This window comes from Stagnihabitans lacustris (assembly GCF_025950525.1).
Classification (GTDB): domain Bacteria; phylum Pseudomonadota; class Alphaproteobacteria; order Rhodobacterales; family Rhodobacteraceae; genus Stagnihabitans.
Genome location: NZ_JAPDGS010000003.1, coordinates 1 through 57,399 on the forward strand (window position 1 = coordinate 1; position 57,399 = coordinate 57,399).

At 64.7% G+C, this 57,399-nt stretch carries 52 protein-coding genes (1 of these 52 only partly in view); 36 read left to right on the forward strand and 16 right to left on the reverse strand.

Going from position 1 to position 57,399, the window contains the following annotated elements:
- Positions 1 to 196: 196 nt before the first annotated feature.
- From NX862_RS08515 to NX862_RS08525, 3 genes are read right to left on the reverse strand one after another with little or no spacing between them, the layout of a single operon-like run.
- Complete coding sequence (locus NX862_RS08515; RefSeq protein ID WP_264493479.1) at positions 197 to 790, reverse strand: protein-methionine-sulfoxide reductase heme-binding subunit MsrQ; 594 nt, start codon at positions 788 to 790, stop codon at positions 197 to 199.
- A complete protein-coding gene (gene msrP, locus NX862_RS08520; protein WP_264493480.1) occupies positions 790 to 1,668 on the reverse strand; it encodes a protein-methionine-sulfoxide reductase catalytic subunit MsrP in 879 nt (292 codons plus the stop codon). Before msrP ends, NX862_RS08515 begins: the two co-directional genes overlap by 1 nt.
- A gap of 54 nt (positions 1,669 to 1,722) precedes the next feature.
- On the reverse strand, positions 1,723 to 2,907 hold the full coding sequence (locus tag NX862_RS08525; protein ID WP_264493481.1) for a cation:proton antiporter: 1,185 nt from the start codon (positions 2,905 to 2,907) through the stop codon (positions 1,723 to 1,725).
- Positions 2,908 to 3,043: 136 nt separating this feature from the next.
- Between NX862_RS08525 and NX862_RS08530 the strand changes: the two genes are divergently transcribed.
- Positions 3,044 to 3,523 (forward strand): fasciclin domain-containing protein, encoded by a 480-nt coding sequence (locus NX862_RS08530; RefSeq protein ID WP_264493482.1) that lies wholly within the window; start codon positions 3,044 to 3,046, stop codon positions 3,521 to 3,523.
- Positions 3,524 to 3,659: 136 nt separating this feature from the next.
- Here NX862_RS08530 and clpB read toward each other — a convergent pair whose 3' ends face one another.
- Positions 3,660 to 6,272, reverse strand: coding sequence for an ATP-dependent chaperone ClpB (clpB, locus tag NX862_RS08535; RefSeq protein WP_264493483.1), 2,613 nt, complete (start codon positions 6,270 to 6,272; stop codon positions 3,660 to 3,662).
- A gap of 142 nt (positions 6,273 to 6,414) precedes the next feature.
- On the opposite strand from clpB, the gene queG reads away from it, so the two are divergent.
- Positions 6,415 to 7,455 (forward strand): tRNA epoxyqueuosine(34) reductase QueG, encoded by a 1,041-nt coding sequence (queG, locus tag NX862_RS08540; RefSeq protein WP_264493484.1) that lies wholly within the window; start codon positions 6,415 to 6,417, stop codon positions 7,453 to 7,455.
- Here queG and NX862_RS08545 read toward each other — a convergent pair.
- Positions 7,424 to 7,849 (reverse strand): MarR family winged helix-turn-helix transcriptional regulator, encoded by a 426-nt coding sequence (locus NX862_RS08545; RefSeq protein ID WP_264493485.1) that lies wholly within the window; start codon positions 7,847 to 7,849, stop codon positions 7,424 to 7,426. The genes queG and NX862_RS08545 overlap by 32 nt on opposite strands.
- 100 nt (positions 7,850 to 7,949) lie before the next feature.
- Between NX862_RS08545 and NX862_RS08550 the strand changes: the two genes are divergently transcribed.
- The 6 genes from NX862_RS08550 (at position 7,950) to NX862_RS08575 (ending at position 13,705) form a co-directional block, all read left to right on the forward strand.
- A complete protein-coding gene (locus NX862_RS08550) occupies positions 7,950 to 8,378 on the forward strand; it encodes an organic hydroperoxide resistance protein (protein WP_264493486.1) in 429 nt (142 codons plus the stop codon).
- A gap of 169 nt (positions 8,379 to 8,547) precedes the next feature.
- Entirely contained in the window at positions 8,548 to 9,312 is a 765-nt protein-coding gene (locus NX862_RS08555) for an SDR family NAD(P)-dependent oxidoreductase (protein ID WP_264493487.1), read from the forward strand.
- A 38-nt stretch (positions 9,313 to 9,350) separates the two neighbouring features.
- Positions 9,351 to 10,373 (forward strand): cytochrome-c peroxidase, encoded by a 1,023-nt coding sequence (locus tag NX862_RS08560; RefSeq protein ID WP_264493488.1) that lies wholly within the window; start codon positions 9,351 to 9,353, stop codon positions 10,371 to 10,373.
- Between the two features lies 1 nt (position 10,374).
- Positions 10,375 to 12,189, forward strand: a complete 1,815-nt coding sequence (locus NX862_RS08565; RefSeq protein ID WP_264493489.1) for a methyl-accepting chemotaxis protein — start codon at positions 10,375 to 10,377, stop codon at positions 12,187 to 12,189.
- A gap of 57 nt (positions 12,190 to 12,246) precedes the next feature.
- Positions 12,247 to 13,245: a dimethylarginine dimethylaminohydrolase family protein gene (locus tag NX862_RS08570; protein WP_264493490.1), complete on the forward strand. Its 999-nt coding sequence runs from the start codon at positions 12,247 to 12,249 to the stop codon at positions 13,243 to 13,245.
- 43 nt (positions 13,246 to 13,288) lie between these two features.
- Positions 13,289 to 13,705: a DUF1294 domain-containing protein gene (locus NX862_RS08575; protein ID WP_264493491.1), complete on the forward strand. Its 417-nt coding sequence runs from the start codon at positions 13,289 to 13,291 to the stop codon at positions 13,703 to 13,705.
- Here the strand turns inward: NX862_RS08575 and NX862_RS08580 are convergent.
- A complete protein-coding gene (locus tag NX862_RS08580; protein WP_264493492.1) occupies positions 13,702 to 15,702 on the reverse strand; it encodes an aldo/keto reductase in 2,001 nt (666 codons plus the stop codon). The genes NX862_RS08575 and NX862_RS08580 overlap by 4 nt on opposite strands.
- 136 nt (positions 15,703 to 15,838) lie before the next feature.
- A complete protein-coding gene (locus NX862_RS08585) occupies positions 15,839 to 16,705 on the reverse strand; it encodes a branched-chain amino acid aminotransferase (RefSeq protein WP_264493493.1) in 867 nt (288 codons plus the stop codon).
- A 136-nt stretch (positions 16,706 to 16,841) separates the two neighbouring features.
- Here NX862_RS08585 and NX862_RS08590 point away from each other — a divergent pair, with 136 nt between their 5' ends.
- From NX862_RS08590 to NX862_RS08710, 25 genes are all read left to right on the forward strand, one after another.
- Complete coding sequence (locus NX862_RS08590; protein WP_264493494.1) at positions 16,842 to 17,336, forward strand: MarR family winged helix-turn-helix transcriptional regulator; 495 nt, start codon at positions 16,842 to 16,844, stop codon at positions 17,334 to 17,336.
- Positions 17,330 to 18,013, forward strand: a complete 684-nt coding sequence (locus NX862_RS08595) for a response regulator (protein ID WP_264493949.1) — start codon at positions 17,330 to 17,332, stop codon at positions 18,011 to 18,013. Before NX862_RS08590 ends, NX862_RS08595 begins: the two co-directional genes overlap by 7 nt.
- A 57-nt stretch (positions 18,014 to 18,070) precedes the next feature.
- Positions 18,071 to 21,142: an alpha-mannosidase gene (locus NX862_RS08600; RefSeq protein WP_264493495.1), complete on the forward strand. Its 3,072-nt coding sequence runs from the start codon at positions 18,071 to 18,073 to the stop codon at positions 21,140 to 21,142.
- A 177-nt stretch (positions 21,143 to 21,319) separates the two neighbouring features.
- Positions 21,320 to 21,607 (forward strand): STAS domain-containing protein, encoded by a 288-nt coding sequence (locus NX862_RS08605; protein ID WP_264493496.1) that lies wholly within the window; start codon positions 21,320 to 21,322, stop codon positions 21,605 to 21,607.
- A complete protein-coding gene (locus NX862_RS08610) occupies positions 21,604 to 21,975 on the forward strand; it encodes a response regulator (protein ID WP_168773685.1) in 372 nt (123 codons plus the stop codon). The genes NX862_RS08605 and NX862_RS08610 overlap by 4 nt, the downstream gene beginning before the upstream one ends.
- Position 21,976: 1 nt before the next feature.
- The gene (locus NX862_RS08615; RefSeq protein ID WP_264493497.1) at positions 21,977 to 24,169 is read left to right on the forward strand and encodes a chemotaxis protein CheA; all 2,193 of its coding nucleotides are present in this window, start codon (positions 21,977 to 21,979) and stop codon (positions 24,167 to 24,169) included.
- A complete protein-coding gene (locus NX862_RS08620; RefSeq protein WP_264493498.1) occupies positions 24,162 to 24,620 on the forward strand; it encodes a chemotaxis protein CheW in 459 nt (152 codons plus the stop codon). The genes NX862_RS08615 and NX862_RS08620 overlap by 8 nt, the downstream gene beginning before the upstream one ends.
- Positions 24,617 to 25,525: a CheR family methyltransferase gene (locus NX862_RS08625; protein ID WP_264493499.1), complete on the forward strand. Its 909-nt coding sequence runs from the start codon at positions 24,617 to 24,619 to the stop codon at positions 25,523 to 25,525. Before NX862_RS08620 ends, NX862_RS08625 begins: the two co-directional genes overlap by 4 nt.
- Entirely contained in the window at positions 25,522 to 25,908 is a 387-nt protein-coding gene (locus tag NX862_RS08630) for a response regulator (RefSeq protein WP_264493500.1), read from the forward strand. The genes NX862_RS08625 and NX862_RS08630 overlap by 4 nt, the downstream gene beginning before the upstream one ends.
- 11 nt (positions 25,909 to 25,919) lie before the next feature.
- On the forward strand, positions 25,920 to 26,291 hold the full coding sequence (locus tag NX862_RS08635) for a DUF8776 family protein (protein WP_264493501.1): 372 nt from the start codon (positions 25,920 to 25,922) through the stop codon (positions 26,289 to 26,291).
- 180 nt (positions 26,292 to 26,471) lie between these two features.
- Positions 26,472 to 28,889 carry a methyl-accepting chemotaxis protein gene (locus tag NX862_RS08640; RefSeq protein ID WP_264493502.1) on the forward strand — a complete coding sequence of 806 codons (2,418 nt, stop codon included), beginning with the start codon at positions 26,472 to 26,474 and terminating at the stop codon, positions 28,887 to 28,889.
- 87 nt (positions 28,890 to 28,976) lie between these two features.
- Positions 28,977 to 29,963 carry a CheB methylesterase domain-containing protein gene (locus tag NX862_RS08645; protein WP_264493503.1) on the forward strand — a complete coding sequence of 329 codons (987 nt, stop codon included), beginning with the start codon at positions 28,977 to 28,979 and terminating at the stop codon, positions 29,961 to 29,963.
- A complete protein-coding gene (locus NX862_RS08650; RefSeq protein WP_264493504.1) occupies positions 29,960 to 30,493 on the forward strand; it encodes a chemotaxis protein CheD in 534 nt (177 codons plus the stop codon). The genes NX862_RS08645 and NX862_RS08650 overlap by 4 nt, the downstream gene beginning before the upstream one ends.
- A 52-nt stretch (positions 30,494 to 30,545) precedes the next feature.
- Entirely contained in the window at positions 30,546 to 31,604 is a 1,059-nt protein-coding gene (locus NX862_RS08655; protein ID WP_264493505.1) for a D-TA family PLP-dependent enzyme, read from the forward strand.
- A gap of 22 nt (positions 31,605 to 31,626) precedes the next feature.
- On the forward strand, positions 31,627 to 32,520 hold the full coding sequence (locus NX862_RS08660) for a histone deacetylase family protein (RefSeq protein ID WP_264493506.1): 894 nt from the start codon (positions 31,627 to 31,629) through the stop codon (positions 32,518 to 32,520).
- Entirely contained in the window at positions 32,517 to 32,771 is a 255-nt protein-coding gene (locus NX862_RS08665; protein WP_264493507.1) for an exodeoxyribonuclease VII small subunit, read from the forward strand. Before NX862_RS08660 ends, NX862_RS08665 begins: the two co-directional genes overlap by 4 nt.
- Positions 32,768 to 33,625: a polyprenyl synthetase family protein gene (locus tag NX862_RS08670; protein ID WP_264493508.1), complete on the forward strand. Its 858-nt coding sequence runs from the start codon at positions 32,768 to 32,770 to the stop codon at positions 33,623 to 33,625. The genes NX862_RS08665 and NX862_RS08670 overlap by 4 nt, the downstream gene beginning before the upstream one ends.
- Positions 33,626 to 35,536, forward strand: a complete 1,911-nt coding sequence (gene dxs, locus NX862_RS08675) for a 1-deoxy-D-xylulose-5-phosphate synthase (RefSeq protein ID WP_264493509.1) — start codon at positions 33,626 to 33,628, stop codon at positions 35,534 to 35,536.
- Positions 35,533 to 36,027 (forward strand): DUF2478 domain-containing protein, encoded by a 495-nt coding sequence (locus tag NX862_RS08680; protein WP_264493510.1) that lies wholly within the window; start codon positions 35,533 to 35,535, stop codon positions 36,025 to 36,027. Before dxs ends, NX862_RS08680 begins: the two co-directional genes overlap by 4 nt.
- 74 nt (positions 36,028 to 36,101) lie before the next feature.
- A complete protein-coding gene (locus NX862_RS08685) occupies positions 36,102 to 37,223 on the forward strand; it encodes an aromatic ring-hydroxylating oxygenase subunit alpha (RefSeq protein ID WP_264493511.1) in 1,122 nt (373 codons plus the stop codon).
- A gap of 3 nt (positions 37,224 to 37,226) precedes the next feature.
- Positions 37,227 to 38,465 carry a flavin-containing monooxygenase gene (locus NX862_RS08690; protein WP_264493512.1) on the forward strand — a complete coding sequence of 413 codons (1,239 nt, stop codon included), beginning with the start codon at positions 37,227 to 37,229 and terminating at the stop codon, positions 38,463 to 38,465.
- Positions 38,462 to 38,881 carry a RidA family protein gene (locus NX862_RS08695; protein WP_264493513.1) on the forward strand — a complete coding sequence of 140 codons (420 nt, stop codon included), beginning with the start codon at positions 38,462 to 38,464 and terminating at the stop codon, positions 38,879 to 38,881. Before NX862_RS08690 ends, NX862_RS08695 begins: the two co-directional genes overlap by 4 nt.
- Before the next feature lie 157 nt (positions 38,882 to 39,038).
- Entirely contained in the window at positions 39,039 to 39,713 is a 675-nt protein-coding gene (locus NX862_RS08700; RefSeq protein WP_264493514.1) for a DUF1028 domain-containing protein, read from the forward strand.
- Complete coding sequence (locus NX862_RS08705) at positions 39,710 to 40,630, forward strand: LysR family transcriptional regulator (protein WP_264493515.1); 921 nt, start codon at positions 39,710 to 39,712, stop codon at positions 40,628 to 40,630. Before NX862_RS08700 ends, NX862_RS08705 begins: the two co-directional genes overlap by 4 nt.
- On the forward strand, positions 40,627 to 42,678 hold the full coding sequence (locus NX862_RS08710; RefSeq protein ID WP_264493516.1) for an oxidoreductase: 2,052 nt from the start codon (positions 40,627 to 40,629) through the stop codon (positions 42,676 to 42,678). Before NX862_RS08705 ends, NX862_RS08710 begins: the two co-directional genes overlap by 4 nt.
- Before the next feature lie 21 nt (positions 42,679 to 42,699).
- Here the strand turns inward: NX862_RS08710 and NX862_RS08715 are convergent, their stop codons facing one another.
- Entirely contained in the window at positions 42,700 to 43,137 is a 438-nt protein-coding gene (locus tag NX862_RS08715) for a hypothetical protein (RefSeq protein WP_264493517.1), read from the reverse strand.
- 115 nt (positions 43,138 to 43,252) lie between these two features.
- Complete coding sequence (gene pip / locus NX862_RS08720; protein WP_264493518.1) at positions 43,253 to 44,218, reverse strand: prolyl aminopeptidase; 966 nt, start codon at positions 44,216 to 44,218, stop codon at positions 43,253 to 43,255.
- Positions 44,219 to 44,264: 46 nt separating this feature from the next.
- Between pip and ubiG the strand changes: the two genes are divergently transcribed.
- From ubiG to NX862_RS08735, 3 genes are read left to right on the forward strand one after another with little or no spacing between them, the layout of a single operon-like run.
- Positions 44,265 to 45,008 carry a bifunctional 2-polyprenyl-6-hydroxyphenol methylase/3-demethylubiquinol 3-O-methyltransferase UbiG gene (ubiG, locus tag NX862_RS08725; RefSeq protein ID WP_264493519.1) on the forward strand — a complete coding sequence of 248 codons (744 nt, stop codon included), beginning with the start codon at positions 44,265 to 44,267 and terminating at the stop codon, positions 45,006 to 45,008.
- Between the two features lie 60 nt (positions 45,009 to 45,068).
- On the forward strand, positions 45,069 to 46,811 hold the full coding sequence (locus NX862_RS08730) for an autotransporter assembly complex protein TamA (RefSeq protein ID WP_264493520.1): 1,743 nt from the start codon (positions 45,069 to 45,071) through the stop codon (positions 46,809 to 46,811).
- A complete protein-coding gene (locus NX862_RS08735; RefSeq protein WP_264493521.1) occupies positions 46,811 to 50,188 on the forward strand; it encodes a translocation/assembly module TamB domain-containing protein in 3,378 nt (1,125 codons plus the stop codon). Before NX862_RS08730 ends, NX862_RS08735 begins: the two co-directional genes overlap by 1 nt.
- Here the strand turns inward: NX862_RS08735 and NX862_RS08740 are convergent.
- The 7 genes from NX862_RS08740 to NX862_RS08770 form a co-directional block, all read right to left on the reverse strand.
- The gene (locus tag NX862_RS08740; RefSeq protein WP_264493522.1) at positions 50,182 to 50,979 is read right to left on the reverse strand and encodes a YihY/virulence factor BrkB family protein; all 798 of its coding nucleotides are present in this window, start codon (positions 50,977 to 50,979) and stop codon (positions 50,182 to 50,184) included. The genes NX862_RS08735 and NX862_RS08740 overlap by 7 nt on opposite strands.
- Positions 50,980 to 51,014: 35 nt before the next feature.
- Positions 51,015 to 51,221: a hypothetical protein gene (locus tag NX862_RS08745; RefSeq protein ID WP_264493523.1), complete on the reverse strand. Its 207-nt coding sequence runs from the start codon at positions 51,219 to 51,221 to the stop codon at positions 51,015 to 51,017.
- A 16-nt stretch (positions 51,222 to 51,237) separates the two neighbouring features.
- A complete protein-coding gene (locus NX862_RS08750; protein ID WP_264493524.1) occupies positions 51,238 to 51,831 on the reverse strand; it encodes a YjbF family lipoprotein in 594 nt (197 codons plus the stop codon).
- Positions 51,828 to 53,939 carry a YjbH domain-containing protein gene (locus tag NX862_RS08755; protein ID WP_264493525.1) on the reverse strand — a complete coding sequence of 704 codons (2,112 nt, stop codon included), beginning with the start codon at positions 53,937 to 53,939 and terminating at the stop codon, positions 51,828 to 51,830. The genes NX862_RS08750 and NX862_RS08755 overlap by 4 nt, the downstream gene beginning before the upstream one ends.
- 63 nt (positions 53,940 to 54,002) lie before the next feature.
- Positions 54,003 to 55,877, reverse strand: a complete 1,875-nt coding sequence (locus NX862_RS08760; protein WP_264493526.1) for a polysaccharide biosynthesis protein — start codon at positions 55,875 to 55,877, stop codon at positions 54,003 to 54,005.
- Positions 55,878 to 56,067: 190 nt separating this feature from the next.
- The gene (locus NX862_RS08765; RefSeq protein WP_413694547.1) at positions 56,068 to 56,661 is read right to left on the reverse strand and encodes a sugar transferase; all 594 of its coding nucleotides are present in this window, start codon (positions 56,659 to 56,661) and stop codon (positions 56,068 to 56,070) included.
- 8 nt (positions 56,662 to 56,669) lie between these two features.
- Positions 56,670 to 57,399, reverse strand: the 3' portion of a protein-coding gene (locus tag NX862_RS08770) for an NAD-dependent epimerase/dehydratase family protein (protein WP_264493528.1). It continues 41 nt past the right edge of the window; the window shows 730 of its 771 coding nt (coding positions 42-771); its start codon lies off the right edge, out of view — the gene reads right to left on this strand; it ends in the stop codon at positions 56,670 to 56,672.

Genomic DNA, 57,399 nt, shown 5'->3' on the forward strand with positions numbered 1-57,399 from the left:
CGCTTCGTTCCGTCGCTACCGTCGTTCGGTGAAGCGGTGTTTAGGCCCAGGTCACAAAACCCGCAAGAGGAAAAATCACCCGTTGTCGCATTTTCTTTGCTTTTCCCGATTTTTCTTCAAAATCCGATGGTTGACGAAATCTTAACCAATTGGTCAGCCCTTTTTCGGCAACTTTCTTTCGCGCGCGCAGCGGGCCTTAACCCCAAACCACCCGACTCGGCCCGAACTTCCAGACCCGCGCCCCCAGAAGCGCCGCAAGGATCGCGGCATAGATCAGAATCTCGGCCGTCCAGACCTTTTGCACCATGATGAAATGCACAACGGCCAAGATTGCCGCCGGATAGGCCAGCTTGTGCAGCCGCCCCCAGCTTTTGCGCAGCCAGCGGATCGAGCGGTCATTCGACGTCACTGCCAGAGGGATCAGCAGCAGGAAAGAGGCCATCCCGATCATGATATACCACCGCTTGATCAGGTCAGCCGCGATCTGCTCCCAGCGCAGGCCCATATCCAGGACCAGCCAGGACAGCAGATGCACCACCACAAGGCCAAAGCCGACCAGACCGATCTGACGCCGAAACCGCAGGGCGTTCACCCCCACCCAGCGCAGGGGCGTGATCATCAGGCTCAACAGCAGGACCCGCACCGCCCAAAGGCCAAGCCCCCTCTCGATATCCCGCACGGGGTCGATGGCCTGCAGCCCGGGAACGATGACCCAGGCAGCAATCGCCACCCCCAGTATATAGAGGCTCCACGTCGGAAGCCGCCGCAGTCCTGCGTTCAGCATGTCCATCAGTAGTTCACCGCAAGGTCCATGCCTGCGTAAAGGCTGGCCACCTCGTCGCCATAGCCGTTGAACATCAGCGTGTCCTGACGACCGGCCAAAAGCCCGGCGCCGATCAGCCGCTCGGAGGCCTGGCTCCAGCGCGGGTGATCCACCGTCGGGTTCACGTTGGCATAGAAGCCGTATTCGTTCGCCGCCATCATGTTCCAGGTCGTCTGCGGCATCTGATCGGTCAAAGAGATCCGGACGATCGCCTTCACACCCTTGAAGCCATATTTCCACGGCACGACCAGGCGGATCGGGGCGCCGTTCTGGTTGGGCATCGGCTTGCCATAGATCCCCGTCGCCAAGAGCGTCAGCGGATGCATCGCCTCATCCAGCCGCAGCCCCTCACGGTAAGGCCATTCCAGGATGCCCATCTTCTGCCCCGGCATCTCTTCGGGCCGGACCAGAGTTTCAAAGGCCACGTATTTCGCGCCGGACTGCACGCCGATCTTGTTCAACAGGCTGGCCAGCGTCACGCCCTGCCACGGGATCACCATCGACCAGGCTTCGACACAGCGGAACCGGTAGATCCGCTCTTCGACCGTCAGGCCGGTCAGCAGCTCGCCCAGGTCATAATCGCCCGGCTTGTCCACCATGCCATCGACCTTCACCGTCCAGGGCGAGGTCGTCAGCATCGAGGCATTGGCGGCGGGGTCTTCCTTGCCGGTGCCGAACTCGTAATAGTTGTTGTAGCCGGTGATCTCTTCATAGGTGTTCGGCGTCAGAGCCTCGGCCCGGGCCAGTTGCGGGGCCAGGCTAAGCGCAGCCGCCCCCGCCATGATCTGCCGGCGGTTCAGGTAAAGGGCTTCGGGGGTCACATCGGACCAGCGGGGGGTCTTCATCGGCGGTTCCTCCTATGGGGTCATAAGACGATACGTTGAAAACCGCCGTTTGTTTCATGTCATTCCGTCACGGTCTTGTGAAAGAAGCCGCGTCACCACCGGCATGGTCAGCACGGTCGATCCCACCGCCATCAACAGCAGCGCGGTAAAGGCCGTGGCCGAGATCACGCCCTTGTCCAGCAGGATATTGGCGAAGATGATCATGATCAGCGCCTTGGTCTGCAACAGCCAGCCGATCACCCAGGTCTCTGGCCCCCAGCCCAGCACCCGCCCCGCGGCCCAGACGCCCAACAGCTTGCCACCGACCGAGACGACCAACAACAGGGCCGCCGCCGCCAGCACGACCCAGCCCCCGGACTCGAATCCGGTGCGCAGGCCGGTCGACAGGAAAAAGATCGGCATCATGACCAGAAGCCAGGCCTCGCGCAGGCGGTCAACGCGGGTGACATCGAACCAACGTGCCTCCAGCACGGCGCCGGCCAGGAAGGCGCCCACCATGAAATGCAGCCCCGCCCAATCGGCGACCAGCGCAAGGGCGATCATCCAGATCAGGGCGACAGGCCAGCGGTCGCCCGCCCTCAGCCTTGGCACCAGGCGCCGGACCAGGGGCGACAGCGTCAGCAGAAGCAGCATAAAGCCCAGTTGGCGGCTTACCTGTCCCCAATCCATCAAGATCACCGCCAGAACCGCCCAAATCGCCACATCATCCAACGAGGCATAGCGCAAGACGCGCTGGCCCAAAGGCCGCCGCAGCAGGTCCAGTTGATCCAGGAACAGAATCAGGATCGGCAAGGCGGTGACGGCGCAGGCCATGCCGATGCCAAGGGCGGTCTGCCAGGGATGGCCCGCCGCCCCCACCCAACCCGGGCTATGCACCAGAACCCAACCCGCAACCGTCCCCAGCATCAGCGGCACGCCCAGGGCAAAGCCCGCCGCCACGCCGGTATCGCGCCGATTGGCCAAGGCCTCGGACATGTCCAGCTCCAGCCCGGCGATAAAGACAAAGATCGTGACCGCCCACAGCGCCAGCGCATTCAGGGCGCCGATGACCTGCGGGGTAAAGATCGCGCCATGCGCCTCGGGCGCCAGGGCACCGAATATCCCGGGGCCCAGAAGCACGCCACCGACGATCTGCACCACGACCAAGGGCAGCGTGACCTTGCCCCACAGCCGCCAGACCCCCCAGGGCAGGGCAAAGATGATGAACAGCGCGGCCAGAAGGGTTTCGTTATGGGTCATGATCGCGGCACCCTAGCGCGCTGCGGCCCAAGGTCAATCACGCCCAGGTCACGACAAGTTCAGCCGCAGATTGTGAACCGCCGGTTAACGGGCCGCGTAAACTCCGTGCCAATCCCGGCAGATATGGAGTGACCCCATGATCCGCAGAACCTTCCTCGCCCTGACCGCTTCGGTTGCCATGCTTTCGGCTCCGGCCTTCGCGCAGGACAAGGATATCGTCGACACCGCCGTCGGCGCGGGCAATTTCACCACGCTCGTCGCCGCCGTTCAGGCCGCGGGCCTGGTCGAGACGCTGAAAGGCCCCGGCCCCTTCACCGTCTTCGCGCCGACCGACGCCGCCTTTGCCGCCCTGCCCGCTGGCACGGTCGAAGACTTGCTGAAGCCGGAAAACAAGGACAAGCTGGTTGCCATCCTGACCTATCACGTCGTCCCCGGCAAAGTGATGGCCGCAGACCTGACCGAGGGCATGAAAGCCGCCTCCGTGCAGGGCGGCGAGCTGACCTTCACGCTGGAAGGCGGCGCCAAGGTCAACGGTGCGGTGATCTCGACCGCCGATATCGCGGCGACCAATGGCGTGATCCACGTCATCGACAGCGTGATCCTGCCGCCGATGTAAGCGGTTCGCTACAAAACCGGCGGGCCATCCCGGCCCGCCAAAGCAAAACGGGGGGAGCCTTCTGGCGCCCCCCGTTTCATTTGGACCTGCTGGTCCGCCGTTCTTTTGGGCCCTGCAGCCCGGGGGGCTTGCGCCCTTAGTGAACCCGCGCCTCTACCGGCCTTTCCTTGGCCGAGGGCACGATACGGTCGCCGATCACCAAGCCATCCGGCGCGGCCGAGATCGTGACGGTGGACCCGTCCAGAACCTCACCGCCCAGGATCATCTGGGCCAACTGATCCTGCAAATGGCGCTGGATCACCCGCTTCAGCGGCCTTGCGCCATAGACCGGATCGTAACCCTCATCCGCCAGCCACTGTCGCGCCGCCGCGTCGGTTTCCAGCGTGATCTTGCGGGCGGCCAGACGGGCTTCCAGCTTGTGAAGCTGGATATCGACGATGGCGCCCATATCCCCGCGGCCCAGGCGTTCAAAGATGATCGTCTCGTCCAGACGGTTCAGGAACTCGGGCCGGAAGTGGGCGCGGACGGCGTCCATCACCTCGGCACGCGCTCCGGCAGGATCGGCGCCTTCGGGCAGCTGTGACAGGGCGTAGGCCCCCAGGTTGGACGTCAGGATGATCAGCGTCTGCTTGAAGTCCACCGTCCGCCCCTGACCATCGGTCAAGACGCCATCATCCAGCACCTGCAACAGCACGTTAAAGACATCCGGATGCGCCTTTTCCACCTCGTCAAACAGCACAACCTGATAGGGCCGCCTGCGGACGGCTTCGGTCAAAACCCCGCCCTCGTCATAGCCGACATAGCCGGGCGGCGCGCCGATCAGACGGCTCACGGCATGTTTCTCCATGAACTCGGACATATCAATCCGCACCATGGCGCTATCATCGTCAAACAGATACTCCGCCAGCGCCTTGGTCAGCTCGGTCTTGCCCACACCGGTCGGTCCAAGGAAAAGGAAGCTGCCAAGCGGCCGCCCCTCGTCGTTCAGCCCGGCCCTTGCGCGCCGCACCGCGTTCGACACCGCCGTCACCGCCGCCCGTTGCCCCACGACCCGCTTGCCGATCTGCTCTTCCATTTTCAGCAGCTTTTCCTTCTCGCCCTCCAGCATCTTGGAGGTCGGGATCCCGGTCCAGCGTTCGACGACTTCCGCGATCTGCTCAGGCCGCACGGCTTCGGACACAAGCGCCTCGCCCTGCCGCGTCTCGGCCTCGGCCAAGGCCTTTTCCAGCGCGGGTATGCGCCCGTATTGCAGCTCGCCGGCCTTGGCGAAGTTGCCCTCGCGCTTGGCGCCGTCCAGTTCCGCCCTGGCGCGGTCCAGCTGTTCCTTGATATCCCGCGCCTTTTCCAGACTGTCGCGCTCGGCCTGCCAGGTTGCCGTCATCGAGGCCGAGGCCTGTTGCAGGTTGGCAAGCTCCTTCTCCAGCTTTTCCAGCCGGTCGCGAGAGGCCGCGTCGTCTTCCTTCTTCAGCGCCTCGGATTCGATCTGCAGTTGCAGGATCTGGCGGTCCAAAGCGTCCAGTTCCTCGGGCTTGCTGTCGACCTCCATCCGCAGACGGGAGGCGGCCTCGTCCATCAGGTCGATCGCCTTGTCAGGCAAGAACCGATCGGTGATATAGCGGTGCGACAGGGTCGCCGCCGCCACAAGGGCCGCATCCGCGATCCGCACGCCGTGGTGCAGCTCATACTTCTCCTTGATGCCGCGCAGGATGCTGATCGTATCCTCCACCGTCGGCTCGGACACCATCACCGGCTGGAACCGCCGCGCCAAGGCCGCGTCCTTTTCGACATACTTGCGGTATTCGTCCAAGGTGGTCGCGCCGACGCAATGCAGCTCGCCCCGCGCCAAAGCCGGTTTGATCAGATTGGCCGCATCCATCGCGCCATCCGATTTCCCCGCGCCCACCAAAGTGTGCATCTCGTCGATGAACAGGATGATTTCGCCTTCCGCCGACGTCACCTCGTTCAGCACCGCCTTCAAGCGTTCCTCAAACTCGCCGCGATACTTCGACCCGGCGATCAAAGACCCCATGTCCAAAGCCATCAGCTTTTTGTTCCGCAGGCTTTCGGGCACGTCGCCATTGACGATGCGCAAGGCAAGGCCCTCGGCAATCGCCGTCTTGCCCACGCCGGGCTCGCCGATCAGCACCGGGTTGTTCTTGGTCCGCCGGGAAAGCACCTGCATGGTGCGCCGTATCTCGTCATCGCGCCCGATGATCGGGTCGATCTTGCCCTCAGCCGCCGCCTCGGTCAGGTCGCGGGCGTATTTCTTCAGCGCGTCATAGCCCTCTTCGGCACTGACGGTATCGGCCGTCCGCCCCTTGCGGATGTCATTGATCGCGGCGTTCAGCTTTTGCGCCGTCACCGCGCCCGCATCCAAAGCCGCCTTCGCCGCCGAGGTCACAAGGCACAAGGCCATCAGGATACGTTCGACCGGCACAAAGCTGTCGCCGGCCTTCTTGGCGACCTTTTCGGCCTCGTCCAGCACCTTGACCAGGCCCGGATCGGTGAACGGCTGCGCGTCGCCCGTCACCTTGGGCAGCTTCCCCAGGGCCAGGTCCAAAGCCTCGGTCACGCGCAAAGGTTCGCCCCCGGCGCGGCGGATCAGGTTGGACGACAGGCCCTGTTCGTCATCCATCAGGGCCTTCAGCAGATGTTCGGGCGCAAGCCGCTGGTGGCTTTCCCGCATCGCGATGGTCTGCGCCGCCTGCAAAAAGCCGCGCGAGCGTTCGGTGAATTTCTCAAGGTTCATGGGTGTTCTCCCGTTCAAGCACCTTCGGATCGCCCATCATGGCACGATCCTGCGGCCTCATCCTTGATCTGGGATGGTGTGACGCCCCCTGCAAGACCGTCAAATGGTCGCAGAGCAGATTTTCCCGTGCTATGCCGTGGGAATGACCTTGAAATCCCGTCTTCACGCCCGGGCGCTGACCGAAGGCTTTTCTGCCATGGGCATCTGTGCGCCCGATGCGATCCCCTTGGCGGCGGACCGGCTGGCGGCTTTCGTCGCGGATGGCGCGCATGGCCAGATGGGCTGGATGGCCGAGCGGATGGAGTGGCGCGGCAACCCCGCCGCCCTGTGGCCCCAAGCGCGGTCGGTGATCATGCTGGCCGAGGTCTATACCCCGTCGGACCGGTCCCCGACGCCCCCCGACCACGGCGAGATTTCCTGCTATGCGCAGGGCAAGGATTACCATGACCTTGTCAAACGGCGGCTGAAACGGCTTGGCGGCTGGTTGGTCGATCAGGCCAAAAAGGCGGGGGAGCCTTGCGAGATCAAGGTTTTCGTCGACACCGCCCCGGTGATGGAAAAGCCCCTGGCTCAGGCCGCGGGTCTGGGCTGGCAGGGCAAGCATACGAACCTTTTGTCGCGCGATCTGGGGAACTGGTTCTTTCTGGGCGCGATCTTTACCACTCTGGACCTGCCCAATGATGCGGCAGAGGTCTCGCATTGCGGGTCCTGCACCGCCTGTCTGGACGCCTGCCCGACCAAGGCCTTCCCCGCGCCCTACCAGTTGGACGCGCGGCGCTGCATTTCCTACCTGACGATTGAACACAAGGGGCCGGTGGACCTTGACCTGCGTCAGGGGCTGGGGAACCGGATTTACGGCTGCGACCTGTGCCTTGCCGCCTGCCCGTGGAACAAATTCGCCGCCGAGGCGCGCGAGATCGGCTATGCCGCGCGGACCGGCAATCCGCCTCTGGCCGAGTTGGCGGCGCTGGACGATGCCGGCTTCAGGGCGCGCTTTGCCGGCAGCCCGATCAAGCGGATCGGTCGGGACCGCATGGTGCGCAACGTGCTGTATGCCATCGGAAATTCGGGCGACCCGCGGCTTGCCCCTGCGGCCAGGGCCCTGCGCGCCGACCCTGATCCCACAGTGGCCGAGGCCGCGGATTGGGCACTTAGCCGGCTAGCCGATCCCGCAAAGCCGTGACCTGATCGCGCAAGGCGGTCAGCCGTTCGACCTCCAGCCCGCAGGCGTCGAAGATACAGCTGGCAACCCCCGCAGAGTGCGCCTGCAGCCCGCGCCCCTTGTCGGTCAGCGTCACCCGAACCTGCCGTTCGTCCTTATTATCGCGCGCGCGCGCGAGGAGGTCTTGGCTCTCCATCCGTTTCAGAAGCGGCGTCAGGGTGTTGGACTCCAGCCCCAGGGCGCGGCCAAGGTCGCCGACGGTGCGGTCATCCTCTGCCCACAAGACCATCAGGACCAGGAATTGCGGATAGGTCAGGCCCAAGGGCGCAAGCAGCGGCTGATAGACGCGCTGCATGGCGTGATTGGCCGAATACAGCGCAAAGCAGATCATGTCAGGAAGGGTGAGGGCTTTCATGCGCCCTGAATAAATCGCGCGCGATTAGATCGCAAGGGGGTTGACCGAATCGCGGGGCGGGGATATTCCATCGCTAACGATTTAATCGCAGGAGATGCAAATGTCGGTCGATCCGAAATATTGGACGGAAGCCACTGCCACGGGCGGCGGGCGCAATGGTCTGGCCAAGCTGGCGAATGGCCAGATGACCGTAACGCTGGCGTCACCCAAGGAACTGGGCGGCTCGGGCCTGGGGCATAACCCCGAAGAGCTGTTCGCCTTGGGCTATGCCGCCTGCTATCTGGGCGCGATGCGCTTTGCCGCGCAGTCGGAAAAGCTGGGCACCGTGCCGGAAGATGCGACCGTGACCGCCAAGGTCGGCATCGGCCCGCGCGATGATGGCGGCTTCGGGCTGGCCATCACGCTGGAGGTGAAAATGCCGGGCGTCGACAAGGCCGTGGCCGAAACGATCGCCGAGCGCGGCCATTTCATCTGCCCCTATTCGCATTTCTCGCGCGGTGGTGTTGCGGTCTCGACCGTCGTCGCCTGAGGCTTGCCCTCAGTGGGGTTTCACACCCCCGCACCCACCCGAAGAGCGGGGGTTTCACACCCCCGCACCCCCGTGGGATATTTATGAAAAGATGAAGGAGGGGGCGGCTTCGGTCGCCTCTTTTCTTTTGGAGGGTGGTGAGTATCCTGTGGGGAAACAGGAGGTGACGATGGGACGTCTTGCGGGCAAGGTGGCGATTGTGTCGGGCGGGGCCACCGGGATCGGGGAAGCTTCGGTGCGGCTGTTTGCGGCCGAAGGCGCGGCGGTGGGGATCATCGACCGCAACGCGGCGGCGGGCGCGGCGCTTGCGACGGAATTGCAGTCGGCGGGGCATCGGGTGGTTTTTGCCGCGGCCGATGTCAGTCGGCGCGACCAGGTTCAGGCCGCCGTGGCGGCTGTCCGTGCGGCTCTGGGTCCGGTCAACGTGCTGTTCAACCATGCCGGGACGATTGTCATCAAACCCTTCCTTGAGACCTCCGAGGAGGATTGGGACGGGCTTTTCGCCGTCAACGTCAAGTCCATGTATCTGATGACGCAGGAAGTTTTGCCGATGATGTTGGAGGCGGGACGCGGCGCCATCGTTTGCACCGCCTCGATCTCGGGGTTCTATGCCACCCCGAACGAGGTGCTGTATGACGCGACCAAAGCGGCCTGCGCGATGTTCTCCAAGGCCATCGCGGTCGAGTTCCGCGACCGCGGCATCCGCTGCAATGCGGTCTGCCCGGGCTTTATCCTGACCCCGCATGGGCGGCGCGAAGTGGCGGATCTGACGGCCCTGGGCGTCGATGTCTCCGAGGCCGCGATGAAGGCCGCGCAGGGGCGTTTCGGCCTGCCCGAGGATATCGCGCGCGCGGCGCTTTACCTTGCCTCGGACGATGCGGAATTCGTGAACGGCACGGAATTGTTCGTCGACAACGGCTTCTCCGCGGTCTGAAGCGTTAGCGGATTGTTCACCGGCGACCCCTAGGTTTCATGGAAACAGATGGGGAATCGGGGATGCGGCTGATCCTGCTTGCGCTAAGCCTGTGCCTGATGGCGACTTCGCTGGGTGCCGAAGTCTCGCCCGAGGTGCTGCAGACCTATCGGCGGCCGATGACGATCCCATTCCCTGCCGATGCGCCCTATGATCCGCGCATCGCGACCCTGGGCAAGATGCTGTATTTTGATCCGCGGCTGTCGGGGGGGCAGAACCTCAGCTGTGCGTCCTGCCACAACCCCTCTTTTGGATGGGAGGCGCCGGCTGCCCGCGCCATCGGATCGGCCAATACGCCGCTGGGCCGCCATGCGCCGACGGTGCTGAACGCGGCATGGATCTCGCCGCTGTTCTGGGATGGCCGCGCCGCCACGCTGGAGGATCAGGCCAAGGGTCCGATCACCAATCCAGCCGAAATGAACGCCACAATGGATCAGGTGGTGTCCCGCCTGACCCGCGTTCCGCAATATGCCGAGGCTTTTGCCAAGCTTTTCCCCAAGGAAGGCATGACCGAAGCGACGGTTTTGCGCGCGATTGCCACTTTTGAACGGACGGTCGTGTCAGGTTGGTCGCCCTTTGATCGTTGGGTCGAGGGGGACAAGAACGCCCTCTCTGCCGAAGCGCGCAAGGGGTTCGAGCTGTTCATCGGCCCAGCGGGCTGTGCGAATTGCCATACCGGGTGGAATTTCACCGACAATCTGTTCCATGACATCGGCTTGCCCGGCAAGGACGCGGGGCGCCTGGCCATTGACCCGTCCGACCCGCTGAACGGCCAGGCCTTTAAGACGCCGGGGCTGCGCAATATCGCCCTGCGTGCGCCTTTCATGCATGACGGCACCTTGCGCGACCTGACGGCGGTGCTGAAACACTATGCCGAAGGGGTGCGGCAGCGCGACAGCCTAAGCCCGTCCATGGCGCAAATCACCCTCTCGGAGGCCGATTCCAAGGCGATCATCGCCTTTCTGGACAGCCTGACCGAGGAATCCAGCGACGTTTCCACCCCTGTTTTGCCGGCGAACTGACATGCTTTCCATCCAGACCCGCCTTCTGATCGTGATCTTGTTGCTGGGCCTGACCGCCATCGCGGGCTGTCTTGGCATGGGCTATACTGCTTGGGCCATCTCTTTGGAAAAGGACAAGGTCCTGTCCGCCTCGCTGAATGCGCTGAACGCGGCCAATTCGCTGACCCAGGGCCTGAACGATGCGACCGATGTCGTCGAAGGCGTGGCGAACATGACGGAATTGGTGGATATCGCCAAGGTGCGCAAGGAGTTCACCATCACGACGGCGCTGATCGACACCTCGGTCAACGCGATGAAATCGGCCGCGCTTTCCGACCAGATGGAGCAATCCATCGCGGATTTCGAAACGGCAAAGACCCGATGGGTCGAACAGGCCAAGCTGCTTTTGGGCTTTACCTCCGCGACGGAGATTCCAACGCGCGAGTTGCTGCAACGCGAGGCGGAAGGGGTTCTGGCCCAGGCCATCCAGATCGCAAGGATCGCCCAGACCGATGCAAACGCCTATGTGACCAAGTCGCGCAACGACATGCGGGCGCAACTTCTGGTGACGGCGGCGCTGATGCTGGGGGCGATTGTCGTCGTGTCGGGGATCGTGCTGTTCTTTTCCCGCCGGGTGGCGCGCTCGGTGGCGCAGGTGGCGCATCGTTTGCGGGCCATGTCCGGGGTTGGCGGTCCGGCGAAATCGCGCGACGAGGTGGCGCAGATGCGTCAGGCTGCCGAAAGCCTGGAGTCAGAGCTTTCCGCCTTCCAGGCCGCCCTGGGTCGCGCCACAATGGCGGCGGCGGCGGGGGACCTGACCGTCCGGATCGAAGAAACCGCCAGTCAGGAAGACTTGCGCGGCATCGCGGCGCAACTGAACCAAGTTTTCGCCGCGGTCGAGGGGGCGACGGGCGCGATCTCTGCCGTCCTGCGCGACTATGCGGCGGGCAATCTTTCGGCGCGGATGGCGGGGGATTACCACGGCGTCTTTGCCGACCTGCAGCGCGACGGCAACTCAACCGGCGAAAAGCTGACCCAGCTGGTCATCCAGATCAAGGAAACCGCGCAACGCATCCGGGTCGAGCTGCAGCCGATCCAGAACGGCGCGCGCGATCTGTCCTCGCGGGCGACGCGTCAGGCCGAACGCCTGCACGAAACCGCCGCCACGATGGTAGAGCTTTCGGCGACGGTCGATGCCAATGCGGGCAATGCGGCCCGCGCGACTCAGCTGTCCGAGGGCACGTCGGGCGCCGCGGTCAATGGCGGCAGCGTCGCCAACGAGGCGATCTCGGCCATCCGGCTCGTGTCGGAAAACGCGCGACAAATCAATGAGATCACCGGCTATGTCGATGACATTGCCTTCCAGACCAACCTGTTGTCGCTAAACGCCGCGGTCGAGGCCGCACGGGCGGGCGATGTCGGCAAGGGCTTTGCCGTCGTCGCCCACGAGGTGCGGATGCTGGCCAACAAAGCGGCCGAAGCCTCGTCCGAGATCAAGAATCTGATCGGCCAATCGACCCGCAATGTCGGAAATGGCGTGAAATTCGTCGAGGCGACGGGTCGGTCGTTGGTCGAAATCCACGAATCTGTCGACCAGGTGGTCGAAGCTGTCGGCCAGATCTCCACCGCGGTGAAAGAGCAATCGGCCGGCATCAACGCGGTTTCGGACATCGTCACCAGTCTTGAACACGAAACCGGGCTGAACGCACGCCTCGCTTCGGATTCGGCGGCGGCCGTCGATGGGCTGATGGCCGAGATCGGGCGGCTGAACAAGCTCATCGCCTATTTCACCACCGAGCCCGCGACGGAACGGCAGCCCATGGCGCTTTCAGCCTGAGGCCCCCTTTCCACGCCCCCCGCCGCCGCCTAAGTTGGCACCAGAAAGAGGTGCCCCATGACCAATCCGCATTGGATCTATACCCAGACGATCAAGACCTTTGCCGCCGGTGCCGAGCCGCCCTTCGAAGACGAGGCCGAGCTTTTGCACACCTGGGGCAAGGTCTGGGGCATCGACAATGACGTCGGCCGCATCCGCTCTATCCTGATGCACCGCCCCGGGACCGAGATGAACGTGGTCGATCCGGCCAAGCGTCTGGCCGAAATCGGTTCTTATGGCGATCCGGCGGTCGGCTGGTATTTCCAATCCGACACGCCGCCCGACATTCCCCTGATGCAATCGCAGCACGACGCCTATGTCGCAGCGCTTCAGGCCGAGGGCGTCGAGGTCCATTTCGTCGATGGCGAGGCCGGCAATCGGCTGAAACAGGTCTATACCCGCGACCCGCTGATCATGGTGAAGGGCGGCGCCATCGTCTGCCGCATGGGGGCGCGCATCCGTCGTGGCGAGGAACTGGCGATCACCCGCACACTGGCCCGCCTCGGCATCCCGATCCTGCGCACTATTTCGGGCAGCGGCATCATGGAGGGCGGCTCTTTCGCCTGGCTGAACGAGAAAACCTGCGCTATCGGCGTCGGCGTCCGCGTCAACCGCGAGGGTGCCGAACAGGTGGGCGAGGTTTTGGCCCGCCAAGGGGTCGAGCTTCTGATCGTCGAACTGACCGGATATGACATCCACTTGGACGTCAGCTTCCTGATGATCGACCGCGACCTTGCGATCCTCAACCCGATGGGCCTGCCCTATTCCTTTCTGGAGGAACTGACCCGCCGCGGCATCCGCTATATCGAGACCGACCCCGGCGATGACCCTTGGATCGTGAATTCCATCGCCATCGCACCGGGAAAACTGCTGATCCCCGAGGGCGCAACCAACCGCACGCTCGACCGCCTGGCTGCCAGCGGCGTCACCTGGACGACGGTGCCCTATGCCGCCGTCCACAAAAACGGCGGCGGGTTGCATTGTTCGACCACACCGCTGATCCGCGACAAGGTCTAGAAAGCGCCGCAATTCGGTCAGGCTCATCGCCTTTGTTGTCGCGATGAGCCTGACCCATTCCCTTTCCGTGACAGCCCTTGCGGCCATCTGGCTTTTGGCCATCAACCTTCTGACTTATATAACTTTTTATACGGACAAGCAGCGCGCCCTTGCGAAAATGTGGCGCATCCCTGAAAGCCGTCTCTTGCTTCTTGCGATGCTTGGCGGCTGGCCTGCCGCAAAGGCCGCCCAAACCAGGTTCCGCCACAAGACGAGGAAAGAGCCCTTTCGGACGCAGCTGAACCTTGCGATCCTGCCAGCACCGATCATCATCGTTCTCGCCGTCTTTGCGCCGGACGACCAATCTGGCCGCTGGGACAGGATGATCCATGGGCCCGATCAGTCCGTGACAGATGACACAACCACCTTGCCCCGGAAGTTCGGCCCCGGAGGAAACTCCGAGGCCTGGATTTCCCGCTAGCGCGTCCCTTCCAGGTTCAGCCACAGGACCTCGGCCGCCGACAGCTCCAAAGCCGCCCCGGCGAGGGTCGAGACGATTTCGCCCGGCGAACGCGGCCCGATCAGCGCAAAGCTCGGGAAGCTTTGCGACAAGACCCAAGCCGTCGCGATGTTATGGGCCGAAACCCCCTTCTCTGCCGCCAGAAGCTCCGCCCGCCGCCGCCGCTCGGCGTTGGCCGGTGACCCGAAGCAGGTCTCGGGCGCGGTATCGGCGGGCAGACGGTTGCGCAGGTCCTCGGGCAGGAAATAGCCCCGCGCCTGGGACGACCAAGACAGATGCGCCAAGCCCCCTCTCCGCAGGAACCCCAACGTTTCCGGTGTGTTAGAGGTCACACAGCCCGCCCAGACCGGCTTTTCCATCACTGCCAACGACAGGTTGTTGTTCAAAACCCCGAAGCCTTGCAGCCCATGTTTCGTCGCATAGATATTGGCTTCGGCCATCCGCCGCGGCGTCCAATTCGACCCGCCAAAGATGCCGATGCGCCCGCGCGCCTTCAACACGTTCAGCGCATCGACGAACTCGCCCACCGGCACCCCGGGGTTGTCGCGGTGCATGATATAGATCGGCGCGAAGTCCAACCCCAGCCGGTCGAGCGAAATCTCCAGCTGCGCGCCGATGGAGTCGGGGTTGCAATAGGGCGTATGCGCGCCCTTCGCCACCACAACGACCTCACGCGACACGCCCCGCGCGCGAATCCAGTCGCCCAAAACCTTCTCGTGCAGCCCGCCGCCATAGACGAAACCGGTGTCAAAGGCATTGCCCCCGGCCTCCATGAACGCGTCCCAAACCAGCGCGCCTTCGGCCACCGTGTTGCGGTTGTCGCAACCCAGGATTAGCTTCGACACCGGCAGATTCACCCCCGCGAGGGCCGCTTTCGGGATCGAGGCCAGCCCTTTCGGCAGCACCCCCGGCGTTTTCCGGTTCGTGGCCGGTTGCTCGGCAAAGGTCCGATAGCCGACCTCTGCGCGCCAACGGTCCAGGGTCTCGTTGTTGCCAATGGAATCGGCATGAGTCGGCGCCGGATGGACACCTTGCACGCCACCCGCCGCAATCGTCGCCGAAACCGCCTCGGCCTCAAAGGCGAAAAGCATCCGATGATCACCCAGCGTCTCGACCCGAGAGGTCCCGCCAACCGTCACCGTCACCGAAGTGGTCGAGGGCCCGACATTGCGCCCCGGAACCCAAGGATCGGCGATCAGGATCGTGCCAAGATCGCCGGTGATCAGCGCGGAATTATCCATGTTCCGCGCCACCGCCACCGCGATTTCGGCCACAAATCCGCTGGAAAAGCCCAAAATCCCATGCGCCACCGCATCAACGCCGGTTTCCGCCAGCACGCCATGGCCCCGAACCACCGTCGGATTGGCGAAGCCTTTGCCCTCTGCCGCCCCCGCGATCAACCGCGCCAAAGACACCGGATAGCCGCCGACATCCAGAATCCCGCCGCCGCCCAAGCCCATCTCATACAGCCGCGAGCCCGCGCGATAGGGCGCATTGAAGCCAAATTGCGTCCGGATATGGCGCGGCGTGCCGATTTCACCCGAGGCAATGATCTCCAGCACCCGCGCGATCTGCGGATGACAGCGATACATGAAGGCCTCCATGAAGAAGCGCCCCTCCTGCGCCGCCACTTCGCAAACCGCCACGACCTCGGCCGAATTCATCCCGGCAGGCTTCTCGCACAGCACATGTTTCCCCGCCCGCAAAGCCGCAATCGACAGTTCCGCATGCCAAGGATGCGGGGTCGAGATATAGACCGCGTCCACTCCCGGGTCCGCCATAAGCCCTTGATAGGTCTCATGTTCTATCGTCAGCCCATATTTCCCGGCAAAGGCTTGGCGCCGCGCGGCATCGCGCCCTGCCACCGCCACCAGCTTGCCCGACGTCGACTGCGCCAGCCCATCCGCGAAGTTGTTCGCGATCGAGCCCGGGCCGATGATTCCCCAGCGAATTGTCATGATGATCCTCCCTCGTTGCTGACATGCTAGCAGCCGCCCCGCACCGAAGGAAGAAAGTTTTAGTAAATTTTAGCAGACCATTGGCAACCCGCGCCAAAGCCTTTGAAGGGGGGTCGATCCCCCCTTCAAAGGCCCGCTAGGCCCACACAAGCCGGTCATATTCCGCAGCCACCCGCCGCGTCAGCGCGCCCACCTCGAACCGATAGGGCCCGATCTCGCCCACCGGCGTGATTTCCGCGGCCGAGCCGGTCAGCCAGCACTGCTCGAACCCCTCCATCTCCTCGGGCAGGATGTGGCGCTCATGGACCACGATTTGCAAATCGCGCAGCATCCCGATCACCGTTTGCCGCGTGATCCCGTTCAGGAAAGCATCGGCCAAGGGCGTGTGAACCTCGCCATCCTTGACGAAAAAGATATTGGCGCCAGTGGCTTCCGCGACATAGCCGCGATAGTCGAACATCACCGCATCACTAAACCCGCGCGCCAGGGCCGCATGTTTCGACATGGTGCAGATCATGTAAAGCCCGCTCGCCTTGGCCGCCGAAGGGATCGTATCGGGCGAAGGCCGCTTCCATTTCGCGATGTCCAGCCTCGCGCCTTTGAACTTCGCCTCGCCGTAATAGGCGCCCCAAGTCCAACAAGCCACGGCCAGCCGCACCGGGTTCGACACTGCCGCCACCCCCATCTCGGCCCCTGCCCCCCGATAGGCGATGGCGCGGATATAGGCATCGGTCAGCCCATTTACCTGCAAAACCAAGGCCTTGGCCGCGTCGATCTGCTCGACCGAATAGGGCACCGGCATGTCCAACAGGTCGCCCGACAAAAGCAGCCGCTGCGAATGTTCGGTCGACTTGAAGATCCGCCCGCCGTAACTGCGCTCGCCCTCGAAGACCGCGCTGGCGTAATGCAGCGCATGGGTCAGCACATGCACCTTCGCCTGCCGCCATTCCACCAGCCTGCCGTCCATCCAGATCAGCCCGTCACGGTCGTCAAAATCTTCCATCAAGCCCTCCTGATTTGCACATCTTGCGCAATAACGTCCACATCGGACATATTATTGCGCAAAATCATCGCCGGACTATGCTTTCTGTCTTGGAATGTCAACAACACTGACGTAAATTGACCCCAAGGAGATCCCCATGGCCGAGACCCCGCCCAGCGGCGAAAGCCTGCTGTATCTGACCGATGAACAGTTGCGCAAAGGCATCGAGGCGATGTTCTTTGCCTATCGCGGCTTCACCGCCGATCCCGACCGCATCCTGGAAGAGCGCGACTACGGCCGCGCCCATCACCGCGCCGTCCACTTCATCCACCGCACCCCGGGTCTGACCGTCTCCAGCCTTCTGGCGATTTTGGGTGTGACCAAGCAAAGCCTGAACCGCGTCTTGCGCACCCTGTTTGACGATGGCCTGGTCGAGGCGCGCGTGGGCAAAACCGACAAGCGCGAGCGGCGTTTGCACCTGACCGACAAGGGCGCCGAGCTGGAACGTGCGCTGTCCGACGCTCAACGCGCCCGGATGCGCGCGGCCTATCGCGCCGCCGGTCCTCAGGCCGTCCAAGGTTTTCGCACCGTGTTGGAGGCGATGATGGACCCCGAAATGCGCCGCCAATACCTGCGCGAGGACGGATCATGACCCCCGACGCCCATCTTCTGATCGTTGACGACGACGAACGAATCCGCGGCCTGTTGCAGAAGTTCTTGATGCGCAACGGTTATCTTGTGACCACCGCCCGCGATGCCGATCAGGCGCGGCGGCTGATGGCGGGCTTGGATTTCGACATGCTGGTCTTGGATGTCATGATGCCGGGGCTGGACGGGATCAGCTTTACCCGCGAGCTGCGCGCGCGCCTTGCCGTGCCGATCCTTCTGCTGACCGCGCGGGGGGAATCCCAGAACCGGATCGAGGGGCTGGAGGCCGGGGCCGATGACTACCTGGTCAAACCCTTTGAACCAAAGGAACTTTTGCTGCGGATCAACGCGATTCTGCGTCGTGTGCCACAGGTCAAACCCTCTGAGCCGGTCAATCGCCACCTGTCTTTGGGGCCCTATCGCTATGATCCCGACCGCGGCGAGCTGTGGAAGGGCGACGAGCTGATCCGCCTGACCGCGACCGAAGCGCAGCTGATGCGGGTCTTTGCGGCGACCCCGGGCGCGCCGGTGCCGCGGGAAAAACTCGGCTCGGACGAGGGCGGCGACCGCGCCGTCGACGTCCAGATCACGCGGCTCCGGCGCAAACTAGAGGACGACCCGCGCCAGCCGCGCTACCTGCAAACCGTGCGCGGCGAGGGCTATATGCTGGCCCCCGATTGAGGCGGCTTTACTCTTCACGGGCCTGCCGCCATCCTTCCCCCAACGATGGGAGGAACCATGAAACTGCCCCTGGAAATGCGCATCCGGCGCATGAATAAACGTATTACTGAACTGGAACAATGGGTTACGCGTGAGGCCCTGCCGCTGTCCGATTGGACCTTGGACGGGGTTCCGGCGCCGATGGGCACGCCTTGGACTGACCAAGGCAGCCCGCGCCGCTTTGCCCATCCCGCCGTCGAAATCCCCGCGCATTGGCCGCTGGAAGACACCCGTCTGAGCCTCTGGCTGGGCGGTGAGGGTCTTTTGCGGCTGACGGGCGACACGACCCAATCCCACGGTCTGAACCCGCCGCACCAAAGCTTCCCCCTGCCCGGTCGCCGCTTTGCCATCGAGGCCGATTGCGTCGCCCGGCTGGAACAGGGCGTGCCCGCCCGCAACGCCGCCCTGACCCGGGCCGAGGTCGCCTGGCTGGAACAGGACCTTGCCGACTACATCCGCCTTTTGACCCAAGTCGTTGAATTCACACGCACCTTGGGAGGGCATGAAGTTGAAGGCTGGGGCGTGCCGAACTGGTTCCCGCGCCGCCCGCATCCCGACCACTCTGCCCCTCATGCCGCCTGCGACCCGGTCATGACGCTGGCAGAGGCCAGTTTTCATCTGCTGGATTGGCCGACAGAGACGCAAGCCTATCTGCGCCGCATCCAGCATACGGCCGAATCGCGCGAGATTTGGAGCCTGCCCGACCTTTCGGGCCCCCTGACGCCCTTGCCGGATACCGCGCGGGCCAGTGTGATCGCCGCGCGCGACCATCTGCGCGCGGGACTGCGCGCGCTGCAGACCCGTTTCCCGCCAGAAGGGTCACTGGCCCTGACCGGTCACGCCCATATCGACCTTGCCTGGCTGTGGCCGATGGATGAAACCCGGCGGAAAGGTCAGCGCACCTTCCATACTGTGACGCAACTGGCAAAGGCCTACCCAGAGTTCCGATTCAACCACTCGACCGCGCAGCTTTATGATTTCGTCGCACAGGACGACCCAGAGCTGTTCGCCACGATCAAAACCCTGGTGGCCCTTGGCCAATGGGAGCCCATCGGGTCAATGTGGGTCGAGCCCGACACCAACATGCCCTGCGGCGAAAGCCTGATCCGGCAAGTCCTTTACGGCACGGATTATTTCGTCCGGACCTTCGGGACACATTCAACCGTGGCCTGGTTGCCAGACACCTTCGGCTTTACCCCCGCCTTGCCGCAAATCCTGCGCCAGGCCGGCCTGACCTCGGTCTTCACGATCAAGACCAACTGGTCCGAACGTCACCGATTGCCGCATGACCTGTTCAACTGGCAGGGTCTGGATGGGTCAGAGGTGCTGATGCATACCTTTGACAATCCCGCCAATGGCTATAACGCCGAAATGGGCCCGCGGGCCGCAATCGAGACCTGGAAGAACTTCCAGGACCGCGAAACCGCCGGGGAATCGCTGCTGTGCTATGGTCACGGCGACGGTGGCGGCGGCCCGACCGAAGAACAGATCCTGCGAATCCGTCAGCTGGCCGACTTTCCGGTCGTCCCGAAAATGCACCATGTCAATGTCAGCGACTGGTTCGCGGGCCAGAAGGCCCAGGCGAAGTGGGTCGGTGAAATCTACCTGGAATACCACCGGGGCACTTTGACGACGCAGGGGCGCACGAAATTCCTTCACCGCCGCGCCGAACGCGCGCTGGTGACGGCCGAGATCCTGCAAAGCCTGACCGCGCTGCGCGGCGGGGCCACGCCGGCGCCAATCCCCGCGCTGTGGCATCAGCTTTTGCGCAACGAGTTCCACGATATCCTGCCGGGCTCTTCGATTTCCCAAGTCTACCAGACCGCAGAACGCGAGCTGTCAGAGGTCATCTCTCAGGGTAAACTCCTGCAGGATCAGGCGCTTGGGACGCTTGCCGCCAAGCACAAGGGCCCCCACAAGGGTCTGGTCGTCGTCAACCCCGACCTGCAACCGCGGCCCTTGCGTGTCACGCTTGATACCCCTCTGGCCACCAGCCAAAAAACCGCCCAAGGCCATATCCTTTCGGCGCCCGAGCTTCTGCCCGGCCTTTCGGTCACGGCCCGCAGCGATCTGGCCGCGCCCGGCCCTCTGACCATCAGCGCCTCCCATCTGGAGAACGCCTTTGTCCGGGCCGAGATCGGCACGGATGGCACGATCCACCGCCTGACCGACAAACGCACGGGGCGCGAGGCTCTGTCCGGTCGCGGCAACCAGATCTGGGCCTATGTCGACAAACCGCGCTTCTTTGACGCCTGGGATATCGAGGAGGATTATACGGAAAACGGCCGCGAGCTGCTGGCCGACACGATAGAGGTCACGGAAACCGGCCCGCACCGCGCCGCGCTGACCGTGACGCGCCGCTTTGGCGCCTCGCGCGTGGTGCAGCACTACCGGCTTTGGGCAAACTCTGCCCGGCTGGAGATCGCGACCGAAATCGACTGGCACGACCGTCGCGTCCTGTTGAAATCGCGCAACCCCTTGGCTGTGAAGGCGAATGAGGCGCTGTTCGAATGTGCGCTTGGGGTGATCTCGCGTCCCACCCATCGCAACACGCCGCAGGATGCCGCCAAGTTCGAGGTCGCCAGCCACCGATTCGCCCTGATCCAGGAGCGCGGCTTTGGCGTGGCGCTTTTGAATGACGGGAAATACGGTCATCACGTTCTGGGCAACGAATTGGGCCTCAGTCTTCTGCGGTCGCCGGTCTATCCTGACCTGCTGGCCGACGAGGGGCGCCAGGCCTTTACCTATGCGCTTTTGCCGTTTTCGGGCGATTGGGAGGACAGCGTTCTGCCCGAGGCGCAGGACCTGAACCAGCCGCTTTTGGCGCAGGTGGCCCAGGTCACGCCGGGGCAATGGCAGGGGCTGGCCCTGCCCGGCCATATCGCGATTTCGGCGCTTAAACCGGCGGAATCGGGGGATTCTCTGGTTCTGCGGGTCTATGAACCCGGTGGCGGACGGGCGGTCCTGGGGCCACGGCTGGCCGAGGGCTGGCAGGTGCAAGGGGGGCTTACGCTGCTTGAGGTGCCTGGCGCGGCCGCCGCCGACCTGGCGCCCTTCCAGCTGGCCAGCCTGTCCCTGACCCGCCGCTAGGGACGCGCGGCCTTTTACCCAAATCCTCATGCGCCGCGGGCCCGGATTTCCCGGACCCGCGGCGCGATGCTTTGGCGGGAAACCAATTCTTAAGCGGCGGGGTCTATTCGATGGAGGACCCGGGCTGATCCGGGGTGACTGCGTAACACCATCGTTGATTCGTCATGAGAGATGTCCATGCCGCATGACTGGAAGACTTTCGAACCTGAAGACCGGCTGAGCATCGCTTCGGCCGATCCTCTGATGACCTTCCTGCAAAGCCATAAGGATCAGGCGGTCCGCGTCTCGATGCGCAGCCAGAAGCGCCCGGATTCCCGCGTGTTGCAGGTGCTTTTGACCGCATCGCGCAATTGGAAGGGGCGCGATCTGGGTTTTGACGTGTCCGACTTGCCTCCCCGGCTGGTGCAGGACTTTGCCCGACTTGGGCTGACCGCTGACAACACTGGCTGGAGTGGATTGAAATGACACTGAAAGTTCTTGCCATCGACGATTCCAAGACGATCCGCGAACTTTTGCGCAGCGTCATGGAAGAGGCGGGGTTCGACTATACCTCTGCGGTGGATGGCGTCGACGGTGTCGAACGCTATGCCGAGGTGCGGCCCGATATCGTGATCACCGATATCAACATGCCGAACATGGATGGCTATGGGGTCATTGATGCGATCCGCAAGGGTGACATCGACAACCAGGTGCCGATTCTGGTGCTGACCACCGAAAGCGGTGACAAACTGAAACAGCGGGCGCGGCAGGCCGGGGCAACCGGCTGGATCGTGAAACCCTTTGATGATGTGTCGCTGGTTTCGGTGATCCGTCGCGTGACGGGGATCGGCTGACATGGGCAATCCAATCCTCGACACTTTCTTCGAAGAGACCGAGGAGCTGCTCGAATCGCTGGCCGAGGGCCTCGAGTCGATGCAGGGCGCCGAGTTTGACAAGGAAATCGTCAACTCGGTCTTCCGTGCGGTCCATTCGATCAAGGGCGGCGCCGGTGCGTTCAAGCTGAACGCCCTGGTCAGTTTCGCCCATAGTTTTGAAACCGTGCTGGATGAGGTGCGGTCCGAAACGCTGGAGCTGACACCCCAGGTCATGCACACGCTGATCCGGTCGGCCGACCACCTCACCGACCTCGTCGATGCGGCACGCTCTGGCCGCACCATGCCCGAGGATGTCTCGGCGGGCTTTTTGTCCGCACTCGAGGCCTGCCTTGGCGAGGGCAAGATCGAGGCCGTCGATGCCTGGGACAATTTCGAATTTGCCGCGGTGACGCTGGATATCGCGCCCATCGAGGAACCGGGCGAGGCCGCTCCGGAGGCCGAGGCCGCATCCGGGAGCCAGGCGGGCTTTACCATCGCCTTCAAGCCGCATGCGACGCTTTATGCCAATGGTCATGAACCGGCGCTGCTGTTCGCCGCCCTTGCCGACCTGGGCCAGATGACGACGACAGTCGATCTGTCGCGCCTGCCAGAGTGGGATGACCTGGACCCGACCGTCCCGCATCTGTCCTGGACGATTGCGCTGCGCACTGATGAAAGCGAAATTGCGGTTCAGGAAGTCTTTGAATTCGTTCACGGACTTTGCGATCTGGTGATCTCTCCGCTGGCTGACCCGACCCCACCCCCCAAGGTGGAGCCTGTGCCCGTGGTCAAGGCGGCCCCCGTGGCGCCCGTCGCGGCCGCCCCTGTTGCAGCACCCGAACCTTCGGCCCCCAAGGCCGAGGCACCGACCATGTCGGACCGCGCTGCTGCGGCCGTGGCCGCCCTGAAGGTGAAGGCAGACAAGGCCGAAGATGCTGAGGCCAAGGCCCCCAAGGCCACTCTGCGTGTCGATCTTGACCGGGTCGACCGGCTGATCAACGCGGTGGGCGAATTGATCATCAACCAGGCGATGATTGCCCAGCGCCTGCAGGACATGACCACAACGCGTGACGACGATCTTGTCATGCATATCGAGGATTACCGGCTTCTGGCGCGCGACATTCAGGAAGGCGTCATGGCCATCCGCGCCCAGCCGGTGAAATCGCTGTTCCAACGCATGTCGCGGATCGTGCGCGAGGCGGCCGATGCCACCGGCAAGGCGGCTGAACTCGTGACTTCGGGTGAGGGCACCGAGGTTGACAAGACCGTGGTCGAGCGCCTTGCCGATCCCTTGACCCACATGATCCGCAATGCCGTCGACCATGGCCTTGAAAATCGTGAGGCGCGGGCGGCATCGGGCAAACCGGCGATGGGGACGATCAAACTGTCGGCCTCACATCGCTCGGGTTCGGTCATCATCACGGTGCGCGACGATGGGGCGGGGCTGAACCGGCCCAAGATCCTGGAGATCGCGAAACGTAAGAACCTTGTGCCTGCCGATGCGGAACTCAGCGATTCGGAAATTGATCAGCTGCTGTTCATGCCCGGTTTCTCGACGGCTGCGACGGTGTCAAACCTGTCGGGGCGCGGCGTGGGTCTGGATGTGGTGCGCAATGCGGTGACGGCACTGGGGGGGCGAATTTCGATTGCCACGACCCCGGGTCAGGGCACCGAATTCACCATCATGCTGCCCCTGACGCTGGCCGTCATGGATGGGATGGTCGTGACCGTGGGGGGGCAAACCCTCGTCGTGCCGATCACTTCGATCATTGAAACCATCCGTCCGCAGCCCTCTGACCTGCACCGGATCGGCACGGATGAGACTCTGCTCTCGATCCGCGGTCGCATGATCCCTGTGGTCGATGTGGCGCGAAGCCTGGGCTTCCCCTCGCCCGACAATCTAGCTGCGCCTTTGCTTTTGTTGGTGGAATCCGAAAGCCTGGGCGAATGTGCCCTGGTGGTGGATGGCGTTCAAGACCAACGCCAGGTCGTCATCAAAAGCCTTGAGAGCAATTTCGGTTCGGTGCCCGGCGTCTCTGCCGCCACCGTGCTGGGTGATGGTCGCATCGCCCTGATCCTCGACCCCGATGCCGTTGCCGGCGGACGGACTGCCGGAATGCATATGCCAAACATCCTCTCCAACGCGGGAAGGACCGCTTACGCAAATGTCTGAAGATAGCGTCAAATCCGAAGTCGAATTCGTCACCTTCTCGGCTGGCGACCAGAGTTTCAGCATCGAGATCACGCAAGTGCGCGAGATCCGAAGGTGGAGCCCTGTAACCGCCTTGCCCCATGCCCCGAACGAGGTGCTGGGGGTCATGAACCTGCGTGGCTCGGTGATCCCGATCTATGACCTGGCCGCAAGGTTCGGTCTGGGTCAAACGCCGGAAAACCCGCGCAATGTCATCGTGGTCGCCATGCATGGCGGACAGACCGTCGGCCTTCTGGTCGAGGCGGTGTCGGAAATCCTGTCCGTCTCGCGCGATCAGATCCAGGAAACGCCGGATATCCGATCGGAAATGGCACGGCAAAGCATCACCGGGGTCATCCCGATTGAAACCGGCATGACCCGGGTCATCGACCTTGGCGCGGTCCTGCATCAAGCGGGTCGGACCCTGCAATGAGCCTTCCCCTTCAATCCACGCCCATGGGCGAAGACCGGATGCAGGACCGGATCAAGTTCTCCGATGCGGATTTCAAGGTCATTGCCGACCTTGCGATGCGTGATTTCGGCCTGAACCTGACCTCGGCCAAGCGCGATCTGGTCTATTCGCGGCTTCTGAAACGGCTGCGCGTCCTGGGTTTGGATGATTTCCGGTCCTATTGCGCGCTGATTTCGGGCCCGAATGGCACGGATGAGCGCAATGCCATGCTCTCGGCCCTGACGACCAATGTGACGCATTTCTTTCGCGAAGAGCATCACTTCAAGCTCTTGCGAGAGGTGGCCTTGCCGGGGCTGATCAAGACCGCGAAAGAGGGGGGGCGGGTGCGCATCTGGTCCTCTGGCTGTTCGGCGGGGCCAGAGCCCTATTCGATGGCCTTCACGATTCTGTCGATGTTCCCTGATGCGGCGCGCAGCAACTTCCGGATTCTGGCCACCGATGTGGACCCGGAAATCCTGAAAAAGGCCGAGGCCGGGATCTATCCAGAAGAGGAACGCAAGGGGATTCCCGAAGCGCTCCGCCGCTATACCGAACCGGCCGGACCGGGGAAATTCACCATTGGTCAGGCCGCCCGCGAACTGATCACCTTCGGCAAGCTGAACCTGATCGAGGATTGGCCGATCTCTGGCCCCTTCCAGGTCATCTTCTGCCGAAACGTCGCGATTTACTTCGACAAACCGACGCAATCGAAACTCTGGGCCCGCTTTGGCGACATGCTTAGCCCGGGCGGCCATCTGTGCATCGGCCATTCCGAACGCGTGCTCGGACCGGCGGAACAGATGTTCAAGGCCGTCGGAATCACTGCCTATCAGCGTCTGTCCGGCTCCGGCCGCGGCGCCCCATCTTTCGAGGAGCCCAAAAAATGAGCCTGCGCGACACGATCCGTATCATGATTGTAGACGACATGTCGGTGAGCCGCGCCCTGATCACCCAGTCGCTGGAAGAGATCGGCATCACCAAATACCAGACCGAAAACGATGCCAAGGCGGCTTTGGGCAAGATCGTCGCGGCGCCGGTCCACCTGGTCCTTTGCGACATGAACATGCCGGGGATGAACGGGCTGGAACTGCTGCATGCCCTGCGCACCAACAAGACAACGGCCCGCATCGGCTTCATCCTGATCACCGGTCAGCCGACGCCCGAATTGCTGCGGATCGGGCAGGAACTTGGGCTTAACAACCTGATCCGAAAGCCTTTTACAACCGCAACGATGAAGGCCTCGATCGAGCGCGTCGTCGGGCCGTTGTAAGGACGCGTGCGATGAAGGAACCCCTCCCCCCCCTGCTGGAGCGCACGGCGGCCATCCTGGCCGACAGCGCCCGCCTGCTGTTGCAGATCGAGGACAGCATTGCCCCCCTTCTGGCCCGGCCGCCGCATGGCAGCCCAGTGCCCGAAACGGTGGCGAATTTCCGGTCCTCGGTCGTGTCGCTGCAGAAGATCGACCTGCTCAGCCAAACGCTGGAGGATCTGTCCTTCTGGCTGGACGATCTTGCGCAATCGGCGCGCCATGCCGATGCCGATGGGGTTCAGGCCGAACAGGCCATGAAACGCCTGCGCTTGGCAGACCTGCGCCAACGCCTCTTGGGCGAGGGCGCCACCCTTGCCCAAGACTCAGCCCCTGTCTTGTTTTGATCCCGGCCGGGTTTGCGTAGGTCAAGCCGGACCAAAGTTTCCGCCACAAAAGCGGATTGAGCAATTCAGGATTAATCCGACCTTAAATGCCTCGCTTCATCTTGATGCTGTGCCGAGTCGCGCCGTGGGACGAAAGGAAGAAGGAAGATCATGTCTTTTTTGAGCTCGCTTCCGTTAAGGGTGAAGCTGCCCCTGGCCATCGTGGGCATATCCATGGCGGTCGCGGCGGCCGTCGGTGCGATCAGCGTCACCCAGCTGTCCGATCTTGCCACGCGGCAGATTGATCAGACCATCATCCGGGATGCCAAGTCGGGCAAGACCACAGTGGAAGAGTTCTATAGAACGCTGACCACCAATCTTGGGGATATGGCGGGCTCGTCGACGGCCTTTGCCGGCTATCGCCGGATGATGCTGGGGTGGAACACCTATGGGCCCGATGCTGCGACCCGGGTGCGCAAGGATTTCATCGACGACAATCCCAACCCCTTGGGTGCGCGACAGAATCTAGACCAACCCGCCGCGAGTTCGACCTATAACACGCAACATGCCGCATTCCATGCCGACTTCCGCCGCTGGGTCGAGCTGCACGGCTTTTACGACATGTTCCTGATCAATCCGGACGGCGACGTCATATATACGATGGCCAAGGAGAACGATTTCGGCACCAATCTGCTGACCGGGCCGGACAAGGACGACAACCTGTCCAAGGTGTTCCAGGCGGCAGTTGCCGATCCGTCCGGCACGGTCCATCTTTCCGATTTCGCCCCCTATCCACCGTCGAACAATGTGCCGGCTTCCTTCGCCGCAGCCGCGATCCGGTCCGAGGCCGGGGCGGTGATCGGTGTCCTTGCCGTGCAAATCTCCGACAAGTTGCTGACCTCGTCGCTGACCAGCCTCGCCGCTCTGGGCGAGACCGGGGATATCCTGATCGTCGGCGCCGATGGGGCCGCCCGCACGGCATCGCGCTTTGAAACCGGCCCGAAGGTCCTGGAACCGAATGACCTTGTCAGTGCGGAACTTGCCAAGGCGCCCGCCCCCCTGACCCCGCTGGACATCCCCGCCTTGGCGGATGGCGATGCCGTCAAGATGGTCTTCGCGCCAATAGATGTGAAGGGGCTGAACTGGCAAGTCATTGTTCAGGTTGAAAAATCCGAGGCTATGGGCCCGGTCTACAGCGCCATCTGGGCTTCGGCCATCGGCACCCTGGTCGCGGCGGCCCTGTCGACCGGCCTGGGCCTTCTGATCGCCCGCAGCATCACCAAACCGGTGCAGCGTGTGGTTCAATCGGTGCGCCGCATCGCCGAGGGCAGCTTGACCGACGCCGTGCCGGATTCCGAGCGCAATGACGAATTGGGCGATATCGCCAAATCGCTGGATGCGCTGCGGGAAAAACTCAGCTTGGCCGCGACGCTTGAGGATGACCGCAACCGGCGCGCCGAAGAACAGCGCGTGGTGGTCGAAGCCCTTTCGGTCGGCCTGCGTGACCTTTCCGCTGGCAATTTGACCCACGTCATCGACGGCGATTTCGGCGACTACGAAGCCCTGCGCATAGATTTCAACCAGGCCGCCGAACGCCTTTCGGAAACCATGGCCATGGTGGTGGAAACCGCCGAAAGCATCCGCTCCCGGGCGCGCGAGATCAGCCAGTCGTCCGAGGACCTGTCGACCCGGACCGAAACTCAGGCCGCCACGCTGGAGGAAACCGCCGCCGCGCTGGACGAGCTGACAGCCTCGATCCGCTCCGCTGCCGATCGGGCCCGCGAGGTGGAATCCATCGTCCGCTCTGCCCGCAGCGAAGCGGAGGAAAGCGGTAAAGTCGTGGCCGGCGCTGTCTCTGCCATGACAGAAATCGAACGGTCGTCCGACCAGATCAGCCAGATCATTGGTGTGATCGACGACATCGCCTTTCAGACCAACCTTCTGGCCCTGAACGCCGGGGTTGAGGCTGCCCGGGCCGGCGAGGCGGGTAAGGGCTTTGCGGTCGTGGCCTCCGAAGTGCGGGCCCTGGCGCAGCGCTCTTCGGGTGCTGCCAAAGAAATCAAGGGCTTGATCTCGGCCTCCACCCAGCATGTCGGGCGGGGTGTCGAACAGGTCGGCCGAGCGGGCGATGCCCTGGCCAATATAGTGAACCGCGTGACGCATATTTCGACGCTGGTGTCCTCGATCGCTTCGGGCGCGGCAGAGCAATCCTCCGGCCTGGGAGAGATCAATTTGGGCGTCAGCCAACTGGACCAAGTGACCCAGCAGAATGCCGCCATGGTCGAAGAGGCGACTGCCGCCGCACAGTCGATGAACCAGGAATCCTCTGGCTTGTCCGAGCTTGTCTCGCAATTCCGGGTCCGCGGCAGCCGGTTCGGCGGCACCACCGGCTTCCAACCCAGCCAAATGGGCTCGGTCGTTGATTTCCCCTTGCCCGAAGCTCCTCCGGTGATCGAGCTGAAGCCTTTGGGAGATTTCGAATTGGCCCCGGAACCCGAGGTCGAGGAAGAAAGTTTCTCCCTGCCCGAAGCGCCCGCGCCGCTTCCGGTTGCACCGCCCCTTCCAAGAAAATCCGCCGCATCTTCTTCGACCACCACAACGAAATGGCAGGACTTCTGATCCACCATGGCCTGAGTGAGTCGCAAGTTTAAGGGGGGATCCCGCGTGTCTGCCATCACCATAATCGTCGCCGGGGGCAATCCGGCCATGCGAATGAAACTGGTCAAGGCGATCGAGGGGAAACCCGGTATGCGCGTGATCGGCCAGGCCTCGGATCTTCCCGCCACCTATACCGCGGCCGAGGCGATGGAACCTGCACTTGTGCTCGTCGCCCGCGAGTTGGCACTTCTGCCAGAATTCAGCTTGATGCGGTCCCTGTTCCGCGCGCTGGATGCGCGCTGGATCACGGTGGATCATCGCAGCATCGGCCAGCCGGGGATTTCGGGCGGCGACCAGCCCGGGGATTTCGCCCCCATCGACACCGCCCATTCGCCCGAGGCGATTTGCGCCCAGATCCTTGCGGCCATGCAAAGTCCCAGCATCAGGCAACCGTCCCCCGTGGTCTCGGCGCCGCTGCGGGCCACGACAGGGGTCAGCCGCTCGGGCAAACTGATCCTGATCGGCGCCTCGACCGGGGGGGTGGATGCGCTTTTGACCGTGCTGTCCGCTTTGCCGAAAGACTGCCCGCCGATTGCCGTGGTGCAACACACCGGCCAGGGCTTTAGCGAAAGCCTGATTCGCCTGCTGGATCGGCGCTGCGCCGTCACCGTGGTCGCAGCCCAGGACGGGATGGAGCTGATGACCGGCCATGTCGTCGTCGCGGCTGGGTGCCCGGGCCATATGCGGTTGAAATCCGGCAAGCCCTGGCGGGTCGACGTCGAACCCGGCCCCCATGTGACCGGCCACCTGCCCTCGGTCGATGCGCTGTTCCATTCGGCCGTCAGCTCGGCAAATTCCGTCGTCGCCGCGCTTTTGACCGGCATGGGCCGCGACGGGGCCGAGGGACTCCTGGCGCTGCGCAAGGGGGGGGCCATGACCATCGGACAGGACGAAAGCTCCAGCGTCGTTTACGGCATGCCGCGCGCCGCCTGGGAAATCGGCGCCGTGCGCCAACAACTGGCCTTGGGCGATATCGCCGCAGCCATCCTGAAAGCCTGCGCTCAGGGGAACGAGGAAGGACGGATCGCATCGTGACTGTCGTGAATGAAGGCAAGATGGTCTACGTGGTGCAGGGGACCTATTACGTCTCCCGCCATCCCGGGACCCAATTTTCAACCGTTCTGGGCTCTTGCATCTCGGTCTGCCTGTTCGACCCGGTGGCGGCGACCGGCGGGATGAACCATTTCCTGCTGCCCGCCGGGCGGGGCACCGATTCGGGCCATATCCGCTTTGGCGTCAATGCCATGGAACATCTGATCAACGAGCTGTTGAAAAGCGGCGCCATGAAATCGCGTCTGCAGGCCAAGTTGTTTGGCGGCGCGCGCATGTCGGCGACGCTGTCGGACATCGGCAAGCAGAACGCCGCCTTCGCCCATACCTTCCTGTCGAACGAGGGGATTCCGGTGACGTCGGAAAGCCTTGGCGGCACTTTGGCGCGGCGGGTCATCTTCACGCCTGCCACCGGGGCGGCCAAACAGCTCTTCGTCCAGGCCGACGAGGTCGAATTGAACGAGGTTCCGCCGCCGAAGCCCAAGGCGCCGGTCGTCAACATGGAGCTTTTCTGACAGGTTGATCTTGCCGGGTCCTCTCCGGCAAGATCGTCCCAAGGAGGCCACCATGGATATCGAAGATATCGAAACCCCCGCCGTCTTGGTCGATCTGACCGTGGTCGAGGCGAATATCCACCGGACGCAGCTGTCGTTTGATCAGCTGGGTCTGGGTTTTCGCCCGCATATCAAGACGCACAAGATCCCTTGGCTGGCGCGTCAACAGGTCCAAGCTGGCGCCATCGGCATCGCCTGTCAGAAAATCTCTGAGGCCGAGGTTTTCGCGGCCGAAGATTTCGACGACATCCTGTTGTGCTTCAACCTGCTTTCCCCCGACAAGATCGCCCGCGCCCGCGCCCTGACCGAAAAGACCCAGCTTTCGACCGTCGCCGACAATGTCGAGGTTGTGGCCGCCCTGTCCGAAGGGTTTCGCGGCGTTGACGAACCCCTGGCCGTGCTGGTCGAATGTGACACCGGCGCCGGGCGCTGCGGGGTGCAGACGCCGCAGGCCGCAGCCGACCTCGCCGTTTCCATCGCCTTGGCCAAGGGGCTGCGGTTCGGCGGGCTGATGACCTATCCGAAAGCCGATGCCGAAACCCAAGTCGAAGCCTTTTTGTCCGAAGCCCGCGACCTGATCCTGAAGGAACTTGGCGCCTGCCCCACGATTTCGGGGGGCGGGACACCCTCGCTGTGCCATGCCGGACGGATGCCGTCCCTGACGGAATATCGTGCGGGAACATATATTTACAACGACCGCTCTTTGATCGCGCGGGGCGCCTGCCTGGAGTCCGATTGCGCGCTGACCGTGCTGACCACCGTCGTCAGCCGCCCGACCCATGACCGCGCCATCCTGGATGCCGGGTCGAAAAGCCTGACCTCGGACCTGTTTGGCCTGACCGGACACGGGCTGATCCTAGGCTACCCGGGGGCCGAGATCACCGCCCTGTCCGAAGAACACGGTCACGCCGATTTCCGCCACTGCGCGACGCGGCCGACCATCGGCGAAAAGCTGCGGATCATCCCCAACCACGCCTGCCCGGTGTCAAACCTGGTGAATCAGGTGGTTTTTCTGCGCGGAACGGACATCTGGCGGCCCTGGGATGTCGCTGCACGGGGTTGCGTGATCTGACCTTAGGCCGCACATTCGGCCCATGACGCTTCTGTTCACCCATCCCGACGCCAATCGGCACCGCACCCCGCCCGGCCATCCCGAACAGGTGGCCCGCATCGCCGCCGTGGAAACCGCGCTGGCCCCGCTTGGCCTGACCCGCCGCGAAAGTCCGCTGGCGGGGCAGGATCTGTTGCGCCTGTGCCACCCGCAAAGCCACATCGACCGGATCAGGCAGGCCGAACCCGCGACGGGCACCGTGCAACTGGACCCGGACACCTGGATGTCGCCCGGCTCTCATGACGCCGCGGCCCGCGCGGTTGGCGGAGCCTGCGCCGCCGTCGATGCCGTTCTGACCGGAACCCCCAGCGCCTTCGTCCTTGCCCGCCCCCCCGGCCACCATGCCGAGACCGCGACCCCGATGGGCTTTTGCCTGTTTGGCACCGTCGCCATCGCCGCCAAACACGCGCTGAACACCGTGGCCAAGGTTGCGGTTGTCGATTTCGACGTGCATCATGGCAATGGCACCCAGGACCTTTTGTGGAACGAATCCAGGGTCTTGTTCATCACCAGCCAGCAAATGCCGCTTTGGCCCGGCACCGGAGACCCTTCGGATCGCGGCGCCCATGGTCAGATCGTCAACCTTCCCTTGCCCCCCGGCAGCGGCGGCGCCGAAATGCGCGCCGCCTATGCCCCCGCGCTGGAACGTCTGAAAACCTTCGCCCCCGACCTGCTGATCATCTCCGCCGGGTTTGACGCCCACCGGGCCGACCCGCTGGCGCAACTGCAATGGGAAACCGAGGATTACGCCTGGCTGACCCGCCAGCTTTGCGCGCTGTGCCCCCGGGTGGTATCCGTCCTGGAAGGCGGCTATGATCTGGACGCCTTGGGGGCCTCTGCCGCCGCCCATGTCGCCGTTTTGCAGGAGCTTTCATGACCGACAAACCCACGATTGACCGGCCCATCGCAGACCTCAGTTTCGAAGAGGCCATGGCCGAACTGGAACGCGTTGTGGGCGCGCTGGAACGCGGCGATGTCGCGCTTGAGGCGTCGATTGCGCTGTATGAACGCGGCGCCGCGCTGAAATCCCATTGCGCGGCGAAACTCGCCGATGCCGAAGCCAAGGTCGAGCTGATCCGCGCCGCCGAGGGCCGCGCCACCGGCACCACACCGATGGACGCGGCGTGAGCTTCAGGCCCACCATCGCAGCCGATGCCGCCGCGATCGAAGCCGCGCTGAGGGCGGCCCTGACCGCGCCCGAACCCGTGGTGCAGGCCATGGCCTATGCGGCTTCTGGCGGGAAACGGCTGCGCGGCTTTCTGGTGCTGGAAAGCGCCCGGCTGTTTGGGCTGAGCAATGCGCTTCCTGCCGCCTGTGCGGTCGAATGTCTGCACGCCTACTCGCTTGTCCATGACGACCTGCCCGCGATGGACAACGACGACCTGCGCCGCGGTCTGCCCACCGTTCACCGCAAATGGGACGAGGCGACGGCGATTCTGGCGGGCGATGCGCTGCAGACCCTGGCCTTCGAATTCCTGACCGACCCCGCTTTGGGTCCCGCCGACCGCCGCATCGCCTTGGTCCGCGGCCTGGCCCGGGCCTCGGGCGCCGAAGGCATGGTTCTGGGTCAGGCGCTTGATATTGCGGCCGAAACCGCCCGCACGCCCCTGACGCTTGGGGAAATCACCCGGCTTCAGGCGGGCAAGACCGGCGCCCTGATCCGCTTTTCTGCCGAGGCTGGCGCGCTGATGGCCGGCGAGGACCCCGCCCCGCTACGCACCTATGCCACGGCTTTGGGACTGGCCTTTCAGATCGCCGATGACATTCTGGATGTCACCGGCGACCCGGAAAAGGCCGGGAAAAAGCTGGGCAAGGACGCCGCGGCGGGCAAGGCGACCTTTGTGTCGCTCTTGGGTCTGGACGCCGCCCGCGCCCGCGCCACGTCGTTGATCACCGAGGCCACCGCGGCTCTGGCCCCCTATGGGACCCGCGCCGCGACCCTGATCGAGGCCGCCCATTTCGTCGTCACGCGAGAAAGCTGAATGACCCTGCCCCTGACCCCCACCCTTGACCGCGTCAAGCTGCCTTCGGACATGAAGGCGCTAAGCGACCGCGAGCTTCACGCCCTTGCAGGCGAGCTGCGGGCCGAGACGATTTCCGCGGTCTCCGTCACCGGTGGCCATCTGGGCGCGGGTTTGGGCGTGGTCGAACTGACCGTGGCGCTGCACGCCGTCTTTGACGCGCCGCGCGACAAGATCATATGGGATGTGGGCCACCAGTGTTACCCCCACAAGATCTTGACAGGCCGCCGCGACCGAATCCGCACCTTGCGCAGCGAAGGCGGGCTGTCGGGCTTTACCAAGCGCAGCGAATCCCCCTACGATCCCTTTGGCGCGGCGCATAGTTCCACCTCCATCAGCGCGGCTTTGGGCTTTGCCATGGCCGCCGATCTGGGCGGCGATCCGGGCGACGCGGTGGCGGTGATCGGCGACGGCTCGATGAGCGCAGGCATGGCGTTCGAGGCGATGAACAACGCCGGCGCCCTGAAAAAGCGCCTCTTCGTGATCCTGAATGACAACGAGATGTCGATTGCGCCCCCCGTCGGCGCGCTGTCGTCCTATCTGTCGCGGCTTTACGCCGGCGCGCCGTTCCAGGAGTTCAAGCAGGCCGCCAAGGGCATGGTCAGCCTTCTGCCGGAACCCCTGCAAGAGGGCGCGCGGCGGGCGAAAGAGATGCTCAAGGGCATGACCGTCGGCGGCACCCTGTTCGAGGAATTGGGATTTTCCTATGTCGGCCCGATAGATGGCCATGACCTTGACCAACTGCTTCCGGTTTTGCGCACCGTCCACGCCCGCGCCACCGGTCCGGTGCTGATCCATGTGCTGACGAAAAAGGGCAAGGGATACGCCCCGGCCGAGATGGCCGCCGACAAGGGCCACGCCCGGGCGAAGTTCGACGTGTTGACCGGCGAGCAGAAGAAAAGCCCCTCCAACGCGCCCAGTTACACGCGCGTCTTTGCCGATGCCCTGATCCGCGAGGCGGAGACCGACACCAAGATCGTGGGCGTCACCGCCGCCATGCCGGATGGCACCGGGCTTGACCTGTTCGCGGGCCGCTTTCCCAAACGGATGTTCGATGTGGGCATCGCCGAACAGCACGCCGTGACCTTTGCCGCGGGTCTTGCGGCGGGGGGGATGAAGCCCTTTTGCGCGATCTATTCGACCTTTTTGCAGCGCGGTTACGATCAGGTCGTGCATGATGTGGCGATCCAGCGCCTTCCGGTCCGCTTTGCCATCGACCGCGCCGGACTGGTTGGCGCCGATGGCGCGACCCATGCCGGGTCTTTCGACGTGGCCTTCCTTGCGAACCTGCCGGGTTTCGTCGTCATGGCCGCGGCGGATGAGGCCGAGCTTGTCCATATGGTCGCCACCGCTGTCGCGCATAACGACGGCCCCATCGCCTTTCGCTATCCCCGCGGCGAGGGGATGGGCGTCGAAATGCCCGCCCGCGGCATCCCGTTGCAGATCGGCCGCGGCCGCATCCTGCGCGAGGGCAACCGCGTCGCGATCCTGTCCTTCGGCACCCGCCTGGCCGAGGTGCTGAAGGCCGCCGAAAGCCTGACCGCCCGCGGCCTGCCCCCCACCGTGGTTGACGCCCGTTTCGCCAAGCCTCTGGACCGGGACCTGATCCTGAACCTGGCCCGCAACCACGAGGCGCTGATCACCGTCGAGGAAGGCGCGATTGGCGGCTTTGGCTCGCATGTTGCGCAGCTTTTGGCCGAAGAGGCGGTGTTTGACCGGGGGTTGAAATACCGGTCCATGGTGCTTCCGGATATCTTCATCGACCAGGCCTCGCCCGAAACGATGTATAAGGTGGCCCATATGAACGCCCCCCAGATCGAGGCCAAGGTGCTGGAAACGCTGGGGATTGCGACTGTGGGGTTGCGGGCGTGAAGCTTGCCTATGTCTCTCAGCGTGGGCATGGACAGACCGGCACTTGCCTGACCGAGGCCGCAGAGATCCTGACCGCCCTGGGCATCGGACTGCAAGGCACCGTCACCGTGCCGGACCCCTGCATCGACCCGACCTGCGACATGCTGATCCGCGTTTTGCCCGATGGGCCGGTGATGCGGATCAACCAGAACCTTGGCGCCGGGTCAAAGGGCTGTCGTCTGGACACCGGCGCCCTTGAGGGCGTGGTGATGGAGGTCGCCCGCCACGGCCTTGGCGCCCGCGTCATGATCGTGAACAAGTTCGGCAAACTGGAGGCGATGGGCCGCGGTTTCGTCCCCCTGATCGCCGAGGCCCTGGGCGCGGGCACCCCGGTGATCATCGGCGTCAATGCGGTGAACCTGGCCGATCTTTTGTCCTTTGCCGGCGATCTGGCGCAGGAATTGCCCCCCGATCCGCAGCTGATCGCCGATTGGGCATTAGGTTGCGCCTAAGCCATAGCTAGAATCAATTTAGTTGGATTTAATCCAAGCCCGGGCCATCCTGCGAAAAGCGAATGGGGTGCATCATGGGACTGAAGGTCAAAGCAGCGCGCGAGCTGGCACAGAATGTCTCTGTCCCCTTTGACCGCGCCCATGCCATGCCGAAATCGGTCTATACCGACGCCGATTTCCTGGGGCTGGAACAGGCGCACATCTTTGCAACCGACTGGGTCTGCGCCGGTCGCGCCGAGACCCTGGCCAAGCCCGGCGATTACCTGACCCTGTCCCTTGCCGGTGAGCCCATCATCGTCCTGCGCGACGCGGTCGGCATCCGCGCCATGTCCAACGTCTGTCGCCACCGCATGTCGACCCTGCTGCAGGGGCGCGGCCAAGTCCGGTCCATCACCTGCCCCTATCACGCCTGGACCTATAACCTGGACGGCAGCTTGCGCGGTGCGCCCGCCATGCATCTGAACGGGTCTTTTTGCAAGGAAGACATGGGCTTGCCCGCCGTGCGCTGCGAGGTCTGGCAAGGCTGGGTCATGGTGACGCTGAACCCTCGGGCGGCCTCTCCGGCAGAAACGCTGCAGGGCATCCGCGACCTGATCCCGGCGCTGGACATGTCCACCTATACCGAAACCAGTCAGGAAAGCTTTCGCTGGGCGACCAACTGGAAGGTCCTGGCCGAGAATTTCATGGAAAGCTATCACCTGCCGATGTGCCACAAGGGCACGATCGGCGGCGCCTCGCGGCTGGAAGAGATGGTCTGCCCCGAGGGCACTGACGCCTTCAACTACCACTCGATCCTGAAGGACGACCGCGTCCCCCTGGCCCTGGCGCATCCGTCGAACACCGTCCTTCAGGGCGAGGACCGGATCAAGACCTGGCTTCTGGCGATCTATCCGTCGCTGCTGATCACGCTGACGCCGGGGTATTTCTGGTATCTGTCGCTGACGCCCGACGGCCCCGGCCATGTGAATGTGCTGTTCGGCATGGGCATGTCGGCCGATTGGCTGGCCGACCCGCAAGCGCCCGCCCATCTGGCCCGCGTCAAGGCGCTGCTGGACGAGGTCAACGCCGAGGACAAGGGCTGCACGGAACGCGTCTATCAGGGGCTTTTGTCCGGCATGGCGCAGCCCGGTCCGCTTAGCCACCTGGAGCGGCCCAATTACGAATTCGCGCAGTATCTGGCGCGCAAGATAGGGTAAGTCATGGAAAAGGTTCAGGCTTTGGTTGTGGGCGGCGGTCAGGCGGGGATTGCGACGTCAGAGCATCTGACACGGATCGGCCTGCGTCATGTCGTGCTGGAAAAGGCCCGCATCGCCGAAAATTGGCGGACGGCGCGTTGGGACAGCCTGGTGGCCAATGGCCCGGCCTGGCATGACCGCTTTCCGAACCGCACCTTCTCTGGCGACCCCGAGGGCTTTCCCGGCAAGGAAGAGGTCGCCGCTTACATGGCGGGCTATGCGGCCCAGATCGAGGCGCCGATCCGCACCGGCGTCACCGTGACCAAGGTCCGCAAACTGACAGGCCGCCGCGGTTTTCACGTGGAAACCACCGCGGGAGACTACGAGGCCGATTACGTGATCTCGGCCACGGGCCCGTTCCAAAAGCCGGTGATCCCGGGCCTGGTGCAGGACCCGGCGCTGACTCAGCTGCACTCGACCGCCTATCGCAACCCCGGCGCGCTGCCTGCGGGTGGGGTCCTGGTGGTCGGCGCGGGCTCGTCCGGCGCCCAGATCGCCGAAGAGCTGCGCCAGTCCGGCCGCCGCACCTGGCTTGCGGTCGGCCCCCACGGCAGGCCCCCCCGCGCCTACCGGGGCCGCGATTTCGTCTGGTGGCTGGGGGTCCTGAACAAATGGGACATGGAGTATCAGCCGGGCAATGAGCATGTCACCATCGCGGTTTCGGGCGCCAATGGCGGCCGCACCGTCGATTTCCGCCGTCTGGCACATGAGGGCCTGACCCTGACCGGCCGCGCCGAGGCCTATGCGAATGGCGTCATGACCTTCGCCGGCGACCTTGCCGCCAACATCGCCAAGGGCGACACCGATTACCTGGCCGTGCTGGACGAGGCCGACGCCTTCGTGACCTCCAACGGCCTGAACCTTCCCGACGAGCCTCAGGCCCGCGTGATCCCCGCCGACCCCGATTGCGTGACAACCCCGATCCGCAGCCTGGACCTGAAGGCAGAGGGGATCACGACGATCATCTGGGCCACCGGGTTCGAAAACGACTATTCCTGGCTGGATGTCCCCGTGATCCAGAACGGCAAACCGCAGCACAAGCGCGGCGTAAGCCCCGAAACGGGCTTCTATTTCGTCGGCCTCCCCTGGCTGTCGCGCCGCGGCTCGGCCTTCATCTGGGGCGTCTGGCACGATGCGAAATTCGTGGCCGATCACATCGACAAGCTGGAACATTACCTCGCCTATCAAGGAGCAGCCGAATGACGACCCACAAACGCATCCGCCCCTTCAACACGAAGGTGACGTATCCCGAACAGAACCTGGACAATGACCTGTGCCATGCGGTCGTGACCCGCGGCGGTAGCACCGTCTGGTTCCGCGGCGCCTGCCCGCAGGATCTGGACACCTCCGAAAGCCTGATGACCACCGACCCGGTGGCCCAGACCCACAAGGTGATGCAAAACATCCAGACGCTGATCACCGAGGCCGGCGGCCAGATGGAGCATCTGGTGAAACTGGTCGTCTACCTGACCGATGTGCGCCACCGCGAACCCGTCTACCGCGTGATGGGAGAATATATCAAAGGCGTCCACCCGGTCTGCACGGGACTTACCGTGGTGGCGCTTGCCCGCCCAGAATGGTTGGTGGAAATCGACGCCACCGCCGTCATCCCTGACTGACCCCGCGCCCTTGCCCCACCCCCGGGTAGGCGCTGCCTCCCCGGACCCCACCGGAGATATTTTTGTCAGTATGAAAGACATGGCCCCTTTCATACTGATGCAAATATCTCTGGGGGTCCGGGGGCAAAGCCTCCGGGGCTTTCCACTGGAGCCACCCATGACGTTTTCGCTTGTTGCCCTTTGTGAACAGACCGGCCAGTTCGGGATGGCGATCTCCTCGTCCTCTCCGGCGGTGGCGGCGCGCTGTGCCAATGCACGCGCCGGGGTGGGGGCGGCGGCTTCGCAGAATGTCACCAACCCGGGGCTGGGGCCTCTGATGCTGGACGCCTTGTCCCGGGGGCTTTCGGCGCCGCAGGCGGTGGCGGCGGCCATCCAAGCCGAGGCTTACCCGGACTATCGCCAGCTGTTGTGCATCGACACCCAGGGGCGGACTGCGGTTTGGTCGGGCGACAAGGCGCTTGGGGTCTGGGGCGCGGCAGAGGGGCATTGCGTTGCGGCGGGGGGCAACATGCTGGCTGATCCGGGGGTGCCGCGCACCATGGTGCGGGCCTTTGAAACCTCGACCGGCCATCTGGGCGACCGGCTGCTTGTCGCCATGCGGGCGGCTTTGGCCTTGGGGGGCGAGGCCGGGCCGGTCCATTCCGCGGGCCTTTTGATCGTGGGCGACCATCCCTGGCCCCTCGCCGAATTGCGCTGTGACTGGGAGGAGGGCTGTCCCATCGCCCATATCTCCCGCGCCTGGGAGGTCTATAAACCCCAGATGGCAGCCTATCAGACCCGCGCTTTGGACCCCCGCGCCGCGCCGTCCTATGGCGTTCCGGGCGACACGTGAGCCTGCGTTTCACCCTGCGGCAGTTGGAATACCTGGTGGCCGTCGGCCAGTCGGGGTCGATCACCCTGGCCGCCGAAAAGCTGAACGTCTCGGCGCCGTCGATTTCCACCGCCATCGCGGCGCTGGAGGCGGAGTTCGGCTTGCCGCTGTTCGTGCGCAAACATGCGCATGGGGTGTCGCCGACCCCCGCAGGGCGCGAAATGATCCGGGCCGCGGCCGAGACGCTCGCTTCGGCCGCCCGCCTGCCTGACCTGGCCAATGCGGCGCGGGGCACGGTGGCGGGGCGGCTGACGGTCGGTTGCCTGCTGACCTTTGCCCAGATCGTCGTTCCGCAGTTGCGCCGGTCTTTCCTGGCGCGTTACCCGCAGGTTTCCTTTCACCAGGCCGAGACCCACCAGGCCGCCCTGATCGACGGCCTGCGCGATGCCAGCCTCGACGCCGTCCTGACCTATGACCTGTCCTTGCCCGCGGATCTGCAGTTCCTGCCGCTGGCGACCCTGGCGCCCTTTGTCATGCTGGGTCCGGATCATCCCTTGGCGCATGCCAGTGCTGTCACGGTCGCCGACCTTGCGCCCCATCCGCTGATCCTGTTGGATCTGCCGCTGTCTGGCGACTATTTCCTAAGCTTTTTCAACGGGTCAGGCCTGCGACCGCAGATCACCGAGACATCGCGGGACATGGCCGTCGTGCAAAGCCTGGTCGCCAATGGCTTTGGCTATGCCTTTGGCAATGTCCGCCCGCTGTCCGATCACGCGCCGGATGGGCGGCCCTTGCTCTTTCGTCCGCTGCTGGGCGTGGCGCCCCTTCGGATGGGGCTTTTGTGCGCGCAGGGGGCGACCGCCTCCCTGACCATCCGCGCCTTCATCGACCATGCGCTTGCGACCCTTCCCGCCCTCCTGCCAAGGCTTTCGATATGACCTATGACCTGTTGTTTCAGCCGGTAAAGATCGGCGCCAAGACCGCCAAGAACCGGTTTTATCAGGTGCCGCATTGCAATGGCGGGGGCTATCGCGACCCCTCGGCGGCGGCGGCGATGCGGGGGGTCAAGGCCGAGGGCGGCTGGGGCGTGATCTTTACCGAACAAACCGAGATGCACCATACCTCTGAAATCACGCCGTTTATCGAGCTGCGGCTGTGGGAGGACAAGGACATCCCCTCGATCGCGAAAATGGCCGCGGCGATGAAGACCCATGGCGGCTTGGCGGGCATCCAGCTGGCCTATAGCGGGATCAACGGGCCGAACATGTATACCAAAGAGGTCCCGCTTGCGCCCAGCGCCCTGCCGATCCGGACCTTTACCAATGACCCGGTGCAGGCCCGCGCGATGGACCTTGGCGACATTCGGAACCTGCGGCGGTGGTTCGTCAATGCGGCAAAGCGGTGCCGGGTGGCCGAATTCGACCTGATCTGCCTGTATGGCGCGCATGGCTTCGGGATTTTCCAGCATTTCCTGTCGCGGGCGACCAATCAACGGACCGACGAATACGGCGGGTCGCTAGAGAACCGCTCACGTTTCGCCCGCGAGGTCATCGCGGATATGCGCGACGCGGTGGGCGATGACCTGGCCATCACCCTGCGGGTGTCTTTGGATGAAACCATCGGCGACCTGGGGTTCTCTAATGCCGAGGTGCGGGATTTCATCGCGATGAACGCCGACCTGCCCGACCTGTGGGACCTGGCCATGGGGACCTGGGAGGATTGCTCGGGCCCGTCGCGTTTCAAGGCCGAGGCGGCGCAAGAGGAATGGGTGCGCGGCATCCGCGACCTGTCGCCAAAGCCGGTTGTTGGGGTCGGGCGCTTTACCTCGCCGGATGTGATGGTGCGGATGGTGAAATCGGGGGTGCTGGACTTCATCGGCTGTGCAAGGCCGTCGATTGCCGATCCGTTTTTGCCGAACAAGATCCAGGAGGGCCGGATCGAGGATATCCGCGAATGTATCGGCTGCAACATCTGTGTGACCGGCGACATGACGCAGGGCATGGGGCGCTGCACGCAGAACCCGACCTGGATGGAGGAATGGCGCCGTGGCTGGCATCCGGAAAAGATCGCGGCCAAGGGGGAAAGCCAGACGGTGCTGGTCATAGGCTCGGGTCCCGCGGGGCTGGAGGCGGCGCGGGCGGCGGCCCTGCGCGGTTACGATGTGGCGGTGGCCGAGGCGCTGGAGGTGTTCGGCGGGCGGGTCACACGCGAGCGCACCTTGCCCGGCCTGTCCGCCTGGGGGCGGGTGGCGGATTACCGGCTGTATCAACTGGGGCAGCGGGCCAATGTGCAGATGTATCAGGGCTCTCGCCTGACGGCGGATCAGGTGCTGGAGTTCGGGTTTCAACATGTCTGCGGGGCGACCGGGTCGCATTGGCGCGCCGATGGCGTGGCGCGGCAACATGTGGTGCCGATGCCAATCTCGGGCCGGGTTTACACGCCCGATGACTTGATGGCGGGGGATATTCCGACCGGTCATGTGGTGGTCTATGACGACGACCACTACTATATGGGCGGTGTTCTGGCGGAATTGCTGGCGACCAAGGGGGCGACGGTGACATTCGTCACGCCCTCGGCCTATGTGTCGGACTGGACGGCGAACACGCTGGAGCTGTCGTCGATTTACCGGCGGCTTAGCGGTCTTGGGGTGACGATCCGGCTGAACACCGGGGTGACGGCGGTCCGCGCAGGCGCGGTAGAGACCAATTGCAGCTATACCGACCGGCGCGAGGTTCTGGCCTGTGACGCGGTGGTCCTTGTGGCCTCACGCCTGGCCAATGACGGGCTGTATCACGACATCATGGCGCGTCAGGCGCAATGGGCGGACCACGGCTTGCGCGCGGTCCGGCTGATCGGGGATGCAGCGGCGCCGGCGCCTATCGCCTGGGCGACCTTCGCCGGCCACCGCTATGCGCGGGAACTGGACGAACCGGACCTTGGCGACGCGCTCCCGTTCCGCCGCGAAGTGACGCGGTTGGAGGATTGAAGCCCACCCTCCGGCTGCGGTCTATTTCTCGTAATAGGCATAGAACATATGCCCGGCGATGGACCCGACGTTCTGCCCCCGCGTTGCATTCATTTGGTCCAACAGAGCCTGATTTCCAATCGGCTCGGTCTTTATGCCGCCGCCTTGGGGATAGCCGTCCCTGTAGACGGCCCAACCGACGTCTGGCTGCCAGTTCAGCTCGGGCGTTTCGTCGACGGACTTGACGATCACCTTGCCCTCTTTCAGGGCCAGCATGAATTCTGCATGATCCTTATAACGCACGTCAAATCCGGCGGCGTTGCTTTTCAGGAAGTCCAACACCTGATGCCGGAAGGCCGTCTTGTCCTGCGGCACAACAAGGCCCGAGGTCGTCACCTCGACATGGTCGCCAAGCATGGCCACCTTGGCCACTTCAGACCCGCGGCCGAAACAGTCGATGGCAGTTTGCGCGGTCAGCATAATCTTTGTGCCATGGCCCAAGGCCGCCTTGGCCAGTGTGGCGGGGCTGCCAAGGCGTAGCGTGACAGAGACTCCTTACCTCTACCTTACCCGCAAAGCCGCGCCGATATCGTGCCTAGCGCAGCGCGTTCATCGCCTGAACCAGGGCCTCGGTGATGGCGGGTTCTGACAGGGCGTGCCCTGACAAGGCGATCAGCCGCAAGGTGCAGGCGTCCCACCCCTGAGCCAGCGTCCAGGCGCCAATCGGCGGGCAGATCATGTCCAGCCGGCCTTGCACCAAAGTCGCTCCGATATGTTCGATCCGGTGACGGTTGGCCATGATCCAGCCATCGGTCTCCAGGAAGCCCTTGTTCTGGAAGTAATGATTCTCCAGCCGGGCAAAGGCGCGGGCGTAATCGGCCGGACCCTCGCCCCAATAGGCATCGGAGCCGACCGAGGCCAAGGCGTTCTCCCAGTTCGACCAGATGCGACCGTGGCGGATCTCCTCGGACAGGTCGCCGGAAAACAGCCGCCGGTGATAGGCGGCGATCAGGTCGCCGCGTTCGTCCTGAGGGATCGGCGCCACGAACCGCGCCCACAGGTCGGGGAAAAACGCCCCCGCACCGCCGGCATAGAACCAATCAAGCTCTGCCTTGGTCATCAGGAATATCCCGCGCAGCACCATATGGGCCACGGCGCCCGGATGGGTGATCGCATAGATCAAGGCCAAGGCCGCGCCCCAGGAGCCGCCAAACAGGATGAACTTCTCCACCCCCAACTCGGCGCGAATGACCTCGATATCCGCGACCAGGTCCCAGGTCGTATTCGCCTCGACGCTGGCATGGGGGCGCGACCGCCCGCAGCCGCGCTGGTCAAACAGCACCACCCGAAACACCGCAGGGTCGAAATAGCGCCGCATCGCGGGGGAACAGCCACCCCCCGGCCCGCCATGCAGGACCAGAACCGGAATCCCATCGGGCCGACCGCATTGTTCGACATAGATGCGGTGGCCGCCTCCGACGTCGATCATCCGCTGGTCGAAGGGCTCGACCGGCGGGTAAAGGAAGTCGGTCGCACGTTTGGGGCCTGATCTCTGATCCATTCCGCCTTATATAGCCAGCATCGCCCGCGATGAAACGGAGAATCCCATGCAAACCACCATCGACCCCGCCGAAGTCGCCAAGTTCGAGGCCATGGCAGCGGAATGGTGGGACCCCAAGGGCAAGTTCAAGCCGCTGCATCTGATGAACCCCTGCCGGCTGGACTATATCACCGCGCAAATCGCCGCCGAGTTTGGCCGCGACCTGAAGGGCGCGCTTCCGTTCCAAGGCCTGCGCCTGCTGGACATCGGCTGCGGTGGCGGGCTTTTGTCGGAACCCATGGCGCGGCTGGGGGCCACGGTCGTGGGCGCCGATGCGGCGGCGCGCAACATCCCGGTGGCGCAGGTCCATGCCGAACAGATGGGGCTGACCATCGACTACCGCGTGACCACCGCCGAGGACATGGCGGCTGCGGGTGAACAGTTCGACGTGGTCCTGAACATGGAGGTCGTCGAACATGTCGCCGATCCACAGGGCTATTTGACCGCCTGTCACGACCTGTTGAACCCGGGAGGGATCATGATCTGCTCGACCCTGAACCGGAACCCGCAAAGCTTCATGATGGCGATTGTGGGGGCGGAATGGGTCATGCGCTGGCTGCCCAAGGGCACGCATGATTGGCAGAAATTCATCACCCCGGACGAGCTTTACTCCCTGATCCAGCGCGCCGGCCTGACGCCTTTGGACCGCAAGGGCATGGTGTTCAACCCGGTGACTTGGTCTTGGCGGATCTCGGATCGGGATCTGTCGGTGAATTACGTGACAACCAGCCGGAAAGAGCCCATGTCCTAAGGCGCGGTTGCCCTTTGCCGCCCCGTTTGCGATGGTGAAACCAAGGGTAAGAGGTGCGCGATGCGGTATGTTCTGGCTTTGGTGACGGGCCTCGCTGGGCCTGCTGCGGCGGATATCACGCTGAATGTCTCGGGCGACACGGCCACGCAAAAGGCGGTCCGCGCGGCCTCGGGTCTGTCGATGGACGGCAAGACCGCGCTGGACCTTTATACCGATGCCCAGGCCGAATATGGCCGGCTGATGGGCGCGCTGTATGACCTGGGCCATTACGGCCCGGTGATTTCGGTCAAGATCGACGGGCGCGAGGCGGCCTCGATTGCGCCGCTGGATGCGCCCGATGCCGTGGGCGCTATTGTCGTGACGGTCGATCCGGGGCCGCTGTTTCACTTTGGCGCGGTCGCTGTGGCGCCCCTGACGCCGCAAACCGAACTGCCCGAGGGCTTTGCCACCGGCGCGCCCGCCTTTGCCGGCCAGGTCCAGGCGGCTGTGACGGCTGGCATCGACGGCTGGCGAGAGCGCGGCCATGCCAAGGCCAAAGTCGGCACGCAAAGCCTGACCGCCGATCACCCCAGTCAGACCCTCTCTGCCGATATCACCCTTGCCCCCGGCCCGGTCCTGCGCTTTGGCAGCCTGACCGTCACCGGCATGGACCGCATTTCCCCCGACCGCATCCGCGCCATGGCGGGCCTGCCGACCGGTCAGCGATTTTCGGCCTCCGAGGCGAAACGCGTCGCCGAACGCCTGCGCCGCAGCGGGGTGTTTTCATCCGTCACCCTGTCCGAGGCCGAGGGCATTACCCCGCCCGATGTCCTGAACTTTGCCGCCGAAGTGACCGAGGCCAAGCGGCGCCGTTACACCTTTGGCGCGGAATATGCTACCGACGACGGGGCGTCCCTGAACGCCGCCTGGCTGCATCGCAACATCTTTGGCGGGGCAGAGCGGCTGGAATTCACCGGAAGCGCCTCGAACATTCAGGCCGGGGCCAGCGGCATCGACTATGACCTGGGCGTCAGCCTGGACCGCCCGGCCTCTCTTGGCCCCGATACGGCGCTGGCCCTGAAGGCGGGCTTTGCCCATGTCGATGACGCGGATTACCGCGCCAATACGCTGACGGTTTCCGCAGGCTTCACGCGGTATTTCACGCCTTCGCTGACCGGCACGGCGGCGCTTGCGGCCAGCTATGGCACGGGCGAGGACGCGACCGGCGACTTCACCCAAAGCAGTCTGTCCCTGCCGCTGTCCCTGACCTGGGACCGCCGCGACAGCACGACCAATCCGACGCGGTTGTTCTATCTGAACGGCACGCTAAAGCCCTTTGTGGGCTTTGACAGCACCGATACCGGCGCGCGGCTGGCCTTTGATGCGCGGGCCTATCGCAAGGTCGGCGGGTCCGTGCTGGCCTTGCGGCTGCAGGGCGGCGCGGTCTTGGGCGCGCGGGTCCTGCGCACCCCGCGGGAGGATTTGTTTTACTCCGGCGGCGGTGGCACGGTGCGGGGTCAGCCCTATCAATCGCTGGGTGCGGCGGTGATCGAACGCGGGGCATCCGTCGGCATTGGCGGGACGCAGTTCATCGCCACCTCGCTTGAGGCGCGGGTGAAGGTCACGCAAGCCATTGGCATCGTGGGGTTCTTTGACGCGGGCGGTGTCGCCATCGCCGGAGAGGGCGACTTTCACGCCGGGGCGGGCCTGGGTCTGCGCTATGAAACCGGGCTGGGCCCCGTGCGGCTGGACCTGGCGGTGCCAGTGGCGGGCGACACGGGCGATGGTCTGCAAATCTACGTCGGTCTGGGGCAGGCATTTTGATGCGTAAAATCGCCATGACTTTGTGTCTGATGCCCGGAATGGCCCTCGCCGATGCGGCCGAGGACAAGGGCTGGATCGTCAACTTCTTGCAAGACAACCTGTCCGGCGCCGGGCGGCAGGTGCAGATCGACGGGTTTCAGGGGGCTTTGTCGTCCCAAGCCAGCCTGCAACGCCTGACCATCGCCGATGACCAGGGTGTCTGGCTGACGCTGGAAGGCGTCACGCTGGACTGGAGCCGCGCGGCCCTGCTGTCGGGTCGGGTCGAGGTCAATGCCCTGACCGCGCAGTCGATCGACCTGGCCCGCCTGCCCGACAGCCCGCCTCAGGCCGAGGCGGGCAGCTTTGCCCTGCCGGACCTGCCGGTTTCGGTGGCGATTGCCGGGGTCTCGGCGCCGCTGATCCGGCTGGGGCCGGGGGTGCTGGGGCAAGAGATCACCGCCAGCCTTTCGGCCTCGCTTGGCCTGGAGGGCGGCTCGGGTCAGGGCCAGCTTGACCTGACGCGGCAGGATGCCGAAGGCCATGTGCGGCTGACGGCCAGCTATGGCAATGCCGGCGGCGTCCTGTCGCTGGACCTGGATGCGGCCGAGGGGCCGGGGGGGATCGCCGCCAGCAAGCTGGGCGTGCCGGGCGCGCCGGCCACCGGGCTGCGGATCGCGGGGACCGGGCCGCTGTCAGACTTCACGGCGCAAGTGAACCTGACCACCGATGGCGCGACGCGGCTGGGGGGGCTTGTCACGCTGAAAGACGGCGCGTTTTCCGCCCTGCTGGCGGGTGATCCGACGCCGGTTTTCCTGCCGGAATACGCCGCGTTTTTCGGCCCGAATGTGGCCTTGCAGGTCAAGGGGTCCAATGGGCCGGAGGGGCTGGTGCTGGACAGTCTGGCCGTGCAAGCCGCCGCCCTGACGCTGGAGGGGCGGGCGCGCTTTGCCCCCGGGGGGCGGCCGACGCTTCTGGATGTCACCGGGCGGCTGGGTCTGGGTGCGGCGGTGACGCTGCCGCTGACCACCCCGGTGACGGTGCAAAGCGGCACGCTGCGGCTGTATCACGATATCACCGCCGGGCCGGGGTGGAGCCTTGAGTCCGTCCTGAACGGCCTGACCACGCCGACCCTTGCGGCCGGGCAAATCGCCTTGCGGGCCAATGGCGACCTGGCCGAGGGGGTCTTTGACGGCACCGCGCGGGTCACGGCCCTGGGCCTTGCGCCCCAGGACCAGGCCTTGGCGCGCGCCCTGGGGACCAAGGTCACGGGCGCGGCCCGGTTTCACAGCGACGCGGCCGGGCTTCGGGTTGAAAACCTAAGCCTGACGGCGCCCGGCCTTGCCCTGACGACGCTGGGACGGATCGGGATGGATGGCGGGTTTTCGGGCCAAGCCTCTGGCCATGTCGATGATCTGACACGGCTTTCCCTGTATCAGCCCGGTGTTTCGGGCGGGGTGCGCTTTGACCTGTCGGGCAGTGCCAATGCGCTGACCGGGGCCTTTGACCTGACCGGCAGCCTGCTGGGTCAGGCTTTGGCGGTGGGGCAGTCCGAGGCCGATGCGGTGCTGGCCGGGTCCAGCCGGATCACGGTTTCGGCCCTGCGCGACCAGACCGGCGTGACGCTGCGCGCCGTGACGGCCGAGGCAGGGGGCGTGACCGCCGCGCTGTCGGGCAAGCTGTCCAGCGCGGGCAATGACCTGACGGGGCAGGTCGCGGTGGCCGATCTGGCGGTGATCGGGCGGCGCGGCGCGGTGACGGCCGATGGGACGCTGGTGGGGCAGACCCTGACCCTGCGCGCACAGGGCAATGGGCTTGGCATCGGTCAGGCGCAGGTCGACCGGCTGCTGGTCGGGGTCTCGACCGTGACGCTGCAGGCCGACCTTCAGACGCTGGAATTGCGGGATTTCACGGTTCGGACCGATCAACTGACGGCCACGGCCAAGGGCAAGCAAGAGGCGCTGACGGTTCAGGCGCGGCTGGCCAATCTGGGGCTTTTCGTGCCGGAATTCCCCGGGCCGGTGACGCTTTCGGGCACGGCGGGCTGGCAAGAGGGCGCGGTTCTGGACCTTGCCGTCAAGGGTCCGGGGCAGATTGCGGCGCAGGTCGCGGGGCGCCTGGGCAAGGCCCTGACGATCAAGGGCACGGGAGCGGCGGCGCTGGCCAATCCATTCTTGCGGCCGCGCTCGGCCTCGGGCGGGCTGCGCTTTGACCTGGCCTTGGGGGACCTGGCGCTGTCGGGCCTGACCGGGTCGATCCAGCTGACCGGAGGGCGCTTTTCGGACCCCGCCTTGCCCTTTGGCCTGACCGATATGGTGGCCGGGGTGCAACTGGCCTCGGGGCGGGCACGGGTGACGGGCGGGGCGCAGGTGTCGACCGGGGGGTCGGTGGATGTGGCGGGTCAGATCGGCCTTGGCGCGCCCTATACCGCTGATATTGCTGTGACTTTGAACGCGGTGACGCTTCGCGATCCGCAGTTGTATGAAACCGCGGTCAGCGGGACGATGGCGTTTCGGGGGCCGGCTTTGGGGGGCGCCACGGTCTCGGGGACGCTTGGCCTTGGGCGGACAGAGCTGCGGATTCCCTCGACCTTGGCGGGCGGTGTCGCACTACAGGGGCTGACCCACCGAGGCGACAGCGCCGCCGTCAGGGCGACGCGGGCGCGGGCCGAAGTCGATGCGACGGGGACGAAAACCGCCGGGCCGGGCTATCGGCTGGACCTGCGGATCACCGCGCCGAACCAGGTCTTTTTGCGCGGCCGGGGTCTGGATGCCGAGCTGGGCGGCGGGCTGACCCTGCGCGGGACGACCAACGCGATCCTGCCGCAGGGTGGCTTTTCGCTGTTGCGCGGGCGGATGGATATTCTGGGCCGCCGTCTGACCCTGTCAGAGGCGAACCTTGACCTGCAGGGCGCCCTGGTGCCGATGGTCCATGTCGTAGCCTCGGTTCAGGCTGCCGATATCACGGCCACGGTGACGGTGGACGGGCCCGCAACCGCGCCCGAGGTCAGCTTTTCGTCCTCTCCGTCGCTGCCGCAAGAAGAGGTCCTGGCGCAGCTGCTGTTTGGCCGCACACTTGAGACCGTCTCCGCCTTTCAGGCCGCGCAACTGGCCTCGGCGGTGGCGACTTTGGCGGGGCGCGGCGGTGAGGGGATCATGGGCAAGATCCGGTCGAAAACCGGGCTGGACAACCTGGATGTGCAAACCAGCGACACCGGTGCGGCCAGCCTGACGGCAGGCAAATACCTGAGCGAGAAGCTTTATTCCGAAGTCACCGTCGACAGCGCGGGCAAAAGCGAGGTCAGCATCAACCTGGATGTCGCCCGTCACATCACCCTGAAGGCCAAGGTCGATACCGAGGGCAATTCAGGCGCCGGGATCTTTTTGAAAAAGGACTACTGACGCCGCCTCTCGGCATCGACGGCGGCGCCCAGCAGCACCGAAAAGGCGCTGGCGTAAAGCCACATCAGCAGGATGACAACGGCGCCAATGGTGCCGTAAACCTTGTTATAGCTGGGAAAATTGGCCAAATACAGCATGAAGCCCCGCGCGGCCAAGGCCCAAAGCCCGACCGCAACCCACAGCCCCAGCGTGAACCAACGCGGCTTGCCCCGGTGGTTCGGCCCAAAGCGATAGGCCAAGGCGATCGAAATCAGGACCAGCACCACGCCCAAGGCCAGGTTCGCGCGGTGCAACAGGACCGCGTCATCCCCCGGCAAGGGCAGAACCGCGATGACCAGGGGCGCCACAACCGTCGCCAGCATCGCCGCCAGCGCCAGCCCGATCAGCGCCAAGGTCAGCGCCATGGCCTGCAAATGGTGATGCCCGGTGGCCCGGTTGGGCAGGCGGTGAACCGCGTTCAACCCGCGGATCAGCGCATCAACCCCCGCCCGCGCCGACCACAGCGCAAACAGCGTCGACAGCACCGTGGCCCAACCCAGCGGCGCGCCACTGACCGCCAAAAGCGCCGCAACCTGCGTGTGGATCAGGCTTAGCGCGTCGGGCGGAAGCACGGGACGCAACATGTCCACCTGCTTGTCGATGATCGCCGGGTCCTGCACCGCGCCCCAAAGCGCGATGATGACCGCCGTTGCCGGGAACAGCGCCAGAAAGCCGAAAAATGCCACGCCGGCGGAAATCAGGCTCAGCTCGGCCTGTTCGACCCGCCGATACAGGTTCAGCGTCGCAGCCATGACGCGCGGCGGGACCCAGGCTGTCAGCCGGCCGCTCAATTCGACGAACTGGACGAGCCCGAGGCCGAACCCCGGCTGCCGCCCAAGATCAACAAAAGCACCAGCGGCACCGCGGCCAGGGCCTTTTGCCCCGCCGGTCGCGGACTGGACAGCACGGGTTTGGGGGCCGGTTGCGGCAGGGTCTGCGCCTGGACCAAGCTGGCCGACAGCAGGCAAAAGATCAGGGAAACAAGGGTTTTCATCGTCAAACTCCGCGTGTCATGGCGCAACTGGCCGCAGGGTCATCGGGCTTAGTCCCGGTGCCAAAAGCTGGACCGACTCCTGCAAGGCCCCGCCCGGACCAAAGCGATAGAGGTTCTGGAACTGCACATCGCCATCCCGGCACGTCTCTGTCACGACCCGCAAATCGCCCTCTGTCGCGGCCGAAAAGTCGCAGTCGAAATCCACCTGGATCGCACGGTCCGCACCGTCAAGATATTCGTGGATGCGGTGGAAACTGCCGGTCCCGGCGCGGACCTGCGCGATCCCCGGCACATCCGAGGCCATGAGATCGGGACCAAACCCGCCGGTCTGGCGCAAGATCCCGTCCTGCAGCGTCACGCTTTGCCCGGTCGGGGCCAGCCAGGCCTGACCGGTCTTGGCCGCGGTCCAGGGCTGCATCCGGCCGGCAAAACCCAGGCCCGGCACCGTCACCTCCAGCGAGGGGCCAGCGACCTCGGGGCCCAACTGGGGCTGACCGAACAGCGCAGCGGGCAAGGCGCCCAGCGCCCGGGCCGAGGTCATGAAATCGCCGCGGTCGGGCGCATTGCCGCAGCCCGCCAAGGCCAGCAGCACGATCAGACAGCGCCTCATTTCCACACCCGCCCCCAATCCGCCGTGATCCGCGCGGCGTCATAGTCGCGCAACGTCTCATACAGGCGGCCATCGACCTGCAACCGCGCGCCGCCGTCGCCCTGAATCGGCCTCAGCACCACATAGCGGGCGCCCCGGCTGGGCTTGGCTGTGAACCAAGTCGTTGGAATCTGCAGGAAAACGCCCTTGTCAAAGCTGCCCTCGCCGAAGTCGTCGGCCGACGCATTGGTCAGCGTCATAAAGCCGCCCAACCGCCAGCCATTGGCGAAATCACGGGTCAGGGTAAAGGTCGCGCCCTCGTCCCCCGCCAGATAGCGCCCCAGATCGACCTGCAGGTTATAGCCGCGGCCCAGGTCGGCATAGCCCGAGACATGGCCGGTGGCGACGCGGTAATCCCGGTCGGCAAAGCCCAGACCCGCGCTGTCACGCTGCGCCACGTAATTCGCCTCGACGCCCAGGGACCACATCTTGCCCTCGGGCCGCCACAGCATCTCGGCCGAAATGCCGCCGAACATCCGCTCCAGATAGCCCGCCGTCACGCGGCCATAAAGATCGGGGCCCAGCCGGGCATAGCGGGCGGCGGTCAGGGTCTCGATCGCGGGACCGTCGGCAAGTTTGTAATCGGCCTCAGAGCTGCGGACATTGGGCAGGCGCGAGGGGGCCTGAACCTCGGGGCCGCGGGTGCCGCTGGTCAGCGATTGAAAGACCGAGCCGGCAAAGACATAGCCGGGGGCGGGTTCATAGCGGGCGGCGGCGCGCAGGCCAAGGAAAATCTCGGTCGGGTCGCGCGGGTCAAAGGTGCGGGTGGCAACCGCGGGCAAGATCGACCAGCGGAAGGCCGGATAGGCCGCGGGATTGGCGGTCAGACCCGCGGGCGGGGCGCCGGCCTCTTGCAGGTGGCTGCGCACCAACAGCGCATCGCCCGCGCCCAGCGTGCCATCCAGCTTTTCCAGGTTGCTGCGGTAAAAGACGACCTTGGTCGCCGCCATGCCGCTTTCCATCGGCACCAGTTCGAAAACCTCGATCCCGGCGGGCATGACATGGGTCAGCGCCCTGGCCACGCGGCCCATGGCCTGCGCGGGCGCGTCATAACTGGCAGAGCGGAAGCGAACCTGAACGCGGTCGCCGGTGATCTCCAGCGCCTCGACGGTCAGGCCAAGGTCACGGTCCAGCAGGCTTTGCAGCGGGGTGATATAGCTGGCATCGTCGGCAACGGCGCTGGCGGCAGGGCGGGCGCGGATCGGCAGGGGCGCGGGACCGGTGACGCCGCCGCCCGGCCGCTGCCCGGGGTTCAGCGTGATGGCCAAGTTCAGCGCGACTTGGTCGCCATACATGTAAGAGGCGCCAAAGCTGTAGGCGTCGTTGGGGTGATATTCGATGCCGAAGTTCCAGGGGCTAACCCGGTCAAAGGTGCCGCGCTTGCCCGCCTCTTCGGCATAGGCATCCGAAGAATACTCGACCTTGGCCGTCCATTTGTCGTTGATCGCATATTCGACGCCGCCAAAGAAAGCCGCATCGCCACGGAACCATTGGTCGGTGTTGGGCCTGCCGCCCTTGCCCACCTCGACCGCGGGCCGGTCGCCAAAGGGCGCGCCCAAGGGGTTGTAACTGCCCAAACGCCCAAAGCCCAGGCCAGCGGTCAACTTGACGCGGCCGGCGAAGGTCTTGGTCGCGGCCAGGTATTCGGCCGAGTTGATCCCTGTGCCCGCGAAGTCGATCATCCCGATGGTCAGCGCCGGGCGATAGCGGCCTTCGGTCAGGATCTGATACGCGATGTCAAAATTCCGGTCGTAATAGGTGGAGAACTGGTTGATCCCTTTGCGATCCGTCGTGTTGGCGTTCCAATTGTCGATGCCGACATAGCGGAAGGTCCCGCTGAGCCGGGGCGTGAACTGGACCGAGGCCGAATAGCGCAGCACCGGCCCCATGCGTGAGGCCTGCAGCGTGAAAAGCCCATCGCCGCGCGCCTCACCCGAGGGCATGTCCAGCAGGCCGGGATTGCCGTTCAGGTTCGACGAGGGCAGCATCTGCGCCACCGCGGCAGAGCCCCAAAGGGTCAGCGCCGTTCCCGCCAGAACTCGGGCAACCAAACTTGGCACATGCGACACGAGACACCCTTTCCTGACCGACAGCCCACCTTAGCCCGACACGGCGAAAGTTGAAAGCGCGGCTCAGGGCTTGGGCGCTTGATCCGCCAGCACGACGGGCAGCGTGCCAAACCCTTCGACACAGGTTTCGGCGACCTTGCGGGCGGCATGGGCATCACCCGTCGCCGTCGCCTGACGCAGGCCTTGCAGCGCCTTGGCCATGTCCAGCTCGGACAGGCTGCGTTCGCGGGCGCGCAGGATTTTCGCATGGGGCGTGGTCAGCAGGCCCGCGCCGATCAACAATTCCTCATGCAGCTTTTCGCCGGGGCGCAGGCCGATCATGCGAATCTCGATGTCGCCATCCGGCGTCGCCTCGTCGCGGACGCGGTAGCCTGCGGCCAGGATCATCTGTTCGGCCAGGTCGCGGATGCGCATCGGTTTGCCCATATCCAGCACAAAGACATCGGCTTCGGCGCCGCCCAGCGGGAAAGAGCCCGCCAAAAGCACCAGTTGCACCGCCTCTGACACGGTCATGAAATAGCGCGTCACGTCCTCGTGGGTCAGGGTGATCGGCCCGCCCTTGGCGATCTGTTCCTTGAACAGGGGCACGACAGAGCCAGAGGACCCCAGCACATTGCCAAAGCGCACGATGGCGAAATGGGTCTTGCGCGCACGCTTGGCCAGGTCTTGCACGACCATTTCCGCCATCCGCTTGGACGCGCCCATGACATTGGTCGGCCGGACCGCCTTGTCGGTCGAAATCAGGATAAAGCGTTCCACCCCGGCCTCTTCGGCGGCATCGGCCAGGATGCGGGTGCCCAGCACGTTGTTCGTCATGCCCGCCAGAGGGTTACACTCGACCAGGGGCACATGTTTATAGGCGGCGGCATGGATCACCACCTCGATCCCGTGGTCGGTCATCGCCGACCGCGTCGCGCGCGAATCGGTGACAGAGCCCAGCAGCGGCACCAGATCCAGCGCGCCGAACTCTGGCCTTTCGCGCAACTCGCGGTCGATGTCGTAAAGCGCCTTTTCGCTGACCTCATACAGCACCAACTTGCGCGGGCGGGCCTGCACAAGCTGGCGGCACATCTCGGAGCCGATGGAGCCTCCGGCCCCCGTCACCATCACCACCTTGCCGGAATAGATCTGCGCCTCGGCCTGAATCTCATCCTCGACCGACTGGCGGCCCAGGAAGGCATCGGGGACCACGGGAGCCAGATTGTCCACCAGCGCCTCGGTGCCAACCAGCTGCGCGAAGGACGGCAGCGCCAGCACATCCAGCCCCAAACCCTTGAGCCGATGGGCAATCTGCATCTGCCGCGGGGCCGAGGCAGAGGGCATGGCCAGAAGGACGCGGTCGATTTCCTTGTCGCGGACCAGCTTTTCGATCTTGTCCGGCGCATGGACCCGCAGCCCCGAAATCGTCATGGTCTGCTGGCCGGGATCGTCGTCCAGAAAGGCCACGACCACGATGGATTCATGGCTTTTCAGCGCGGCGGCCAGCTGCACGCCGGTCGTGCCCGCGCCATAGATCGCCACGCGCCACCGCCTTTGCCCCCAGCGCAGCACCATCAGATAGATGTTCAGCATCGCCAGCCGCACCCCGACCGAGGCGATAAAGAACGTCAGCCCGAACAGCGCAAATCCGATCAGCGAAAAGCGATAGCCCACCAGTTGGAACATCGCCCACAAGGCCACGACCAACAGCGCGGCAAAGGTCGCCGTCTGGCGATAGGACAGCGATTCATAGGCCTTCAGCCGGATATTCGGGATGCCCAACCCCACCGAAAACGCCGCCGAAACCGGCGCCAACAGGGCGATGACGACGGAAATCCGTGCCACCTCTGCCCCGGGCCAAAGACTGGAATTCTCCAGCATCAAGGTCAGGAAAAACGCCACAAGGGCGATGGCGACATCAAGCCCAAGGAAGACCAGCCGCTTTTCCACGCGGCTCATGCGTTCGACCAACCCGAATAGAGCGGACCGCAAGGGCGACATGGGGGTTACACTGGCCTTTCGCATTCTGCCGGACCGCCTGCTGAAGTGTCGCAAGGTCCGGTCGCGTCATAGCTGACATCGACCGGTCAAGGCTAGGCCCCAAGCGTCATGGGATCAAGCCTTGCAGCGATCTTCGGGCACAAAGCTTTCAGCGCCGTAAATTCGCGGCATGAAAAACCGTGCGAAACATCAGGCCCAGGTCGGAACACAGCGTCCGGCGCCGTTGATAGGCCAGGTCGATGCGGGCCTTGCGCGGGATGCAGCGGCGGCAATAAACCGCGTCGGTTTCGGCGGCGGTCTGGCAGGCGGCCAAAAGCCGCTCTTCGTGGCGGTGAAAGGTCAGGGTGGCCAGGCCCGTCACCCCCGGCTTGTCGCGCAGGACCTGCGCATAGATCTGCGGAAAGCGTTCGACATAAACGCGCAGGGGCGGGCGCGGGCCGACAAAGCTGATGTCGCCCTTCAGGATGTTCCACAGCTGCGGGATCTCGTCCAGACGTTTGCGGCGCAGGAACGCGCCGGTCCGCGTGATGCGCGCCACCTTGTTCCCGCCCGAAACGCCCTGTTCCGGCGCGGCCACCGCCATGGTCCGCAGCTTCCACAGGCGAAAGGCGCGAGTGGGCGCGCGCATCCGCTCGGCCACATAGAACAGCGGCAGGCCCTCATGCCACAGCAGCCACAGGCAAAGCGCCGCAAAGGGCAGGGCCAGCAGCGCCATCAACAGAAGGGCAAGGACAATATCCATCAGGCGCCTCATGGCCAGATGCCCTTCAGGCTGGCCAGTTCCGCCACCAGACCCGCAGCCGAGGCCGGGGGCAGGCCCAGGCGTGAGACCTCCATTTCCGCATGGGGCACCGGGGCGGCGCGGGGGCCCAGGGTCCAATCGGCGCCCATCGCGGTCAGGATATCGGCCATCCCAAGCGCGGGGGCCTGCGCCAGGTTCCACAGGCCGGGCGCGGGGTCCTGCACCAGCCGCCACAGCGCATCGGCAAAGGTCAGCGGCCCGATCCAGGACCGCATCGGACCCCGCGGCCCGGCTTGGTCCAGCGTGACCGGCCCGGCCAACGCCTGCCGCGTCAGGGCATCGGCGCCGAACAGATTGCCCAGCCGCAGGACCATAGGCCGATGCGGGGCCAAGATCGCCTCGACCTGCAGTTTCGCGCTTGCATAGTCGCTGGCGGGAGCGGGCGGCGTCGCTTCGGTGAAAGGACCCGCCCCCGGCCCATAGACCGCGATGGACGAGATCACGACCACCCGATGCCCCGGACGCAACACCCCGGCCAAGGCCCGCGCCGCCCTTGCGTTCTGCGACAGGTCGCCCCCCGTCGTCCCGGCCAGATGCAAGACCCGGGTGCCCGGGGGCAAATCCGGCGCTGCCCCCGCCCCCATATCCCAGACAAGATCGCGCCTTCGCCCCGACCAAACCACCCCGCGCCCCGCCCAAAGGTGGCGCAAAAGCTGGCCGATGCGGCCCTGTGCCCCG

Coding starts and splice junctions, on each gene's coding strand:
- NX862_RS08700 (WP_264493514.1), top strand. CDS start 39,039: ATGACGTTTTCGCTTGTTGCCCTTTGTGAACAGACCGGCCAGTTCGGG.
- dxs (WP_264493509.1), top strand. CDS start 33,626: ATGACCCTGCCCCTGACCCCCACCCTTGACCGCGTCAAGCTGCCTTCG.
- NX862_RS08545 (WP_264493485.1), bottom strand. CDS start 7,849: ATGAAAGCCCTCACCCTTCCTGACATGATCTGCTTTGCGCTGTATTCG.
- NX862_RS08625 (WP_264493499.1), top strand. CDS start 24,617: ATGAGCCTTCCCCTTCAATCCACGCCCATGGGCGAAGACCGGATGCAG.
- NX862_RS08555 (WP_264493487.1), top strand. CDS start 8,548: ATGGGACGTCTTGCGGGCAAGGTGGCGATTGTGTCGGGCGGGGCCACC.
- ubiG (WP_264493519.1), top strand. CDS start 44,265: ATGCAAACCACCATCGACCCCGCCGAAGTCGCCAAGTTCGAGGCCATG.
- NX862_RS08655 (WP_264493505.1), top strand. CDS start 30,546: ATGGATATCGAAGATATCGAAACCCCCGCCGTCTTGGTCGATCTGACC.
- NX862_RS08575 (WP_264493491.1), top strand. CDS start 13,289: ATGAGCCTGACCCATTCCCTTTCCGTGACAGCCCTTGCGGCCATCTGG.
- NX862_RS08635 (WP_264493501.1), top strand. CDS start 25,920: ATGAAGGAACCCCTCCCCCCCCTGCTGGAGCGCACGGCGGCCATCCTG.
- NX862_RS08645 (WP_264493503.1), top strand. CDS start 28,977: ATGCGAATGAAACTGGTCAAGGCGATCGAGGGGAAACCCGGTATGCGC.
- NX862_RS08515 (WP_264493479.1), bottom strand. CDS start 790: ATGGACATGCTGAACGCAGGACTGCGGCGGCTTCCGACGTGGAGCCTC.
- NX862_RS08525 (WP_264493481.1), bottom strand. CDS start 2,907: ATGACCCATAACGAAACCCTTCTGGCCGCGCTGTTCATCATCTTTGCC.
- NX862_RS08710 (WP_264493516.1), top strand. CDS start 40,627: ATGACCTATGACCTGTTGTTTCAGCCGGTAAAGATCGGCGCCAAGACC.
- NX862_RS08605 (WP_264493496.1), top strand. CDS start 21,320: ATGCCGCATGACTGGAAGACTTTCGAACCTGAAGACCGGCTGAGCATC.
- NX862_RS08730 (WP_264493520.1), top strand. CDS start 45,069: ATGCGGTATGTTCTGGCTTTGGTGACGGGCCTCGCTGGGCCTGCTGCG.
- pip (WP_264493518.1), bottom strand. CDS start 44,218: ATGGATCAGAGATCAGGCCCCAAACGTGCGACCGACTTCCTTTACCCG.
- NX862_RS08690 (WP_264493512.1), top strand. CDS start 37,227: ATGGAAAAGGTTCAGGCTTTGGTTGTGGGCGGCGGTCAGGCGGGGATT.
- NX862_RS08530 (WP_264493482.1), top strand. CDS start 3,044: ATGATCCGCAGAACCTTCCTCGCCCTGACCGCTTCGGTTGCCATGCTT.
- queG (WP_264493484.1), top strand. CDS start 6,415: ATGACCTTGAAATCCCGTCTTCACGCCCGGGCGCTGACCGAAGGCTTT.
- NX862_RS08615 (WP_264493497.1), top strand. CDS start 21,977: ATGGGCAATCCAATCCTCGACACTTTCTTCGAAGAGACCGAGGAGCTG.
- NX862_RS08580 (WP_264493492.1), bottom strand. CDS start 15,702: ATGACAATTCGCTGGGGAATCATCGGCCCGGGCTCGATCGCGAACAAC.
- NX862_RS08585 (WP_264493493.1), bottom strand. CDS start 16,705: ATGGAAGATTTTGACGACCGTGACGGGCTGATCTGGATGGACGGCAGG.
- NX862_RS08685 (WP_264493511.1), top strand. CDS start 36,102: ATGGGACTGAAGGTCAAAGCAGCGCGCGAGCTGGCACAGAATGTCTCT.
- NX862_RS08745 (WP_264493523.1), bottom strand. CDS start 51,221: ATGAAAACCCTTGTTTCCCTGATCTTTTGCCTGCTGTCGGCCAGCTTG.
- clpB (WP_264493483.1), bottom strand. CDS start 6,272: ATGAACCTTGAGAAATTCACCGAACGCTCGCGCGGCTTTTTGCAGGCG.
- NX862_RS08735 (WP_264493521.1), top strand. CDS start 46,811: ATGCGTAAAATCGCCATGACTTTGTGTCTGATGCCCGGAATGGCCCTC.
- NX862_RS08590 (WP_264493494.1), top strand. CDS start 16,842: ATGGCCGAGACCCCGCCCAGCGGCGAAAGCCTGCTGTATCTGACCGAT.
- NX862_RS08660 (WP_264493506.1), top strand. CDS start 31,627: ATGACGCTTCTGTTCACCCATCCCGACGCCAATCGGCACCGCACCCCG.
- NX862_RS08600 (WP_264493495.1), top strand. CDS start 18,071: ATGAAACTGCCCCTGGAAATGCGCATCCGGCGCATGAATAAACGTATT.
- NX862_RS08610 (WP_168773685.1), top strand. CDS start 21,604: ATGACACTGAAAGTTCTTGCCATCGACGATTCCAAGACGATCCGCGAA.
- NX862_RS08665 (WP_264493507.1), top strand. CDS start 32,517: ATGACCGACAAACCCACGATTGACCGGCCCATCGCAGACCTCAGTTTC.
- NX862_RS08740 (WP_264493522.1), bottom strand. CDS start 50,979: ATGGCTGCGACGCTGAACCTGTATCGGCGGGTCGAACAGGCCGAGCTG.
- NX862_RS08550 (WP_264493486.1), top strand. CDS start 7,950: ATGTCGGTCGATCCGAAATATTGGACGGAAGCCACTGCCACGGGCGGC.
- NX862_RS08565 (WP_264493489.1), top strand. CDS start 10,375: ATGCTTTCCATCCAGACCCGCCTTCTGATCGTGATCTTGTTGCTGGGC.
- NX862_RS08560 (WP_264493488.1), top strand. CDS start 9,351: ATGGAAACAGATGGGGAATCGGGGATGCGGCTGATCCTGCTTGCGCTA.
- NX862_RS08715 (WP_264493517.1), bottom strand. CDS start 43,137: ATGCTGACCGCGCAAACTGCCATCGACTGTTTCGGCCGCGGGTCTGAA.
- NX862_RS08765 (WP_413694547.1), bottom strand. CDS start 56,661: ATGGATATTGTCCTTGCCCTTCTGTTGATGGCGCTGCTGGCCCTGCCC.
- NX862_RS08620 (WP_264493498.1), top strand. CDS start 24,162: ATGTCTGAAGATAGCGTCAAATCCGAAGTCGAATTCGTCACCTTCTCG.
- NX862_RS08570 (WP_264493490.1), top strand. CDS start 12,247: ATGACCAATCCGCATTGGATCTATACCCAGACGATCAAGACCTTTGCC.
- NX862_RS08750 (WP_264493524.1), bottom strand. CDS start 51,831: ATGAGGCGCTGTCTGATCGTGCTGCTGGCCTTGGCGGGCTGCGGCAAT.
- NX862_RS08630 (WP_264493500.1), top strand. CDS start 25,522: ATGAGCCTGCGCGACACGATCCGTATCATGATTGTAGACGACATGTCG.
- NX862_RS08760 (WP_264493526.1), bottom strand. CDS start 55,877: ATGAGCCGCGTGGAAAAGCGGCTGGTCTTCCTTGGGCTTGATGTCGCC.
- NX862_RS08695 (WP_264493513.1), top strand. CDS start 38,462: ATGACGACCCACAAACGCATCCGCCCCTTCAACACGAAGGTGACGTAT.
- msrP (WP_264493480.1), bottom strand. CDS start 1,668: ATGAAGACCCCCCGCTGGTCCGATGTGACCCCCGAAGCCCTTTACCTG.